The following is a 47,382-nucleotide window of genomic DNA, read 5'->3' as shown; positions in this document are numbered from 1 at the left end:
GAATGGAATTTACAACAAATTAAATCCGATCATCCAGATTTAGGATTAGATGCGATCGCCCCTGTTGGTGCAGGAATTCAACCTAATTAATCCTATGACAAAAATAATTAAAAGTGATCGTTATGACCATAGCCACTCAAAAATTAACCCTGGAAGAGTATCTTGTTTACGATAATGGTACAGATACTCAATATGAGCTAATCGATGGAGAATTAGTAGCAATGCCGCCAGAAAGTGATAGAAATAACCTGATCGCCCTATATTTACTCACAGAATTCCTTAAATTTGTTTCCATACGACTCATTCGTCATAAAGATACAGAAATTGTCGTCACAGGTAATCGAACAAGAGTTCGACTTCCAGATTTAATGATACTTACCGAAGAATTGCTGACTGCCTTGGGTGGTAAACGCGCTACTATTACACAGGATATGCCATCCCCTGCCTTAGTGGTTGAAGTTGTCTCCCCAGGTAAGATAAATGAAGATCGAGACTATCGCTATAAAAGGTCTGAGTATGCTGCTAGAGGTATTTTAGAATATTGGATTATTGATCCACAAAAAGAACAAGTTACGGTATTAACTCTTGTGGATGGATTTTATGAAGAAGCCTTATTTCAAGAAGATGAAATTATTATATCAATTACTTTTGCGTTAATCAAACTCACTGCTAAACAGATTTTAACAGCAGGGGACAATAACCCTTCATGAACTATTAGAAAATTCTGAGAGTACTTTTGCTATCTATGCAGAACATTTACAAGAACATAGGATAATACTTACCCTTTTAGCAACCTCATGGGCATTATTTTGAGGCGTTACAATGATACCTGAATGCTTTTGCTCTGCTTGTAAATAGCTCAAATGTAGCCTTTCATAATCAACTCGATTGTGGGTTAATATACAGCGATTTTCTGAGACAGCATAAGCAAGCTGTTCATCATCTGAATAACCCGACATCCCAGCTTCAATTGTTGTTAAGATATTCCAACCTCGGCTTCTTAGAAGAATAGCCACTAAGTTAGCAACATCTTCATCGGTGTAGAGTGGCGCAAAAACTTTCATTCCATTTCCAACACTTTGCGGACTGCAGGATGAATAAGATTATCAGGAATTCGGTTTCGCTCAATATATTCGTTGATTTCAGACTGGTTGTCTAAGTAAAAACTCAGAGCATCAAATACTTGAGCCAACGTTAGTTGAAGAAACTGAGTTGGAATTTCTTCGGGAGAAGTACCCAATCTCCATAAACCAACAATGGTACGTATTGATATTCTTGTACCAGCAATAATGGGTTCACCGCCTAAAATCCCTGGATCACGAGTGACGTACCTTGAAATTGCTGCAGTTGTCATCAATCAGTCCCTATCGAGGAATAGCTACTTATCATTTTAGCTTACTGTATTTACACAAACACAATAACTGGGCCCTATTTTAATTTGTGTAACTGACTACAGCACAAAAGACACTTAGCCTTTATAATATCTTTAGATTCTTAATTCGGTGTGAGGTTCCAATGCTCATCAACCCAACCACCTTGCGGCAACTATGGTCTACCATTGAACAAACTCAAGCTCATTTGTTACTGAGTCTTGATCAGTCTGAGTTGATCGATGACTTGCTCTGTAGACTCCAACGCTACAAACCTCTTAGTCCAGAGGAGTGTCAAGGTTTAGCCATCTATATTGAACAACGCACAACCCTAATTCGAGAATTGGCGGAATCTCGACTAGAGGGTAAGTTTGCTTAAAATAATTTGTAATTACTAGATAATTGATTCTATAATTGTCGATAAACGGAACATTTTGACTTAACTACGGGAATTGTGTGTAATTTTTCCGGTATAGTTAAGTAAGGGTTTTTATTTGTTATCCTACAAATGGTTATTGACCAATTTTTAATAGGTCTATCCTTAGAAATCCTTAACCATGTTGCGTTTATTATGGCATCCCCTCATCATTTTTTCTACTGTTTTGACATTGATAATCTATCCCCTTAAGGGATACGCCAATCATGATGAATTTATTCTAACTCAAACTTCTGCTTCGATTCAATCAGGAACAAACTCCGGTTTAGAAACCTGTCCCTTTTCTTTTAAAACTCATACTTTTTCTTCTCTTGATATTTTTTTATTTAACTTAAAAGTCGCGGATCAAACCGTTAATTTAATTATAACAGGAAATACGGTTTTTCCACCAGCTATTTTTACTAACAATGAGAAAATCAAAGCCATTGAGCAACAAACAATTGGCAAAAATTTAACAATAGAAAATTTACAAGAAATTTATACTAATATTGTTGATATTATCAGTCAAATTTATCTTGATAGTGGTTATATTACTTCCCAAGCGATCAATAAAAATATTTCGTTAACGGCTAATAATGAAATAGTTGCTATCAATATTATAGAAGGAAATTTAGAAAAAATAGAATTAGTCGGTCGCGGAAGATTAACCTTAAATTATTTATGTGATCGCGTTGCCTTAGGAATAAGTACACCTCTGAATATTACGGAAGTAGAAAAACATTTAAGGTTATTAAGTATTAATCCTCTATTAGAAAGCATTACGGCGAATTTAAAAGCATCAGGAAAACCAGGATTAAGTATTTTAGTTGTTACGGTTAAAGAAGCTGATACCTTACAATTTAGAATTGGAGTTGATAACCTTTCTCCTCCTAGTATTGGTTCAGATCGTAGCAGTGTATTTTTAAGTTATGGTAATGTGACAGGATGGGGTGATGAACTTTCTACTGCTTATTATCGTTCAACAACTGACGGAGGCAATACAGTTGACACTACTTACCGTCTACCTTTAAACCCCCAAGAAGGAACCCTACAACTAAGATTTATTCCTACTTGGACAAAAGTCACTCAACCTGAATTAGAAGCTTTTGATATTACGGGAAATAAAGAAGTATATGACATTAGTTTTCGTCAACCTTTATGGCGTAATTTATCAGAAGAATTTGCCGTATCTTTGGGGTTACGTCATCAAAATGGACAAACTTTTATTAACGGACAATTAGCTCCTATAGAAAATGCTAGTAGTCGTTCTAGTATAATTCAATTTGGACAAGATTATTTAATTAGAGATGAAAGTGGATTTTGGTCTTTTCGATCACAATTTAATTTTGGTATTGATATTTTAGACGCGACTATTCAATCTAATCCCATTCCCGATGGACGTTTTTTTATGTGGTTATTTCAGGGTCAAAGAGTGCAACGGTGGGACGATAATCACTTAATGATTGTACAAGGAGAATTACAGTTAACACCTGATCCTTTATTACCTGATCAATGGTTTATTATAGGAGGAGGACAGTCAGTGCGAGGGTATCGACAAAATATTAGATTTGGGGATAATGGCTTTAGATTATCCATAGAAGATCGAATTACATTAATAAGAAATGAAACAGATAAACCTATCTTACAAATTGCTCCATTTATGGATATGGGGGCTATTTGGTTTGCTTTGGGAGAACGAAATTTACCACCCTTTAAAAAGTTTATTTTAGGTACAGGATTAGGAATTATTTGGAATAATGTGGCGGACATTGAGGGTTTAAGTGTAAGATTAGATTATGGGATTCCAGTTATTCCTTTACCTAATTTAGGTGATAATATCCAAGAACAAGGGTTTTATTTTCAAGTCAATTATGAATTATGAATTATGAATTATGAATTATGAATTATGAATTATGAATTATGAATTATGAATTATGAATTATGAATTATAAATTATGAATTATGAATTATGAATTATGAATTATGAATTATGAATTATGAATTATGAATTATGAATTATGAATTATGAATTATGAATTATGAATTATGAATTATGAATTATAATGAAATAGTTTACCTCACTAATTTTTGTAACAATGTATCTTAAAAAAACTCTAATTTTAACATTAATTTCTCTGCCATTATTAAGTATAATTACCGTTAATAAAGTGTGGGGACAATCAATTACACCTGCTAATGATGGCACAGGAACAATTGTTAATCAACAAGGAAATCAATTTAATATTGAAGGGGGAACTCTATCAGGAGATGGAGCCAATTTATTCCATAGTTTACAAAAATTTGGACTCAATGCGGAGCAAATTGCTAACTTTTTAGCCAACCCTAGCATTCGTAATATTTTAACGCGAGTTGTGGGAGGTGATCCCTCAGTTATTAATGGGTTAATACAAATTACAGGAGGTAATCCTAATCTCTTTATTATGAATCCTGCGGGCATTATTTTTGGCCCCAATGCTCAATTAAATATTCCAGCAGATTTTACTGCGACAACCGCTACAGGAATCGGATTTGCTAACAATAATTGGTTTAATGCGTTAGGAGAAAATAACTATAGCCAATTAATAGGAAATCCCTCTCAATTTGCTTTTGATTTATCTCAACCTGGTTCAATTATTAATAGAGGTAATTTAACCCTTGCATCCGGTCATAATTTGACCTTATTAGCAGGCAATGTAATTAATACTGGAACCCTCAATGCACCAGGTGGTAATATTACCATTGCTGCTATTCCTGGAACGAATAGGATTAGAATTTCTCAACCTGGAAATTTAGTCAGTTTAGAAATTATTGACCCTAGACCAACTAATAATAATACCTCTAATATTTCTACTATTAAACCCCCTAATTTAGCAACCCTTCTCACCCAAGGAGCAAACGGATTAGAATTAGGAGTAACTGTTAATGCTGATGGAACAATTCAATTAACCCAGTCTCAAACCTCTCTACCTATTACAACAGGAACCCTCATTACAACAGGAACAATAAATACAGCTTCTACAACTCAAATAGGAGGTAATATTACCTTAATTGGTGAACGTATTGGGGTAATAGATAGTCAAATTAATGCTTCTGGTAATCAAGGTGGAGGCAATATTAGAATTGGGGGAGATTATCGAGGTCAAGGAACAATTCCTAATGCAGAACGTACTTTAATTACTGATGGTTCAACACTTAATAGTAATGGTTTAGAGACAGGAAATGGTGGTCAAATTATTGTTTGGGCTAATGATCTTACCGGATTTTATGGCAATATTAATAGTCGAGGAGGACGGTTATCTGGGAATGGAGGGTTAGTAGAAGTGTCAGGAAAAAATCAATTAATTTTTGCAGGAAATGTTGATACTAGCGCACCTGTAGGTAAATTTGGAACGTTATTTCTTGATCCTTTAGATATTACGATAAAAAATGGGAGAGGGGATGGAACAACGGACGGAACTAATACTTTTAAAGGGAATAATACTGGTCAAGTTGGTCAAGTTTTAAGTAATAATAATTCCACTGATACTGCCCCTAGTATTATTTTTGAATCTGAATTAGAAGGGTTATCAGGTAATACCAATATTGTGTTAGAAGCTTTAAGAAATATTACTATTGAAAATTTAGCTGATAATGCTTTAACTTTTCAACGAGGAACAGGTAGTATTGTCTTTAGAACTAATACAATTCAGACTCGTACGGGAACTTTTCAGATGAGTCCTGATGATACTATTATTGCTCCTGGCCGAAATTTAAGCATAGAACGTTTAGGAAATTTACTCACATCTGGTTGTGCATTAACTAACAGTTGTCGAGTCATTGTAGGTAATATTGATACTTCATCCCCGACGGTCGGAGGTTCAGTTAATATTACAGCGCGGGGAAGTACGGGAAATAACGTTCCGAGTATTCAGGTAGGAAAAATAAACGCTTCATCTACTTTAGGTTCAGGGGGAAATATTAATTTACAAACTCGCTCTACTAATGGCTCTATTGTGGGTACAGTGAAGGTAGACGGGGTTAATTTTGATCCTAATGATACCAGTAACATTACTCGTGATCAAATTAATACGAGAGAAGGGGCTACGATTAATAATGTTGAAATAAATTTTGGCAATAATACCGCAGGCAATGGTAATAATAACGCAGGCAATGGTAATAATAACGCAGGCAATGGTAATAATAACGCAGGCAATGGTAATAATAGCGCAGGCAATGGTAATAATAACGCAGGAAATGGCAATAATACCGCAGGCAATGGTAATAATAACGCAGGCAATGGTAATAATAATCCACCACCACTTACTGTATTGCCACCAGTGGGTAACAATAATCCTCCTCCTACTATTAATACAGGTAATAATAACCCTCCTCCTACTATTAATATAGATAATAATAGCCCTCCTCCTACTATTAATACAGGTAATAATAATAATGTGACTCAGTTGTTAGAGTCCGAAAGAGGTGGGCCAGTTATAAACTTAAATAATGCTTATACTTCTTCTAATCAAGCTAATAATATTGGAGCAAATTCAGGTAATATTGGGGGGGCAAATTCTACAGTAGGAACTAATAATAAAGCAACGGCAGAAAGTGTTGAAAAAGACTTTGGTACAGACTTTGCTAATCATTTAGGAATTGAACCGGTAGCACCTCTTACCCTAGAACAAACTCAAACCCGTCTCCAACAAGCAGAATTAGCAACGAAGCTTAAACCGGCCTTAGTTTATATTGTATTTAAACCCCAATCTAATATTGTTCAAAGTCCTCAAAATACGGACTTATGGACATTTAATTCTGGTAAACCAGCCAAACAAATACCTCTTAACCGGAGTGAAAAAAATACTGATCAATTAGAGTTAATCTTAATTAGTTCATCAGGTGAAGTGTTACGTATTCCCATCACAGATGTAACCCGTAAACAAGTAATTTCAGTGGCAGAACAATTTCAACAAACTGTCACGAACCCTCGTCGTCCTACTGCTCATCGTGGGCCAGGTAAACAATTATATCAATGGTTTATTGAGCCTTTAGAGAGTGAATTACAAGCGCGAAAAATAGATACTTTAGTCTTTATTGTAGATGAAGGATTACGGTCTGTACCGATGGCTGCTCTTTATGATGGGTCTAAATTTCTCATTGAACACTATAGCATGGGTCTAATGCCCAGTTTAGCACTAACTGATACTCGTTATAAAGATATGACCAAGGACAGAGTATTAGCTATGGGTGCATCTCAATTTAACCAACAAAATCCTTTACCGGGGGTTCCTTTAGAATTATCCGTTATTGCTGATCGCATTTGGAAAGGACAATCTTATCTCAATAATAATTTTACCTTGAGTAATCTGCAAAAAGCACACGCTTCTGGAGAATTTGGTATTATTCATTTAGCAACTCATGCCAATTTTGAGACAGGAAAACTCAATAATTCTTATATTCAATTGTGGAATAGTCAGTTAACTTTAGATCAACTTAAAGACCTAAATTTAGGTAATCCACCTGTTGAATTATTAGTTTTAAGTGCTTGTCGCACAGCATTAGGTAATCGAGAATCAGAATTAGGGTTTGCAGGTGCGGCAGTTTTAGCGAGAGTTAAAACTGTATTAGGCAGTTTGTGGGAAGTGAGTGACGATGGAACTTTAGGGTTAATGACTCGTTTTTATGAACAATTACGAGATGTTCCCCTCAAGGTAACAGCGATACGACAGGCCCAGTTAAGTTTATTAAGGGGGGAAGTTTATTTAAAGGATGGTTATTTAATTACTCCTAAAAATCGCTTACCTTTACCTCCTCAATTAGCAGAATTAACAGCCGCACAAAGTATATCTCCTCACGCTGGTTTACTGACTCATCCTTATTATTGGAGTGGGTTTACTCTTATTGGAAGTCCCTGGTAATTCAACAATGGATAATGGTTCTACCGGACAAGTTATGCTAAATTATTACCAATAAGGGACTTTAACTCGTTCATAGTTAAGCTATACAAACAAAGGTTGCCTACGCAACCTACAATTTAGGGTTCTACCGGACAAGTTATGCTAAATTATTACAAATGATAGACCTTAACTCGTTCATAGTAGGGGTCAACGGCCGTTGACCCCTAAAAAACAGGCAAGATGCGGCGTGCCATACCTAGAATTTAGTCCGCGCAGGCGGACTTCGTTTTTATAGGATAAGGCTTTAGCCTTTTATTAATTATTAGTTTAGCATAGTTTGTCCGATAGAACCGTAAAATAAACCCGCCCCTATTTTATGAGATTAAAAACCAACTTCATTGGCAAAATTAGCCCCAACGGACAAAATGAAATGGCCCAGCAATTGAACCCCAAACTAATTCATCAGTTTCACGATCAAGTCCTCGATCAAAACTAATTAATTGATGTTCGTCTATTTCAAAACTATTATCTAAATAAGTTTCTTTACCATTACGAACCACAATACAATTTTTTCCCGGTTTAACAATACCTTTAAAACTCTTACCCGTCCAACTAACAATCATGTCACAGCCTGGCATTTTTTCTAAATGATCAGGAGTTAATTGTTTTAATCTTTCTATGTCACGGGAAGCACCAAAAAAAGCTTCTTGTTCTTCTTTAAGTTTATAATTTTCTAATTCAATTTGTTCATCTACTATCTTAAATTTAAGCACTCGTAAACGATAGGGACGGTTTAACATATAATCATAAGCTTGTTCTAAAAATAAACTGAATTCAGGGAAAATTGATATGGGTAAGGGACGCATACAAACCCGAATATGGGCATAAAAAGGAGGATTGGCAAACGCTTGTTCTTGATTACTAAAATCAGCAGACATCCAACGGACTAAAGTTGTCAAATCAGTAGCATGAGTCATAGTTAAGTATTTATTTACATAGATTAGGCCTTCCCTATTGTAACCTAAGCAGATAATCAATAAAACGGGCAAATATTTATATTAATAACCTTGTAGGGGCAGGTTTTTATCATAACCTATGGTGAAAATCTAGCATTTTAATTAACCTGCCCCCACACCACTATTATTATCAAATGGGCGCGTTTTGTAAATCATTCCTGGTGATTACCGCCAAATAAAGGGCGGGTTTTGTATATAATTCCTAGACTACGGCTAATATTCTGGCTAAACCCGCCCCTACCAAACTGATTTTTATTAACAATTATCCAATAATTATAATCAAAAAAATCCTATGAAATATGACCCAGATATTCACCATCGTCGTTCCATTCGTTTAAAAAATTATGATTATTCTCAACCTGGTGCATATTTTATAACGATTTGTATTTATCAAAAACAATGTTTATTGGGGGAGATTGTCGATGATACAATTAACCTAAATTTATTGGGAAATACAGTTAAATTTTATTGGGAAAACCTCATTAACTATTATGCTTATTTACAATTAGATGAATTTGTGATTATGCCTAATCATTTACACGGAATTCTAATACTAAATGATAGGAAACAGAAAATTCACCGGAAAGGAATCCCTGAAATTATTCGCGGATTTAAGACTTTTTCTGCTAAACATATTAATTTGATACGTCGATGTCCTAATGTTCCTGTATGGCAACGAAATTACTATGAACACATTATTCGCAATGAATCTGATTTAAACCGCATTAGAGAATATATTTTAAATAATCCTAAAAATTGGTTAAAAGATCCAGATAATTAATAAAACGAGTAAATGTTAATATTAACAACTTCGTAGGGACAGGTTTTCACCATAGGTTATGGTGAAAATCTAGAATTTTAATTAACCCGCCCCCACACCACTATTATTATCAAATGGGCGCGTTTTGTAAATCATTCCTGGTGATTACCGCCAAATAAAGGGCGGGTTTTGTATATAATTCCTAGACTACGGCTAATATTCTGGCTAAACCCACCCCTACAAAATACGATATATCAAACCAAAATTGGATTAATGCGAGTAATTTTAAACTGTCATTTTGCTTAACATTATTATGAGATTGATATTTTTTGACGACTAAAATAGATCATTAATAGGCTAAATATAATCATGCCTATTAGATATTTTAACACAGAAGGAATTAAAGGACTAGGGGATAAAAATCCTTCAATAATTCCCGCTAAAATTAACATGGGAATAATGCCAAAAACTAACTGCGCTGCCTGAAATCCATAAAATTTTAACGCATCAATTCTACGATATTGTCCAGGAAAAAGTAAAGATCTCGCAATAAGTAAACCTGCTGCACCGGCTAAAAAAATAGCGGGTAATTCTAAAGAACCATGAGGAAAAACAAAGGCCCAAAAAGGGTAAGCTAAATTATTTTGTCCTACTAAAGCACCAATTGCTCCTATTAATAATCCATTAAATAATAAAATATAAATGGTAACAATTCCGACGGTAATTCCTCCTCCAATTGCCGTAAAAGCTACACTAATATTATTAATCATAATATTACTAGAAGCTAAAGGTTCAACCCCCAAAATAGACCCCATCCACAATTTATGCTCATCCCTTACTTTGACAATTAAGTATTCTGGTACAATTAAAGACATAAAAGTAGGATCTTGCCAAGCATACCACCAAGCGACCAAAGCCCCTAACAAAAATAAGGCAGTTGCGACAATAATATAACCCCATGTTTCCTGTATTATTGTAGGGAACCGCCAACTATAAAATTCCCAGATTCCTTGCCATTCTTGACGACGAGAACCTTGATAAATTTGGCTATAACTACGAGATGTTAATTGTTGTAAGTCTCTGATAAGAGTCGTTCCGAGTTGATGAGTTTTAGCACGGGACAAATCGGCGGAGACAGAACGATATAAGCTGGCTAATTCGTGAATTTCTGAGCTTTGGAGGGACTTTAAGCCTTTTTTTTGTGTTTTTTGTAAAATAGCATCCAATTGCTTCCAGTTGGGTTCTCGTCTAGCTATCCATCTTTGAATATTCATAAAATTTTCTAGATATTATCCTAAATTTAGCTTAAGATAGCAGTAAATCTTTGAATTTAACGAAATTGTTTTGAGGTAGCGATGTCTAAAAGTTCAAACACCACTCAATCTTTAGGTACTCTTAGTATAGGTAATGTGGTTAGTGCTGGTCTGCGGATTTATCGAGATCATTTTAAATTGTATTATACTCAAGCATTGATTAGTTATTTTTGGTTATTTGTACCTGTTTATGGATGGGCAAAATTTTCAGCTATTCAGGGTTTAATTGCTCGTCTTGCTTTTCATGAAGTTATTGAACGTCCTGAAACAATTCATGAAGCAAGGCAACAGGTTCAACCTCGGATGTGGAACTTTTTAGTAGCAGGTTTTTTAGTCTTTTTAATTGTATTTGCTTCAGTGATTATCGGGGCTATTATTTTCGGATTATTTGCTTTGATTCTTGGCTTGATTTTTGCCTCTGCATTTCAGGATAATCAAATTATATTAGGTATCGTTGGCTTTATATTTGGGATAATTGCTTTTTTCATCTTTATGTTTGGTTACATCTGGATTTTTTCTCGACTTTCTATTGTTGAACTGCCCATTGCAATTGAATCTCAATCTGATGCTTCTTTTGCTATTAATCGAAGTTGGAAGTTAACTAAAGGTTCTGTTCTTCGCCTTCAATTAATCTTCTTTGTTGCTTTTTTAGTAACTCTTCCCTTATCTTTAATAATCAATTTTGCTAGTTTATTAATTCCTTCAGATTCTCCAATTTATCTTATATTTAATTTAGTTATATCTATCTTAGTTGGGGCTTTAGTTATTCCTTTTTGGCAAACCATTAAGGCAGTTGTTTACTATGACTTGCGTAGTCGTAAGGAAGGATTAGGATTAGAGATTAAAGACTCATTAAGTGATGATTAATTAATTTGAAATTGTTTGATAAATATTATGGATTTTTTTAATAAATTTACCTTAGAAACTCCTGAAAGTGTTGAACTAGATTTTACTTTAGCAGGAATTGGCAACCGAGCTTTTGCTTTAGTGATTGACTATTTTTGTTTTTGGTTAATTCTGATTATTTATTTATTAAGCACTTTTGTTTTTTCGGAAGTAATTAGCACCGTACTAAACTCATTTTTACCTAATTTAGAAAATGTAGAAATGTGGCTAACTGCTATTTTCTTTGTCATTTTTTTCTTTATTTATGTGGGTTATTTCGTATTCTTTGAAACTTTATGGCAAGGTCAAACCCCTGGAAAAAGACGGGTTAAAATTCGAGTAATTAGAGATGATGGTAGACCCGTTGGACTACAACAAGCAACCTTAAGGGCTTTACTACGTCCTGTTGATGATATCTTATTTCTTGGTGTATTATTAATTGTCTTTAGCAAACAAGAAAAACGTTTAGGAGATTTAGTAGCAGGAACTTTAGTTATTCAAGAAGAAAAAGCCAATAATTTAGCAACTTTTCTGATTTCAAAAGAAGCAAAAGGATTAGTTAATTATCTGATAGATAAATCTAATTTGTCTCGTTTATCTACTGAACATTTTGCTGTTATTCGAGAATATTTACAGCGACGGGAAGGAATGTTAAAGCAAGCAAGACATGAATTAAGCCGTAAATTAGCTTATCAAGTTAAAGATATTATTGAATTACAAGAAATTCCCGAAAATACCACCGCTAATCATTTCTTAGAAGCTGTTTATTTGGCTTATCAACAAGGAATAGAAAATAAGGAATAATTCCCACATTCCGCACTTTAAAATGTAACATTTAATGTTACTTGCGAGACTAAATTAATTACACAAAATTTGTAGGGGCGGGTTTTTGTAGTAGGGGCGGGTTTTTTGCATAAATCAATACTCAATAGGTGCAAGCTTTCCCACCATCCCACCCACACCCTGCCAAGGGTGGGGTTAACTGTACAAAGCCAGCATCGGCTGGCTAATTTTCTGGCGTGGGGACATGAAACCCTGAAAGCCTTACCAGATGACGAAAAGAGCAAAACATGGTAAAAAGAAAATGTTCTTTTTTTAGCGATCGCCGTCTAAACCCAAAATGTTACCAGAAATTTATAACAACCATTTAACAAAGTATCTGAAAAAATCGGAATATTTAATACTGTTAATCATGATAGAATTAGTGCAAGTATATAGGAAAATTAGGTTTTATGAGTTAGCTAGTTATTTTCCCAGTCCCATTTTATTTGAAAGTAAGAGAAAAAAGTTAAAACGGTTTTTCGAGATTCCTTGTTTGACAATTGAAGGAGTATGGATACCTATCATAAAACAGTGGTTAAAGCAATCATTTAGTACAGGAGATGTCTTACATATTGCCATAGATAGAACCCAATGGGGGTTGATTAATATTTTGATGGTAAGTCTGGTAATTGATAATAGAGGAATTCCCTTATATTTTGAGTTGCTAGATCACATCGGTAATAGTAACTTTGACACACAGAAAAGTATATTAGCCCGAATATTACTCTTTCTAAAAGAATATAAAATAGTTGTCTTAGGGGATAGAGAATTCTGCTCAGTTGAACTAGCAAAATGGTTACATGGACAAAAAAGAGTTTATTATGCACTCAGATTGAAGAAAAGCAACTATATTGAAGTAGAAAAGGAAATGTGGACGCGACTAAAAGATTTAGGATTATCTTCAGGAATGTCTTTATTTTATCAAGGAGTTAAAGTTACGAAAACAAAAGGATTTATAGGCAGTAATATAGTGGCGAAATGGAAAAAGAAGTATAGAGGAATAGAGACAAAAGAAGCTTGGTTTATTATCACAAATTTAACCAGTATTGATGAGACGATTGACGCTTATAAAAAGAGATTTTGTATTGAGGAAATGTTTCGGGATTTTAAGAAAGGTGGTTATGATTTAGAAAGAACGAAATTAACAGGACATCGCCTTACTTCCTTAATTATATTGATTACTCTAGCTTATTCAATGGCAACATTTTCTGGAAAAATTATTAAAGAGAAAGGATTGGCAAAATATGTGGGGAGAGTCAGAAAAAACAAGAAAATGCGACGGAGACACAGTAACTTTTATATCGGTCTTCATGGAAAAGATTGGGTTGACTCTTGTGATTTATTTACCGTTGAAGCCCAGGCATTAATGCAATTAAGCCCCGAAAAACGCGCCTATTATCGACGAGGACGACGGGCTATATCCCTGATTAAGTCTAGCTTATAGATTTTTATGTCCCCACGCCAGGCTAATTTTACACAAAGTCCGCGCTCGTCGGACTTCGTTGGTATAGCCACAGGCTTTAGCCTGTCGGCGTTTGGGACTAAGTTGACACTAATGACGGCCGTTGACCCCTACAAGGTTTGAGAACGCACTTGTTCTGTATAATCTTTTGGTCGCATTTTACGGAAACTTTGGAACATTATCTCACGAAGATTTTGGGGTAAATAAGAGATAATTATGCCTAGATTCCCTCGTTTAGAACTGCCTAATATTTGATTAGATTGTTGTAATAATGTTCGTCCTTCTTTTGTGTTTCCTTGTTCAATTAATCTTAGTCCTAAATCTTGTTGAGCTTGGGCTAATTTAATAATACGTTTGGCTTCTAATTGGGAATCTTTAAATTGATAACTGTTGATACAAAATACTTTAGCTTTGAGAAAGTGTAAGTTTTGTTTTAAGCTAGTTTGTCCCCCATGAAAACGATATTCCATTAAAAATTCTGGTAAAAAATAGCCTTGTTTTCCTGCTAATGCTAACCGAACTAATAGATCAAAATCTTCACATCCATCTGCTTCGGGACGCATATAATCTACTTCTGCTAAACAGGAACGACGAAATAAAGTTGACCCTACTTGTAAACTTTGATGATAAAATGTTTGCCATTCAAGATCATTAATAATACCTATTCCTATTTTATCTTTACCCCATTTTGTAGTATTTTCTTGAGTTGCTGACTCTATTTTATCATGATTTTGATTAATAATCCAATGATTTGTACAAACAAAATCTACTGTTTTATTATTATCTAAAATCGATACTGTTTTGGCTAAAAATTCAGGGGTTAAAGCGTCATCATCATCAAATTTAATAAAATAATTGCCTTCAGATGCGTCAAATCCTGAACGCATATTGCGACTACGACCTAGATTTTGATGGTGTTTAATATAGCGAATTCTTGAGTCTTGAAATTTGGCAATAATTTCAGAAGTGTTGTCAGAAGACCCATCATCACAAATAATCAATTCAAAATCTTGATATGTTTGATTAAGAACACTTTGAACTGAATAAATGAGAAAATTTGCTCGGTTGTAAGTGGGAATACAAACACTAACTTTAGTCATAGAATTAATAATCTAAGATAATGTACGTTTAATTTTACTAACAAATCCTTCTAATTTTCGGGTTGCTTTAGTTAAAGAACTTGCCGGATTTAATTGTTTAGGTTTTTGTTCTGGATTTTTCAAAAAACGATAGTGTAAAAAGATGTCTTGATATCTAATATTAACATCTTCTCCTTGACATAAACGAGCAAAATTTTTAGATGAATAGTTCATATAATGAATACGATGAATGGGTTTTAATCCTTGTTCATTGTACAAAACATTATCAATATTGACAAAAGGATCAGAATCTGCACAGTTTCCCGTTCTATCTTTTCCATCAGGACTTTGGGTAAAATTATAAATAGAGTAATCAGAACGTAAGGTCATATAATTGAATAAAAAGGCATCATCCCACCAGCGAGAAACCCAATTAATCTCTTGATCTTCGATTAGCTTTGTTTGTAATATCATTAATTCTTCGTCATTAAAAATACCTTGACCAGAGGCAAAAAAACTAGAACAATGTAATTTTTGTCTAATTTCTTTTTCTTGATAAATACCTGTTTGCATAATTAAATTAATATCGAGGGCCGCTTTTATATCGGGTTTACGATGTTCCCAATCATCGAATACAAAATCATAGGTTTCTAATTTTTCAAATAGGTTTGTTAATGGCTTCATTCCTAAACTATCTGCATCATAATAAACAAACTTATCTAAAGGGCCATCAAAAGCCATAAATTTACGATGATGACCTTTTCCCCAAGCAGGAAGACTGAATTTTTCTTTCTTCTCTTCAGGAAATGTTTCCCAAACATTTTGAGCAAAATTTTCCCATTTTTCTATCGAAGATTGACTATCAAATAATTTAACATTGGATCGGGTATAAATTTCTGCTTTTATTCGACTAATTCGCTCGTCAAAGGGAATGACATAGATCGGAATATTAGCACTAACATTGACTTCAATACTATTAAGAAGGGCAATGAGTTGATCATAAACAACATCATTTGCTAAAGTATAAATCCCTCGTAAGACCATCCTAATTATCTCCTAATTTACAAATATTCTGAGTTGATTTAACTAAGTAAGGAGTCAAACTCAACTTAATTATATCCGAGTTTGAACCCTAAATTATTAGACAAGAACTGAAGTTATTAACCAGTTATAATTTTGTCAGGAAAACTTGACTGAGTTGAAATAACTCAAAGGTAATAAAAATGCCTAAAATTGCTGTCACCAGTTTATTTAACCAAGGTAAATTTCCTTGACCAAATAAAGAAGCAATAAACTTAAAGATCACGATGGCTAAAGCGGTGAGAATAAAAATTTTGGAAATTGTCATAGTTTAAGAGGTTAATTAGATATTGAGTGTTTTGTTAGGATCAATTGATTAATTGACCCTAAAGATACTGCTAGTGAGTATTTCCTAGACTTATTTAGCAAAGTAAGCTTCTAAAGCTTCTTTGACAATTTGATTCATGGCCCTTGCTTCTTTTTCAGATACTTCTTTTAGCTGAACAAACATCTCATCAGGAACACTAACCCGATGCTGATGTTTACGAATACGTCGAGGTTTAATAAGTTTTACTCGTTCTATGGGTTGATACGTCTCACTAAACCCCCGTAACGCCTCCAATCCTACTCGACTGCAAAATTCACCAAAACTTTCCCCCGCTACCCTATCTTGCTTAAAATAGGCGAATAGAGGCTCTAAAAATCTTTCGATCTCCTTATGGGGTAACTTTTCAATGTAAGCTTGGGCTAATTGAGTTTGATTTGGAGTTCCTCCTAACCAAATTTGGTAAGCTTCGGGGCCACTGCCCACAAAGCCTAATTCTGCCATATAAGGCCGGGCGCAACCATTAGGACAACCTGTCATGCGAATGACGATTTCTTCTGATCCTAAGTCTAATTCGTTGAGAAGGGTACGAATTCCCTCAATAATCCCCGGTAAAGCCCGTTCTGATTCGGTAATGGCTAGACCACAAGTCGGTAAAGCTGGACAGGCCATGGAATAGCGGGTCAGAGGATCGATTTTTTCAGCTACCGTAACGACCCCACAATTGTTAAAAATTGTTTCGATCGCATTTTTGTGATCCGGGTCAATGTCATAAAAAATTAGGTTATGATTGGCCGTCAGACGCATCGGTAATTGAAATTGCGTCACAATCTGTTTAAGGGCGGTTTTCAGTTGAAAAGTTCCCTCATCTTTGACCCGGCCATTTTCAATGGATAGACCAAAAAAGAGTTTACCATCTCCTTGTTCGTTCCAACCCAGATAATCCTCATATTTCCAGTCAGGGAGGGGTTTAAAGGGTTCAATAGGTTGACCGAAATATTGTTCAACTTGGGTGCGGAATTTTTCGACTCCCCAATCTTCGATGAGATATTTCATGCGGGCATGACGACGGTTGAAGCGATCGCCGTAGTCCCGTTGAGTGGCGACAATGGCCTTCATCAAGGCATAAATATCTTTTTTAGCCACATATCCGATGGGATCAGCCAAACGGGGGAAGCTTTCTTCTTTATTATGGGTACGTCCCATGCCTCCCCCGGCCAAGACGTTAAACCCTTGTAGTTCTCCCTCATTGTTGGTGATCACCACTAAACTGACATCATGGGTATAGACATCAATGGAGTTGTCTCCAGGGACAGTAACAGAACATTTGAATTTACGGGGCATATAATGTTCCCCGTAGATAGGTTCTTCTTTGTCCACAAAGGTAGTTCCATGCCCATTTTGTTGTCTAGCGGCTTTGACTTCTGGGGCTTCTTCCCCACTGAGGAATTTTTCCCCATCGAGCCAAATTTCGTAGTAAGCTCCTGTTTGGGGTCGTAATAAATCAGCAATTTTATCAGCGTATTCCCAGGCGTATTGATATTCTCTACGATTTTTGTAAGGGGCAGGTGGGGCCATGACATTGCGATTAAGATCGCCACAAGCCCCTAAAGTTGATCCCATACTTTTGACAATGGCCGCGATCGCTGCTTTCAGATTTTTTTTCAAAATTCCGTGTAATTGAAATCCCTGACGAGTTGTCACCCTTAAGGTATGATTTCCATACTCATCACTGAGACGATCTAAAGTTAAATAGAGTTGCGCGGGAATAAATCCCCCAGGGTTCCTGGTTCGCAACATCATTTGATAATCTTTTTCTTGTCCTTTAACTCGATTATCTCGGTTATCTTGTTGATAAGAGCCATGAAACTTTAGTATTTGAGTGGCATCTTCTGTAAAATGGGTAGTATCTTCTAAAAGCTCAGTTGCTAGTGGCTCTCTTAAAAAGTTACTTTTCTCTTTAAGGCCTTCTACTTTAGACACTTTGTGGGTTGGTGAAATGGGAGTTTTAACCATTGCGATAAAATTAATTAAACACGGGACAAATTAGATCTGCTGGCGAATTACTCAGGCCTATTTTGAGCTATACTCTCTATTTTAGCCTTTTTAATCCTTTTTGATTCTTTAAAAAATGTGACATTCTTGAGATAAATGATTGACTTTATTCTCTGAATATGAATCAGATTTAACTAACTCTTTCAAGTAAGAAAAATAAATCCTTCGTTTCTCAAAAATCAAGTAAAATTATGCTATGAAGAATCAATAAAATTGAGAGAATGAGTCATGAAACACTATGGTAAAATAAAGGACAATTAATATCGATACAGATTTATGGGTAATACCTTCGGGCAGTTATTTCGCATTACCACTTTTGGAGAATCTCACGGCGGTGGAGTCGGAGTGATCATTGATGGATGTCCCCCACGCTTAGAGATCACAGAGACTGAGATACAATTTGACTTAGATCGTCGTCGTCCTGGACAAAGCAAAATTACCACCCCCCGTCGAGAAGCCGATATTTGTGAGATTCTATCAGGTGTCTTTGAAGGAAAAACCCTAGGGACTCCCATTGCTATTTTAGTCCGTAATCAAGACGCGCGATCGCAAGATTATGATGAAATGTCTCTCAAGTTTCGTCCGTCTCATGCGGATGCTACTTATGAGGCGAAATATGGTATCCGTAACTGGCAAGGAGGGGGCAGATCTTCAGCTAGGGAAACTATCGGACGAGTGGCGGCCGGGGCGATCGCGAAAAAAATACTAAAACAAGTTGCTAATGTTGAAATTGTAGGTTATGTCAAACGCATTAAAAATTTAGAAGGGGTGATCGATCCTAATACTGTTACCCTCGAACAAGTTGAAAGTAATATTGTTCGTTGTCCCGATACAGAAATGGCTGAAAAAATGATTGATCTCATTGATCAAACTCGACGAGATCAAGACTCTATTGGAGGAGTAGTAGAATGTGTGGCCCGTTATGTTCCTAAAGGGTTAGGAGAACCTGTTTTTGATAAATTAGAGGCCGATTTAGCTAAAGCTGTCATGTCTCTTCCGGCGAGTAAAGGCTTTGAAATTGGATCAGGATTTGACGGAACTTTATTGACAGGAAGTGAACATAATGACGAATTTTATCTTGATGATAATGGAGAAATTCGCACAGTTACGAATCGTTCTGGAGGCATTCAAGGAGGTATTAGTAACGGCGAAAATATTATTATTAGAGTTGCATTTAAACCCACTGCTACTATTGGCAAAGAACAAAAAACTGTCACTTTAAATAAAGAAGAAACTACCTTAGCAGCTAAAGGAAGACATGATCCTTGTGTATTGCCTCGCGCTGTACCGATGGTAGAAGCAATGGTGGCTTTAGTTTTATGCGATCATTTATTACGTTTCCGGGGACAATGTGGGGTTTTAGAATAGAAATAAAATTAGAATATGGACAATCAAAAAGTTGGTAGTAATGAGTCTATAAAGTTTTATCACATTAACAAACCTTATGGTTTTTTCTCCAACTTTGCACCCTATGAGATTTCTTTAAAAGGTAAAATTTGGCCGACGACAGAACATTATTTTCAAGCTCAAAAGTTTGTTAATACTCCCCATGAAGAAGAAGTGCGACAAGCACTAACAGCATCAGAAGCGGCTGAGATTGGACGTGATAGGGGCCGTCCCCTCCGTCGAGACTGGGAAGTGGTAAAAGATGATGTGATGGGAGAGGCACTATACGCCAAATTTACTCAACATCCTGACTTAAAAGAGAAATTATTAGCAACAGGCGATGTTAAGCTCATTGAACATACAAAAAATGACAGATATTGGGGAGATGGTGGAGATGGAAAAGGAATGAATAGATTGGGTGAGTTATTGATGGAAATTCGTGAACAAATACGTGATCAAACTTAAATTAAGCTTTTTCTGAGGCTAATTTATCCGCTAAACGAGTTGTTTCTGGTAAACGATATTTTGTCAAACAACCCATAACATAATTAAGGGCAGTAGGTAAACTAATTTTATGACCAATAGATACATAAATCGGTTTAACATTCGTGCGAGATCGCAAGACTGCCCCAATAACTTCACCTTGATCAATTAAGGGTTTCCAACTGCCTTTTTCTAGGGGAATTTCTTCATGTTTACCAATGAATAAAGATTTAGCTACCCCAATAGTAGGAACATCAATTAATACCCCTAAATGAGAGGCAATTCCTAAGCGACGGGGATGGGCAATTCCTTGTCCATCACATAAAATAATATTAGGTATAGTTTTGAGTTTTTCTAGTGCTTTTAACAGGGCAGGAATTTCTCGAAAAGAGAGAAAACCTGGAACATAAGGAAAAGTAGTAGAAATAACTGCTGTTTGACTTTCTACTAATTTTAATTCAGGGAAACTTAAGACAATAACAGCCGCTTTTGTCAGTTGATAATTATCCTCAAATCCGACATCAACACCCGCCACATAATCAACCTTTTCAAGTTGATCTTCTGTGATAACTTTTTTTCTAAGTTCATCTTGAATTATTTTAGCATCTTCAAGAGATTGAGGTAATAAAAAATTAGCGTTAATTTTCATTGACTAATTCCGAAAAATAGACTTTAACTCGTTCATAGTTAAACTATAAAAACTAAGGTTGCCTACGCAACCTAGAAGTTAGTCCGCGCTCGTCGGACTTTGTTTCTATAGTATAAGGCTTTAGCCTTTTATTAATTATTAGTTTAGCATAGTAAGTCCAGTAGAACCCTCCTTATTTGGTAAGTCTTGAAATGAATAAGTATTGATTTGATTCATTGATTATTTGCCTTATTTAATGTTTCAATATTCCAATCAGCCCACAATTGTATACGCGCTCCACAATAAAATTTACCTACAACTCTAAAGGGTTTTATATTGCTGTATAAACATAATTCTTCTGCATTATTTTCTTCAGCAATAATAAGTGTTAATTTATAACAACCAGGAGTTAAATTGACTGTGCCTATATTCAAAGAAACTTGCATTTTTTCTCCAGTATTAGTAAAATTAATACCATTAAAGAAAGAATTACAGTAAGCAATATCATCTAACTCTTGACTAATGATTTTAACAACAACACAAAATTTGGATATATTCGCATTGACTGTACAACTAATATTAATCGTTAATTCATCTAAATAGTTGATACTTTCAATATTTTTTTCAGATTTAGTAGCAAGTTCAACTTCATGAATGACAGCTTTACCACTACCCGCAACCATTGCTTCTTCGCCAGAAAAATAACTATAAAATTGATCAATTCCCTTAGCTACATCATTACCCTGAAACTCACATACCCCATGATTCATAACGATAATATCAGAAGATACACGACTAATTTGCGGCATACTATGAGACACTAAAACCACCGCCGCATTCTGAATCATTTTTTGAATTGAATTAAAACATTTAGCACGAAACCCTACATCTCCAACCGCTAAGACTTCATCTAATAGTAAAACATCTGGTTCCATCTGAGACGCAACCGCAAAACCTAATCTAACTTGCATCCCCGAACTATAATTAACCACTGGAGAATCAATAAACTCTTCTAATTCAGAAAAATCAATAATAGCATCAAGTTTTTTATCAATTTCTTTTGTTGAAAATCCTAAAATTGCTCCTCGACTATAGATATTTTCTCGTCCCGTTAAAATGGGGTTAAATCCAGCACTAAGTTCAATTAAAGAGCCAATTCTTCCTCGAATTTCAATTCTGCCTTTGTCGGGTTTAATTAAGCCATTAAGTATTTTTAATAAGGTACTTTTACCTGCACCATTTGGGCCAATTAATCCTAAACATTCTCCTCGACGCAACTCAAAAGAAATATTATTAACTGACCAAAATTCATCTTTTCGTAATTCACGTTCGTATTTACTTCCTGTCACTTCAGAAGTAATATCTTGAACGCCGTACCACAGAGATCTTTTGAGATCACGACAAAACTTTTTCGAGACATTTTCAACTTTGATTAAAACTTCATCGCTCATATTTTTATAATTTCCTAGTCAATGATATTAGAGTTACCAAGAAACCAAAACTAACCGTATAATCTTTTTAGTATCTTCTTATAAATTGATTAATTGTGCATTCCTTAATAAAATATCATAAACTAAGCAACATAGGTAATAAAATTTGGGTCATATATCTCAAATACAAAGAAATGTGTCTATCCTTATGATAACAATCGCTATTATTCCTGCCCGTGGGGGATCTAAGGGAGTTCCTGGCAAAAATATTCGTCCCTTAGCGGGTAAACCCTTAATTGCTCATTCTATCTTAGATGCTCAAGAAGCGCAATTGGTAGATCAAGTGTATGTTTCCACTGATGATCCTGAAATTGCGGAGGTTTCTCAACACTATCAAGCACAAATAATTGATCGGCCTGCCGAACTTGCCAATGATACAGCATCATCCGAGTCTGCTTTAATTCATGCTATAACAGAACTAAAAAAAAGGGAAATCAACCCTGATTTAATTGTTTTTCTGCAATGTACCTCTCCTATTAGAACCGGACAACAAATTGATCAAGCTATCCAAAAATTAGAAACTGAAAAAGCAGATTCTCTGGTTTCTGTCTCTCCTTCCCATCGGTTTCTCTGGGAAGAAGTCAATGGAGTACCCCGTTCTATTAACTATGATTACCGTCATCGTCTCCGTCGTCAAGATATGAACCCTCAATATGTAGAAAATGGCTCAATTTATGTGTTTAAACCTTGGGTACTGCAACAACTAGGAAACCGACTAGGAGGCAAAATTTCTCTATTTGCGATGGAAGAAGCGGCCGCGATGGAAATTGATTCTTTGACAGATTTCGCTATGGTAGACTATTTTCTAAGTCATGAAAATTCTGATCTTAAGTAATGGTCACGGGGAAGATCAAATTGCCGTTCGTATTATCGAGCAATTATACACCTTTTCTAACCCTCCCGAAATTGTCGCTTTGCCTTTAGTGGGGCAAGGATACGCCTATAAAAAGCTAAATGTTCCCCTCCTTGGTTCTGTGCAAACTATGCCTTCTGGTGGCTTTATTTATCAAGATAGTCAACAATTATGGCGAGATGTTCAAGGAGGTTTAATTCCTTTAACCTATGAACAATATAAAGTGATTCGTCAATGGGGAAAAACTGGTCACAAAATTTTAGCGGTGGGGGATATAGTTCCTTTGCTATTCGCTTGGTTAAGTGGGACAGAATATGGGTTTGTTGGGACTGCTAAATCAGATTATTATTTACGGGATGAAACGGGTTGGTTATCTCATACTTCTGGATTAACTCGTTGGTTAGGGTCAAGATATTTTCCCCATGAACGATGGTTAATGAGTCATCCTCGATGTCGTGGAGTCTTTCCTAGAGATAGTCTGACGGCCCAAGGTTTAAAACGTTGGTCTATTCCTATCTTTGATTTAGGAAACCCAATGATGGATGGTCTAGAACCTTCTCAAACCGAAAATTTGACCATTCCACCAGGTACATTAACTATTCTATTATTACCTGGTTCAAGACCCCCTGAAGCTTATAATAATTGGCAATTGATCTTAGAATCACTTGCCGGGGTCATGGGGCGATTTTCTGACCGTTCTGTGGTGTTTTTAGGGGCGATTTCTCCTGGTTTAAGTTTAGATTCTTTACAATTTTTTGTGATGTCTCATGGTTGGATATATGAACCTCTTAATTCTGGCCAAATTAGGGTTAATGATGATCAGGTTTTGGGGTTTACTAAAGATAACGGAACTTTAATTTTAAGCCAAAATATTTATAGAGACTGTTTACAGAAAGCTGATTTAGCGATCGCTATGGCCGGAACAGCAACGGAACAATTTGTCGGGTTAGGAAAACCTGTGATTACTATTCCTGGAAAGGGGCCTCAATTTACCCCAGAATTTGCGATCGCTCAAACTCATCTTTTAGGAAATTCTGTCATTTTAGTAGAAAATACTTTAGAAGTTGGCCCAATAATTGATTCTATAATTAATGATCCCCAAAGATTAGAAGAAATTGCCGAAAATGGAAAACGACGTTTAGGAAATAGTGGGGCTGCCCAAAGAATTGCTCAGTGTTTGATGGGTCAATTCTGGAATTTGTGAACTCAGAGAAAAACGACGTATTGCTTTAATTTTAATCTAATGCAGAAAACTTGACCTCCAAAGGTTTCCTTGTGGCAGAATTAGTAGGTATTAATTTTTAGCTTTTATTCAGAGGAATTCTACAGGTGATGACACCCTACTTCAAAAAATTTGTATTATGATAGCGGCAAGTATTGTTTTAGTCAGCTTGTTCATGAAGGGGAACGGTCTTATTGGGGAGAAACTGCCATCCCCAAAGATTATGTGCTGAATTACTTGACAGAGTCTCTTATTTTTTATTTAACTAACCATTATGCACCAAATTAGAAGAGCAATAATAGCTGATGCACATCTCATTGCACCTTTATGGCGTTCTTTTTTAGAAGCGCGATCGCAAGCTGATCCCTCAATGCAGCTTAAACCTAATTTTGACTTAGAAAAGTATGTGGAAAAACAGTTAAAAACTCCTAATTCTTATTCTTTTGTGGCAGAACATCAAAAAACAATTATTGGGTTTCTTTTTACCTATGTCTACGATGAATCACTTCCCCCAGAATTATCTGCTACTACGGAAATGTGGGATACTCCATTAAAACCGCGTCGGGTGGGTTCAGTATTAGGGTTATATGTGTTAGAAGAACATCGTAACCCCAAACTTATTAAAGAGTTAATTGAGGCTGCTATTGCTCAAGCTGAGGCTTTAAAAGTGAGTGATATTGACGTTTTAATTAGCAGGGAACAAACGGGAATTCATAGTTTATTAGAAAAGGCGGGATTTACTAAGTCTGCCATTCAATACACGAGGCATTATAACATAAATAATGATAATTTACCACCGTTAAATTCAGCAACTTCTGAAAGTATAAAAGTTCAGATGCCATCTCCAGGAATGATTCCTTTAAGAGATCCCAAAACTCAACAAAATGTCCTTAACCTTCAAGGGGAACAAGTCTTTTTATTTCCCCTTAAAGATCATTTAGGAAACCTATTAAAGACTTCTAGTGGTTTGCCTGTTTATTCCACACCTTTAAGAGATCCAGAAACACAAGATTGGGTATTTGATCAAGATGGTAAATTGGTTGTTTGTCCTGTGTTATTTGATGAAGATGGAAACATCATTGAATATCAAGGAATTCCTCTATTTTGTCCACCTTTATATGAACGATCAGGAGATAAATTAATTTTGAAACAAGATGGTGAGGGTAATTATTTATTTGCAGAAGTTGAACATAATGAAGATGGAACTATTAAGCGATCGCCTGATGGTAAACCTATGTTTAAATATGATTGATTGAATCGTAGGGGCGGGTTTATTTAATTTACAAGCGAAGTCAATCATAATTATGATTAAAAACCCGCCTCTACAAATTTTGTGTAATTAATTTTGTCTACATACTTAATATTATGCCCGATTTTCAAAATAATTATAAGCCCATAATTATTTTTAATTGACGACACTTAAACGAGGCTTTTCATAGTGAAGACAGACTAATTGTTGAGCAACAAGAGTTACTAAAGCATAGCTTTGTCCATCCTCATCTGAAAATTCTACTTCATAGGTTTCTCCATTTTTATAGATTTCTACCACTGTTCCCACTTGTCCTTTAGGTAAAAGAAGATGCTTATCTGTCATAAATTGACAAGTTTCAAAGTCTTCTAAAAGGGCAACCATATCATGTATTTTAATTTCATTCATTTTAGTTTATCTCCTTATTTGATAGGATAAATAGATGTTAATCTAGGATAATTGTCTTCAAAGAAAATAATCCAAGCAGTCCTGATCTTTGATGTTCCTACTTCAGTCTCCATTATAAAATCAATGACATATTTTTCGCCATATTGACTGGTCGTAGTGTAAGTAACTGATTGAGTGTTGACTGCTTCAAAAATAGCTGTTATCAGCTTTTCTTGATTATTAAGAGTAATCCCTAATTTAACATTAAAAAGACGTGCTTTATGTTTGCCATCCCTATGCTCAAAATTGAGGGCATAGGTAGTTAATTTCTCGATGATTTGCTCTCGTTGAATCCTATCTCGATAAGGTAATTTCATTATTGTTTACCTGTACTGGAAGTGATAACCTAAAATACATTTTCTCAAATTGTGTTATATTGAGAATATAAGCTCAAAGTAAACATAATAGTTGGAAGGTGATTAAGGATGAAAAATCAACCAATGACTAATAATGAAGAATATCCCGCACCAAATGGTGAATTACCCCCTGAGATGAAACATTATGGACGAACAAGGGAAGAACAGATTAAAATTAATCAAAAAGGTCTAGAAATTATGCGTCAATGGCGAGAGGAGGCAGAAAAGCGGGCTAAAACTTTAACTCCTGAAGAAATACAACAAGAGTTAGACGCATGGAAAATGGTAGAAGAAACTATTGATAAATATAGAGAACGGAAGTTGTTTACTAAAGAATGATTATTTTTCTAGATACAAGTATTTTGGGTAAACTCTCTAATCCTAACCCTAATCCAGATGCCATTCAATGTCAAATTTGGTTTGAACGTTTATTAGCAAGAGGGGTTTATTTTGCTTCGTCGGAACTTTGTTTTTATGAACTAAAACGAAGTTTAATCTTATCCGTCAAACGGGGAAATAGTTCTGAAGGATTAAAAAAAGCAAATAACTTGAGACAATTTATTAATGTCTTACAAATAGATGAAGATGTAGCAGATTTAGCTGCGGAAATTTGGTCAATATCTCGTTTACAAGGAACACCAACAGCAGATGAAAAATTGTTAGATATTGATATTATTATTGCTGCTCATTGGCAATTATTAACGGAAAAATTTCCAGGAAGATATGTTGTTGTTAGTACAACAAATGTTAAACATCTTAGGTTATTTACAGAAGCAGAAGAATGGCAAAATATTTATTAAACTATAAATCTTCGTAGGGGTCAACGGCCGTCATTTGTGTCAACTTAGTTCCAAATGCCAACAGGCTAAAGCCTGTGGCTATATAAACAAAGTCCGACGAGCGCGGACTTTTATTAACATTAGCCTGCTATGTTACGGCTTTGTACACTTAACCCCACCCTTGGCAGGGTGTGGGTGGGATGGTGGGAAAGCTTGTGTGTCTTGGGATTTCATTTTAAGTTGACACCAATGACAGCCGTTGACCTCTACACCATCTGCATTTATACTCAAATATTTTAAATTCTCATTTTTCTTTACACAATCTTTACATAGAATTCCGTGATTTTACAAAGTTGACATTTACTAATAAATGTGATATCTTCCCCATAAATTTACTTACTTTTGAGAACTCACATAAAAAATTAAGATAGGCTTAATAGTATTAAGCCCCTACAAATTCTCTGATATTATCCATGTATCGTGGGTTTAAGTCGGACATAAATAAACTTAAACATCGCAAGATTGCTTCGGGGGGTGTTAAACCAGTGAGCAGTAAACAGTTATCAAAACTTTTAACTGATAACTGATAACTAAATAACCCCCCTCGCAATGACATCATTTATTTAACTCTATTCATCCCTTAATTATCTACTACATTTAAGAAAATGTCTACTAAATTAGCAATTGAACTACTCACCCAATCTCATAATAATTTAACTTCGTTTTTATCGGGGTTAGGTTTATTAGAAAATCAAACCGCTATTACTCAATTAAAAACTAAGTTTGACGCTGCTTTTAAGACTTTTCTTGATGATTATGATGGTTTAAAGCATAAGGTTGCGGTGACATCTTCTCAAGTAGAAACTGTTGGGGATAAGTTGGCTTTCGCTAAGGAATATCATAAGGTTGAGGAGGAAAGATTACAAGAGTTATTATTACAAAAAACAGCTTTAGTTAAGGAGATTGATAAATTAAAGGAACAAAAAGCATCTCTTGAGAAGTTTTCTGATTCAGAAGAAAATGTTATTACTGATAAAATTGAAGCTATTAAAAAAGATATTATTAAAACAGAAAATGATTTGGCAAATCGTCGTCAGGAGATTAGTAATAAAGAGGTTTTAATTAGCACTTATGAAACACAAATTAATGATTTTAGAGCGCAAGAAACCTATCATAATGGTTTAGCGGCACAATATGATCAAGAAAGTCTTTATTGGGGGGTAGTTAGTAAAGGAAAATCTGGTAAAAAAAATTATGGTTGGCTGACGGATTATAATAAGGTAGCTTTAAGAGATCAAGAATATGCTAAAGCTGCTTCGGCCGATGAAAAGGCTGATGATTTGGCGGTAAAAATTAATACTTTACAAACCCAAATTAATGAGGCTAAACCCAATATTCCTATTGTTGAAAAAGAGTTAATTGCTCATGTTTTACGATTAGAAGTACAAAAAGATATTTTATCTCTAAATGGTTTAGATTTAACGCAAAAGTTAGCAACCATTGACTTACAAATTAAGCAACAGTCGGATGATTTAGGGCTTTTAAATACTACTACTATTACTCAGCAGCAAACTATTGTTAATACAGCTAATACTAAGTTATTGGCGGTGCAAACTGAGTTAAATAAGTTACAAATAGATAAAACTACAGCCGAGAAGTTATTAACAGATTTTGAGACAAAGAATAATTATTTATTGACGGATGATGTTACAGGATTTTTAGATTGGAACGTAACGGAAAATACACCCGAAACAGTGAAGTTACGCCAGCAAATTTTAGGAGTAGAAAGGTTACAAGTTGTTAAAGATAGATTGACTTCTTTGCAGTCTCAAGCATTATCTGAGGAAGCGGTAAAGGTTGCTTTAACAGAGAATAATATTGAGGGTTATGTCAAGTTAGGGGGAACATTAGCGACAGAAATTAAGGGTTTATCTGATATTTGGTTAGAGAATTTACAAGAGTCTCATAATTTGACGGTTAAAGTCTATGATTTGTCTCAAAAACGGACAACAGATATTAATGATTTAGTGACTTATGTTGAAGCAAATTTTTCTGATCCTCAAGGAAATTATGTATTAGATAAAATACAGTTAGAAGAAGCGATCGCACTTCAAGAAGCGCAGGTTAAATATAAGGATGCTTTAAGCAATAGTGTGGATAGTTTGGAAGAAGCGATCGCGGTTTTACAAACACAAGTAGAGCAATATAAAATAGTATCAGTAAAGTTGGATCATATTTCGCAGTTGACGAGTTTAGAAAAGCAGTATGTGGTTTTACAAAATGATTACAGAATATTCGATCAGAAATACCAGAATTTACAGAATGATTATAATTCTAAAATCAGTATTCGGCAACAGAAAGAGCAGCAATTAGCGCAAGCACAGCAAGCTTATAATAATCGGATAAAGTTAGCAACATCTCGTGAGGCTATTGTAAATCCAACAACAGGAAATTACTATTTTTTAACCAATTATATGACTTGGACTGAGGCACAAAATTTTGCTCAGTCTCTAGGGGCTAATTTAGTTACTATCAATGATTCACAGGAAGACGCATGGATTAAGCAAACATTTTCTAGTAATTTACAATATTATTACGTTGGCGGAGATAGTGGAGGATATACTGTATCTCCTTCTTTATGGATTGGATTAACGAGATGGAACTGGGCAAGTGGTGAAACAGTTTCTTATAGTAATTTACAGAACGACTACTATGATCCAGAAAATGATCCTTATTATTTTCCTTGGTTTTATAGAAATTATGGAAGTATTAATAGTTATTCTTGGAAGTTGCAAACAGAAGCTTACTACTATGATGATACGATTTATTCTTTAGGACAGCAAGGAATTGTAGAAATTGATTTTAAAGGAGTTAACCAGCAACTTTCCTCTGCTCAAAAAGAATTACAAATAGCCCAGACTAATGAAAACACTGCTGGACAAATTTTACAAAACTTACAGCCTGAGCGAGCAACGTTAATTGATCATTTTAATCAGATAAGTCCGTTCTTAGTAAATGAATTAGCTAAAGAAATAACCAATAAAACTCAAGATTTAATAGTTCAAATTGATTTAACTAACGATCAACAAGAACAATGGATAGAAACGAATTTACAGAAGTACATTCAACAAAAACAGAGTAATATTTTAGGAAGCAGTCCCAACCAAGATCAATCAATCTCTAACCTCCAAAACCTTCGAGTAGAAACTGCATACTTAACCCTACAAGCTGAACAAGACCCCAATAAATTACAACAATATTTACAAGCTTATCAAGCTAGTGATAAAACAGAAGCCACCCTTAATAATCTCCGTAATCAATATTACCCCGCCCTAAATGATGCAACCACCCTGGCCAACCTCAAACAACAAATTACAACCGAACTCACCAACTCCCAAACCCAACTAGAAACCCTTAAAGGTCAAATCAGCCAAAAACAAGCCGCATCCGTCGCCAGTCTCAGTCAAGCTAAATGGTACGAAGAACAGGCACAAATTAACTGGGAATTAAGCCGTAAACAAGGCCCCACCTGGAACGAATACCGTACATCTAAAGGAAAATCTGGCAAAAGTAAGACCATCACCATCACCCATGTCGATCATAACTGGATTATTTGGGATGCTTACACCAAACAAGCAACCAGCCTCAGACAATATGCCGCCAACCTAGACAAAGAAATCAGCAGCGATAGCTACCAAAAAGACCTAACCGCCTCAATTATCAGCCAATGGCAACAAGCAAACGCCACCGCCGATGATGCCTCCCTAACCCTCGACCAGTTTATCGCCCAACTTGAACAACTAGAAGCACAAAGTAAACTCCTCCCCGAACAACAGGCACAACTGGCCACCTTTCAAACCCTTCTGCCTGTCCTCAAACAACAGCTAGAAACCGCCCAAAAAGCCGCAGAACAAGCCAAAACCAACACCATTAAAGAACAAACTGAATATGACACCAGCAGTCAAGCTTATCAAACTGCCCTCAACGACATCCTAGCCAAGAAAACCGCCCTTGATACCAATACCCAAAACCTCCTGCAACAAATCGCTAATACTCGCGCTTGGATTGAACAGCAAACCCTCTCCCTCGATACCGAAATAACCGAAACTATTGCGCTACAGAACGAATTAAAAACTCAACTAGATGGGATAAAAGCCGACATTCTGAAGAATGCGGCTACACAAACAAAGGCTACCGACGTAGCCTCCATAGCCCACGAAGGTGGGCTTAGTTCCGATAGTCCCAGTCTTCAGACTGCAGAATTATTAACTACACAAACAAAGGCTACCGACGTAGCCTCCATAGCCCACGAAGGTGGGCTTAGTTCCGATAGTCCCAGTCTTCAGACTGCGGAATTATTAAGTACACAAACAAAGGCTACCGACGTAGCCTCAATAGCCCACGAAAGTGGGCTTAGTTCCGATAGTCCCAGTCTTCAGACTGCGGAATTATTAACCAAAATCGCCCAAATTGAACAATCCCTCAACTTATTAACCCATAAAGAAATTATTCTCACTGCCCAAAAAGCAGCCCTCACCCAAAAACTCACCCTCTTAGAAGCCCAAAAAACCGTCATTGAGACAGAACATAAACTCATCCTCGCTACTATTGCCAGTCCCGATAACGACTATAGCAACCTGGAAAATCAACTCTTAGACGCACAAAAAACCCTCGCTGAAGTCCAAAAACTGGCAGAACAGGCTGAAGCTACCAGCATCGCTTTAACAACTTCTATGGAAGACCTGCAAGCCTTCCTAAAAGTCCAAAATGACCAATATTTAGGGGAAATTCAAAGTAAACAGAAAACCCTACAAAATCTGATTACTGCCACTCAACTCAAAGAAAACTATACCCTCAAAGCCACAGAAAAACAGTTAGAACTAAATACCCTCGAAACTCAACTGATCACCCGTCTCGAAGAAGCCAAAAATGCCGGAAGTCAAGAAGCAGCAAAACTCCTAGAAGTTGCTGCCTATAACAACTTTGCCACCGCAGCCGAAATTTACTATAAAGACTATCGGGACTTAATGACCGATAAAGGGGGTGGTTGCGCGGGAGGCATCGCTAAACCTGATGATGCCATCAAAGCTGACTATTATTACACCGAAATGGTCAAATATAAGGCATTGCAAGATCAGGCACAACAACAGGTTAACCAGTTTGCCCTAGTTAAAGATGCTGCCGAAGATCAAATTGATCTGATTAAACAACAACAGGCGATCGCACAAACAGAATTTAACCAAATTCAAAGCAGTTTAAACAATACCCAAGGAAATATTGATGATTTACAGCAAAAGTTAAATATTGCAGAAATTCGCATAGATGCGCTGCAATACCTGAGAAACTGGACAGAACAAACCCTCGTTCAACTGCTGCAAGTTGAACAACTGAACCTGGGACAAGCGCAACTAGAACAACAATTTGCGAAACAGCGTCAATTAGGCATAGATGAGAGTATTACCGCTAAATTTGAGAAACAACGGGCAGATATTAACCGCGATCGCGCCATTGCTACCGCTAAACTTGAACAACTCAACCAATTACAAGCCGAAGATGCCTTACAACAAGCATTAAATGACCTGAGAAAAGACTTAGGATTACAACCCATTGAAGATATTATTAATAAAGCTGAATATCAAGGACAATTAGCGGGTATTCTCAGCGATTTAAACAGCTTACAAGCTAAACCAAACTTACCCGATAATATTAAAACAATTCTGGCTCAAACATCGGCGGATATTTACGACGCATTACAAGGAAAAGAAGCCGCCACCATTCAAGATAACTTGTTAAATAGTGCTAATTCACTAATAGCAGAAGCCAATAAATTACAGGCAGAACTGACCAAATTAGACGCAGAAGAAAGCAAGTTAATAGGGATATTAAACCAGTCTCAAACCGACCTTCAAGGAGCAGCTAAAGCCCTCTATGATGGCATTCAAAAAGGGGAGGTATTAGGGGAGACCAAAGAGCAAGTTAACCAGCAATATTTAGAAGTTTTATATAAGATTGGATATGCTCAGGGTGCAGTTGATTTATCTAGTGAATTAGCCAAACAATCTAAAGATATTCTAACTCAAATTATTGAAGGGAGAATTAAAGAGAGAGAGGCAAGAAAGAAAGCCGCTTTTAACGAAATTTTTGGCACTATTATCACTGTTTTAGCAGTAGCAGGGGCATTATTTACAGGTGGTGCAACGTTAGGACTTTATTCAGCAACATCAACCCTCGCTACTTTAGGAACAAATTTAACCTTAGCGAGTGGTGCTTTAAGTGCGGTTCAATCTGCTTATAATGGAGATTGGGCAGGGGCTATTTTTAGTTTAGCCATGACTGCGGTTAGCTATCAAATTAGCAACATTAATAGTGAAATTGCCCAAGCAAATAAAGCCGTAGAAGTTGCCAAAAATACCAAAGATATTAGTGACATTGTTAAAACAGCACAAATTGCTGAAGCCACTCAAAAATTAGATCTACTTCGTCAAACATTAGAACCTACTCTTAAATCTCTACAAACCTTTCAAGCAGCCGCTCAAGGTGCTTATAATACCTATAAAGCTATTGACTCAGGAAATGGAACATTAGCCTTTTTATCAGCTATTCAAGGGGTTGCGAATGTTGTTGCTATTGACGGGGTAAACATAGGCGAAACCTTAGATAAATCAGTTAATTTTTCTAACTTTGAAAAAGCCTTAATTACAGCCGGACAGGTTTCAGTTGCAACTTATCAAGCAATAGAAGGAATAAAAACAGGCAATTTATTATCTAGTTTTGAATCCATTACTCAAGTTGCTGGAACAATTGGAACTAACTTTGCTACTGAATTAACAGGTAATAAAATAAGTCATGATTGGTTGACGTTAAAAGTAATTGTTACAGCAGGAGAGATTTCAGTAGATGCCTATAAAACAGTTAAAGCAATTGAAGATGAAAAATGGATAGATGCCTTTAAATCTATTGGTAAAGTCGCCAAAGGGATTAAAGAAAACTTTAAAAAACAACCAGAAGAAAATTCTAACAATAATGACAATTCAGGTTCATCTAATCCTCCCACTGAAAATACTGATAATAAAGATACTGGTATTTTTACAACAATAGAAAATACTTTTGAAAAATTAGCTGATAAATTTGAAGAATATAAAAATCAATTAGAAACCTATATTAAAGGTAAACTGGGACTTAGTTTTGATGACTTAGAAAAGATTGGCAAAACGGTCGAAATAGGAAAAGATATTTATGAAGATCCCAGTGTAAAAGGATGGTTAAAAGGTATTCAAGAAACCTTGACTCTTTGGGATAAAGAACTTAACAAAGTTATTGGCGAGGATGCCACTTTAAATGTCAACACACTCAAAAATATTAATAGTACTGTTGGCGTTTTATATGGTGCAAATCAACAAGGTGGTTTAAATGCTTGGTTATCTAGTGTTAAAGATGTTTTTGGAATTTGGCAAGATGATTTAAAAAATTGGGTATATAAGAATTTTTATGATCCCAAAATAGCTGAATTAGCAAAAAACTTGAATATTAATCCTGCGGATATTCAAGTTAATAAAAATGGCGGTATTTACTATATTAGCAATAGTGGATCAAAGATTTTAATTGATGTTAACGAAGGGCAACAAATTAATAATAACCTTGACAATAAATCTTTATTGACAACAATTTATCAGGATCTAGATAAATTTTCTACAAAAGAGCAACAAGATATTATCAAATATCTACAAGCAAAATATCCTTCTGAAAAGGATTGGTTAAAAGACCAATTTAACCTCAATGATTATGAAAAAGTAGCAGGAACTCAAGGGCAAGGTTATCGCTTGACTTCCAACGGTTTAGAACTTTTAAATACGAGTGATTATTATGCAACAGCAGGACAGAATAAATACTATGATAATTCTAATGGGGGAGGGATTAATCATTCAGATGCAATAGCAATGTATCTCGATTATGTCAAAAATGGCTCTGGAACTTTCCAACAATTCTATGAACGCCAATATCTTCAAATTGATCCACTTACAGGAATAACTCAAACAAATCCCCTTTCTTTAGGAAATGGAAGAATTGATACCTTAATCGGAAGTACAGGATCAAATACTTTTAAATTAGGAGATCAACAGAGTATTTTTTACAAAAACAATGATCCAATTAAAGGAATAAATGACTATGCACAGATTAAAAACTTTGATGTCAAAGAAGATAAATTACAACTTTATGGAAAAGCCAGTGATTATGTTTTAGATTCAACCCAAAAAGGATTAGGAATTTATGTTAAAACTTCTGGAGAAAATGAATTAATTGGTATTCTCGAAGGTATTAATAACAATAATTTTGACTTGAATACTAATGCAATTTATGTCGAACCATAACAATAATTTGGGTAGGGGCGCAAGGTTTGCACCCTCAATATTTCTCAAATAAGATAGTATATTAGACTAAAAATTGAGATTAACTTAACCCTGAGAAGTTAACCAAAGGTTCAAATCAGCCTTAGTATTAAAATCTAACAAAGCTTCTCCTAGATTTTCCAATTCTTCAACGGATAATTCCCTGATTTTTTCCCGAAAATTATCAGGTATTTCTTCAATTCTTCGATGAAGTTGTCGAAGAACTAAGTTAGCTTCTCCCTGTTTAATACCCTTTTCAATGCCCTTTTCGAGTCCCTTAGCTTCACTAATGGCCTGAATCTCTTGATAAATAACAGATTCTTTCATGATGTCTTCCCTCAATAATTGTCTAATAATCATTTTATCCAAAACTAAGCCCGCAAGAATCGCCGTAGTAGCAGACACATTACTTTGTTCATTTTGATCACTAATTTCCTCAATTTTCTTTACTACTTATTTTAGTACAGCTTAATTATTTTATGCTAAAAATTGAGAATTAATCCTGAGAAGTTAACCAAAGGTTCAAATCAGACTCAGTATTAAAATCTAACAAAGCTTCTCCCAGATTTTCCAATTGTTCAACGGATAATTCCCTGATTTTTTCCCGAAAATTATCAGGTATTTCTCCAATTCGTCGATGAAGTAGCCGAAGAACTAAGTTAGCTTCTCCCTGTTTAATTCCCTGTTTGATGCCCTTTTCAATACCCTTTTCAATGCCCTTTTCCAGTCCTTTAGCTTCACTAATGGCCTGAATCTCTTGATAAATAACAGATTCTTTCATGATATCTTCCCTCAATAACTGTCTAATAATCATTTTATCCAAAACTAAGCCCGCAAGAATGGCCGTAGTAGCAGACACATTACTTTGTTCATTTTGATCACTAATTACCTCAATCCTTTTTGCTACTTGTTCTAGTACCTTCACCGGGTTATCTGTTTGACTTAAAACAGCAAATGGTAGCAACCCGGATGATGTTAACAACTGTTCTGTAGGAATTTCCCAAAGTCGCATGATATTATATTCATGACGCAATTGGGGCAGATTAAAGCTACTGACCAAAGCCAATTCAGAATCACTTCTTCTCAAATAAATCACCACCTGATATACTTGTTTATTAGGAAAACGACGATGCATTCTCAGACGATAATCAGTCATTCTAAAGGGAATATCGTCTTTAGGGTCCGTCTGAAACTCAATATGTAGTATTAAGTCTTCTGACTGAAGAAAGATTAAGCTATCGGCCCTGATTGGTGCAACTTGTAATTCCGTAGGTTCTAGGACAGTTAATTCTATAGGTTGTCCTAATAACCATTGTGCCAAGTCTCTAGAAAAAGTTTCAGCGATAAATTTACAAATGTTGTCATACATTCTGACTATTTTATCCTAAAAATTGATAATTAATCCTGAGAAGTTAACCAAAGGTTCAAGTCAGACTCAGTATTAAAATCTAACAAAGCTTCTCCCAGATTTTCCAATTGTTCAACGGATAATTCCCTGATTTTTTCCCGAAAATTATCAGGTATTTCTCCAATTCGTCGATGAAGTAGCCGAAGAACTAAGTTAGCTTCTCCCTGTTTAATTCCCTGTTTGATGCCCTTTTCAATACCCTTTTCAATGCCCTTTTCCAGTCCTTTAGCTTCACTAATGGCCTGAATCTCTTGATAAATAACAGATTCTTTCATGATATCTTCCCTCAATAACTGTCTAATAATCATTTTATCCAAAACTAAGCCCGCAAGAATGGCCGTAGTAGCAGACACATTACTTTGTTCATTTTGATCACTAATTACCTCAATCCTTTTTGCTACTTGTTCTAGTACCTTCACCGGGTTATCTGTTTGACTTAAAACAGCAAATGGTAGCAACCCGGATGATGTTAACAACTGTTCTGTAGGAATTTCCCAAAGTCGCATGATATTATATTCATGACGCAATTGGGGCAGATTAAAGCTACTGACCAAAGCCAATTCAGAATCACTTCTTCTCAAATAAATCACCACCTGATATACTTGTTTATTAGGAAAACGACGATGCATTCTCAGACGATAATCAGTCATTCTAAAGGGAATATCGTCTTTAGGGTCCGTCTGAAACTCAATATGTAGTATTAAGTCTTCTGACTGAAGAAAGATTAAGCTATCGGCCCTGATTGGTGCAACTTGTAATTCCGTAGGTTCTAGGACAGTTAATTCTATAGGTTGTCCTAATAACCATTGTGCCAAGTCTCTAGAAAAAGTTTCAGCGATAAATTTACAAATGTTGTCATACATTCTGACTATTTTATCCTAAAAATTGATAATTAATCCTGAGAAGTTAACCAAAGGTTCAAGTCAGACTCAGTATTAAAATCTAACAAAGCTTCTCCCAGATTTTCCAATTGTTCAACGGATAATTCCCTGATTTTTTCCCGAAAATTATCAGGTATTTCTCCAATTCGTCGATGAAGTAGCCGAAGAACTAAGTTAGCTTCTCCCTGTTTAATTCCCTGTTTGATGCCCTTTTCAATACCCTTTTCAATGCCCTTTTCCAGTCCTTTAGCTTCACTAATGGCCTGAATCTCTTGATAAATAACAGATTCTTTCATGATATCTTCCCTCAATAACTGTCTAATAATCATTTTATCCAAAACTAAGCCCGCAAGAATGGCCGTAGTAGCAGACACATTACTTTGTTCATTTTGATCACTAATTACCTCAATCCTTTTTGCTACTTGTTCTAGTACCTTCACCGGGTTATCTGTTTGACTTAAAACAGCAAATGGTAGCAACCCGGATGATGTTAACAACTGTTCTGTAGGAATTTCCCAAAGTCGCATGATATTATATTCATGACGCAATTGGGGCAGATTAAAGCTACTGACCAAAGCCAATTCAGAATCACTTCTTCTCAAATAAATCACCACCTGATATACTTGTTTATTAGGAAAACGACGATGCATTCTCAGACGATAATCAGTCATTCTAAAGGGAATATCATCTTTAGGGTCCGTCTGAAACTCAATATGTAGTATTAAGTCTTCTGACTGAAGAAAGATTAAGCTATCGGCCCTGATTGGTGCAACCTGTAATTCCGTAGGTTCTAGGACAGTTAATTCTATAGGTTGTCCTAATAACCATTGTGCCAAGTCTCTAGAAAAAGTTTCAGCGATAAATTTACAAATGTTGTCATACATTCTGACTATTTTATCCTAAAAATTGATAATTAATCCTGAGAAGTTAACCAAAGGTTCAAGTCAGACTCAGTATTAAAATCTAACAAAGCTTCTCCCAGATTTTCTAATTGTTCAACGGATAATTCCCTGATTTTTTCCTTAAAATTATCAGGTATTTCTCCAATTCGTCGATGAAGTAGCCGAAGAACTAAGTTAGCTTCTCCCTGTTTAATTCCCTGTTTGATGCCCTTTTCAATACCCTTTTCGAGTCCTTTAGCTTCACTAATGGCCTGAATCTCTTGATAAATAACAGATTCTTTCATGATATCTTCCCTCAATAATTGTCTAATAATCATTTTATCCAAAACTAAGCCCGCAAGAATCGCCGTAGTAGCAGACACATTACTTTGTTCATTTTGATCACTAATTACCTCAATTTTCTTTGCTACTTGTTCTAGTACCTTCACCGGGTTATCTGTTTGACTTAAAACAGCAAATGGTAGTAACCCTGATGATGTTAACAACTGTTCTGTGGGAATTTCCCAAAGTCGCATGATATTATATTCATGACGCAATTGGGGCAGATTAAAGCTACTGACCAAAGCCAATTCAGAATCACTTCTTCTCAAATAAATCACCACCTGATATACTTGTTTATTAGGAAAACGACGATGCATTCTCAGACGATAATCAGTCATTCTAAAGGGAATATCATCTTTAGGGTCCGTCTGAAACTCAATATGTAGTATTAAGTCTTCTGACTGAAGAAAGATTAAGCTATCGGCCCTGATTGGTGCAACCTGTAATTCCGTAGGTTCTAGGACAGTTAATTCTATAGGTTGTCCTAATAACCATTGTGCCAAGTCTCTAGAAAAAGTTTCAGCGATAAATTTACAAATGTTGTCATACATTCTGGCTATTTTATGCTAAAAATTGAGAATTAATCTTGAGAAGTTAACCAAAGGTTTAAATCAGACTCAGTAAGTAGGAGTAAGGTGGGCATTGCCCACCCTACAATATTTATAACGAAGCTTATTGATTGAGTAAATCAGCTATTACCTGTTGTTGGTTATTATGTTCGTGAGGGGGACTTTGACGAGAATCAGTAATTAACCAATCAAGGGCGGCCGCTTGTACGTCAATGGTAGCACCCGTTTTATCTACACAGTAGCGTCCAAAGACTAATTTATCCACTAGACGCACTCCAGGTCCCAAACGAGAATATTCAAAAATAACACTGTTCTCCACAGTAGCACCCTTACAAATCCAACAATTAGGGCCAATCATACTTGGGCCAATTATAGTGGCTCCGTCTTCAATATGAGTCATGCCACCAATATAAACTGGTCCAGTGATATTTACTTTATCCCAATTAACCGACACATTTAACCCTGTGTAAATGCCTGGTTTGACTTCAATACCGGGAATTTCAACATTTTTAATCTCTCGTTGTAATACCCCTCGAATAGCGTGCCAATAATCTGGGACTTTTCCAATATCTACCCATTCAAAGTCCATATTAACCGCATAAAAGGGGGCCCCTTTTTCGACTAATTGGGGGAATAACTCTCCTCCAATATCATATTGTTGATTCGGTGGAATATAATCAATAATTTCGGGTTCAAAGATATAAATTCCAGTATTAATATTGGTACTTAAGGCTTCTTCAATGGAAGGTTTTTCCTGAAATATTTTGATCCTTCCCTCATCATCTGTGACCACCACCCCATAACTAGACACTACGTCTTTAGGTACTGATTTAGTAATGATAGTAGCGATCGCGCCTTTTTCTTTGTGCCATTTAACCGCCTTAGTTAAATCTAAATCAATTAAAGCATCCCCGCACAACACAACAAAGGTATCATCAAAAAAGGGATTAAAATCTTGAATTCGTCGCAGTCCTCCTGCTGACCCCAAAGCTTCCCCGACTAAGTCTCCATCGACAATACGCCCTTCAAAAGAATAGGCAATTTGCACACCAAACCGTTGTCCATCACGGAAATAACTTTCAATTTCTTCAGCTAAGTGACTGACATTTACCATGATCTGATCAAAACCATGTTGTCGCAAGAGTTCTAAGAGAAACTCCATCACAGGTTTTTGGAGAATGGGGATCAGGGGTTTAGGAATTGTATGGGTAATAGGACGCACACGAGTTCCCTTCCCAGCGGCCAGAATCATGGCTTTCATGAATATTCTTTCCTCTATTTCTGCCACAAGTGTTTATGTTGACAATGGCTAGTTTAGCATCTAGACTAGCTTAATCTTGACGGTAATCTCATTAAGGAGACTCCAGGAATTGAATTGTAAGGTCTTGATAAAATTCTTCTTGAGATAATTCTACCTTTGATTGAGATGATAAAAGTAATAAGGCCCAGAAGACTCCGACGCGATCATGCTTAACTTGTGAGGGTTCGGGAGATTTAGCTTGATGCCACTGAATTAGTAATTCTTCTAATTCTAGTTGCTTTTGACTTTGGGGATATTGTGATAAATATTTCTCAAAAAATCTTTCTAATTGTTCGGCCATTTCTGTTAAATTTTCTTGATGGGCTAGTTGGGTAACGATTTCAATAGCTTCTCGATGAGATTGAGGGCGTGAGGATGAGCTTCGGCGACGAGAAGGGGTAACTTTCTCTAATTCTTCGGCAATTTCTTCAATATGGGCAATCAGTTCTTGTAAGGTAACTCGCCGTTGACGGGGGGGAGAAGCTGCACTACGACGACGTAGACGTTCTTCTAATTTTAAGCGACCTGAACCTATACCAAGTTCCTCTGTGATATCTTCTGGGTCTAATATTTCCAGGGTTTCGTCAGAGGTTTGGGTTTCTTCTAGGGTGTCAGCTTTGAAACGGACTAACATGGAGGCCCATAAAAAAGCTTGTCCTGATTTGGGTAAGTTTGTTTGTTGATAGGCCAAATCTCTATCTTGTTTTACCCCTAATTCATCTAAAAAACGGTCAATTACGTCGATAACTTGCACATCCCAAGGATCAATTTCTCCTTGTTGGGCTAATTCGATTAAGATGGCGATCGCGTCACTGGCTGAGACGGTGTTTGTCTGAGTCATAGCTCTATTTTAATACATTCTATTGCGAAACAGATCGTAGAGTGGGTTAGATGCGGCAATTATTTTGATGAAAAACTAATGAATTTTAAGGCGCGTCGTAACCCACAATTTTAAATATTTTAGCTTAATTTTATCTAATATTTATAACTGATAATCACTGTAAAAGTATCAACAATATGAAGGAATACAAAATCCGATACTATGCCCCCACTTCTTCAATTGAATATCCATTTGTCATACCTTAATCTTGCTAATTATATATTGTATAATATTTTTTTGTCTTTATAAGTGGTCGGACATAATTAAACGAATACAACATGTAGGCTGATGCACTCCCACAATAATTTCTACATCAGCGTTTTAGCCTTTTGATGGGCAGTGCATCAGCCTACACTTATTTATGTCCGACTACTTAGCTATATTTAAGTTTTTTTTACAACGTGGTTATTTTGCTAAAAATTTGGGCAATCTTATAAGTATAGACCTTTAGAGTATACAGTGATGCCCTCATCTATCAAGGAAGCTGAATTTATTGCTGATTTTGTCCATTTTGAGCAGCACGTGGCTAAGTTATTTACTCACAATAATTGGCAAGTAGAAACCGCTAAAACCAATCAGCCGGGATATGATTTAACGATCAAAAAAAATCAATCATTAGGAGTAGTTCAAGTTAAATGGCTTAAGAGTAATGTAACGGCTCCTCAACTCTTAAAGTTTGTAGATTTTTTGGCATCTCCAGAAGCTAAACCTTTCAATTGTGCTTATTTTATTACTACTAAAGGGTTTAGTGGGCCTGCTTGTGCTGTTATTAGATCCTGGGGAGAAAATGTTAGGATTTATTGTGGAGTGGCACAAGAGAATGGTATTGAATGGATACCTTCCGGGGTGGGTGGGGGTGGTGGTGGTAGTAGCGTAACGCCTCCAACCGATAAAATTTATTTTGGTGTTTTTACCTGTAAAGGAGGAGTAGGAAAAACAACCGTCGCGGCTCATTTAGCAGGAGCTTTAGCCCTTCAAGGATTTGATATTGCTTTATTAGATTTAGATCCTGAGCAAAATTTACATAAGTTACTATGGGATGGGGTTTATGTTCCTAATCCTGGAGGAGTTGGTAACACAATTGAGGTGTTTAATAAAGATACTTGGGATGAAAATTCAGTCCAAAATTGTCAAATTGTTATCTGTGATTGTTCCCCTGCTTTAGAAAGAAATGATCGAGAATTAATTAAAAGATTAAACTATTGTATTATTCCCACCACTTTAAATCCTTTGGGAATGAATAAACATGGAAAAGTTATTCAAAGTACCGTCCAAGAAATTCGGAGTATTAATCAAACAGCTAATTTATTTATTTTAGTCAATAACTTTAGAGATCCTGGAGTTAAACGATTTAAAATACTCAAACAAAACTTTTTAGATGTTTATCAAGATATTAGTCAAACTGATAAAAAATTTGACTGTATTGATCCTGAAGAAGTTTGTATTCGCTTTAGTGATCTTCTCTATTATTGGGGAATACACTTGTTAGAAGATCCTCAAAACCCCCGTAGTGAATTAGCGTTTAAATTAGTAGGAGGAATCCCCAGATGGAATTTAGGGAACAATTAATAGGCGATCGCACAGTTAGAGGCTTGAAAGTTAGGGAACAGTTAAGGGGCGATCGCCCTTTTAGGGAACACCTCAGAAATAAGCAACAATTAAAGGAATTGTCCTTAATCCGGCCCGTTGATAGGTAGTCATTAACCGTTGAAATTGCTGCCAATTGGCACTATCTACAATTCCCAAACAGCCAGCCGTACCTGGAACATTAGCATCAAAATGAATACCAAAGTCACCTCTAGTATTGCCATCAACTTTAACCAAGTGTGGGTTAATTTTGTAGAAGTTCCCCTCAATCCCTTTGATGCTTAGATAAAGCGGTTTAGTGTTGACGCTATAATGTTTTAAGTCAACCCTAACTACCGAGGGAATGGGGCCAGCAGAAGATTGACCCTCATTCCCCCCAACACCGCTAACAGCTTTAAACTCAGCGTCAATTAACCCGTTTTTGGTATCAAGACTTATCAATTTTCCCTTACCTTTATTGTTTTTGTCAGCAATAAAAACCAAGATTTTAGGATATTTAGAATAAGGCTTATATATTGCATGATCTTTAATTAAATACCTGATAGATGGTTGGGTTTTGCTTTGAGGTAAAGGAATAAGGAAAAATAGAACAGTTAAAGCCAAAAAACTAAGGTGCAATCGGTAAGGAATCAAGGGATGGGGAAATAGGGTTCGATGTTTTTTGTTCATGATTAGAAAGGACAGTAAAGCCTATAAATCCAAAGAGAAGGAAACAAAACATAGACCCTAACAATAAACCTAGATTGCCATTAGACTGATTAGATTGAGGTTTTAGAGATAAGTTAAAATCAGCAATATGACTTTCTGCTTTTAACTTTCTCCCATAGTGTTCTACATCATCAATAATACGCTCTGCTTTCCATTTTTTTTGAGGTTCCATCATAATAATCTCCGAATTAATAGGTCTAATTTCTCATCTTGTGAACTGGAGACAGGGCCCGTATATTCGTAAACTTCAATTAAGAAGTTATCGTACCAAAATGGAACTTCGATCCCTATCTTGTAATTAGTAGCCATTTGGGGAAAAGTCATAATAGTTGTCTCTCCTATCCAGGACTTTTTACCTTCAACTCTGTTATATTCTCCTTGACCATCGAGAGTGATTAAATCTTCAATCAGATAATAAGTCATGGCCCAATATCTGTAAAAGGAGTAAACAGGATAACCAGAACAACGAACCGCTATATTATGGTTTTGTAAAGTTAAAGGTAATGTCACAAACCCGATAGGATCTGTTTGACCTTCTTTTCCAGGAATGGGCCTTGAGGAGTAAGAAAAACTCCCCAAAGATTCCCAATTTTCTCCACTATCAAAACGAAAAGTTAACGTCATAATTACCTGATCGTTTTAATCACAAATGCCTAAGAATTGAAGATTTTGAGCCACATAATCGAGGTAAGCGTTAGGGTCTTGACCTTGATCATTGAGACAATCCAAAACGCAGTCAAACTCGTCTCCGGTATAAAGGGCATAATCTAATAACTCAGTCGCTTGATGCAAATTTTCTAGTTCTTGATCTAGATTGCAATCTTCATCAATCGGAGGTGTCCATATTAAGAAAGGAGTCTCTCTGTTCATCGCTAGATTTTCTCCTTAATGCGACTTACACGGGTTCCGGCGGGGATTTTTCCTGCTGTTTTAAAGTTATTAACAATGGCGTTGTAGGCGGTCAGTTCTTCGTCTGTGCCATTTAATCGGCCAAAGGGAATACTACCTGAAGTACCGCCATAACTGAGGTAAGGTAATTTTGTGCGATCTGAAGTCTTTCTTACACCTTTAGAAGTTAAGCCAGTGGTGATTACGACCTTAGCAGGACGAGCGCGGCCACCTATTAAAATGATATCGTCGGCAGCAGGAAATGCACCTTCTCCTAACTTGGTACGTCCTGCAAGTTTTTCTTTATTCGTATTCCAGGTAGATTCTGTCCCTTTAACCTTGTGAAATACCTTTGCATTAAAATCTTGTCCAAACAAATGTACATATAATTCAACTTGAGGGGGTTTGGGAGTTCCAGAGCCCTACCTTGTCGGGGCGTTCATCATATTTGTCGTAGTAAGCGATCAAATTCTTGAAAGCGATCTGATTTTTGGCCCCCGCGTGCTAAATTTCGTAACGTACTCATAAAGTCCTCTGTGTGTGGTGTTTCACCCAGATTACAGCAAACTTTTAAGCAAATTTTCCCCTGGAAACCCTAGGATTTCTCCCTGCTTTGAAATTTATTCGCAACCTCAAGCGGTTTGATAAGCGTCGGGAAATTGATAGGTTTAAATCCACTAAAGGTATGGGACGTTTAAGCCCATGTATAGTACAAATAGCTCCAGTAAAATAAACATCAGTAATGGGGACGGCTTCGAGGTTTTTTCTTACTTTTGGCCTAAAATTATTTGAGTACCAGGAATAGTGGGAAAAGCGGCGGTTTCATTAGGAGCAACATTTTTTCTGAGTAAGTCCAATCGGGTTTATGATTTTGAATATCTAAAACTTGCTCTATTAAGTTTTTCGCATCAAGTTCAGCTCTGGCATACACTTTCAATTCATAGCCTTTTTCCTTATCTCTGTAAGAATAAATCTCCTTACCTTTACGCCATTTATAACGCGGTTTAGCAAAAAAGACTTTTGATTTTAGTGGCCATTAATTTTAACTCTAATTCTGTAATTGTTTGAGAAGTTTCTTGAATTAATCTAAAACTAATTTGTCCTGTACAAGGGTTCATATTCAGGCTCAACGTCATGAGCATTCTCAACAAATAATAAGGTAATTTGTGGCTTGTATTTAAAAGATTGATTGTAGTCTTCAATGGGAATGCCATAAATAGGAGTTGTAAAAGCTTGACCTCGACGAATATCATAATTAAAGAAAATCCACTTACAAATGCATTGTAAAGCCGAATCTTTATCATCAATTAATGAAGCTAAATATAAACTTTGTCGAGGTATTTTTTAGGTCAAGATCTAAAGTATCAGGGTCAAGGTCACGAAACCATTGACGAACTTCTTTATTGTGGGTTTTCTTCCAAATATCTTGAAAGTGTTCCCAGGAATTAAAATCAGTTGGTAGTGACATCTTTTTCAGGTGCTTCTAATAAGTTTTCTCTAGCAATATTGGGGCCTAAACTATCAGTCCTAGCTTTATTTTCTTTCTCTAATTTTGTTTTCTCCTTATCTTTTAAATTATCTTGAATTGTTTTAAACTCAGTCTGGATTTGTTTAATATTGTCCTTAGTTTCGATTATTTCCTCGGTCACGCTTGTGAGGTCATTAACAATACTATCAGCTTGAGAAATACCATCAGTAATTTTTTGAATGGCTGCAAATTTACCTGATTTAATAGATAAGGTTTCATCCATCCATTGATAGGCATTTTCTATAATTACTCCACCACGTTTAAGCGCATTTCCTATTTTTCCCGTGTAGTTACCAACCGTTTCTAACCCTTCAGCTATACCAGCCATAGAGTTCGTAGTTAACTGATAAACATTAACGGCAGATGTATAAATAGCTGATAGTTTCTTCCAGTTATAAGAAAGTCCAGAATATAATTCAGTACCTAAAATTCCTTCAAGAAAACTAACAGAACTCCCAATAGTTGCCGTTAAATTAATAGGGTTATCATCTTCGTCTTTCAATCCGAAAGCTTGACCGGCTGAATCAATCAAATAACTAATGGAATCAAGTAATGAACGACTTAACATTCCTGCGTTGTGAAGAACTAGCATAAATTGAAGTACGCTAAGAACTCGATCTAATCTAATCGAACGACTAAACCGACCTAACCAACCGGATAAGCCACCTTGTACTTGAGGGCCTAATCTGTTAAGAACTTCCAACAATAAAGCATCTTGAGCCGCATTATTTA

The 47,382-nt window shown here is 35.9% G+C and carries 42 protein-coding genes and 2 pseudogenes; 17 read left to right on the top strand and 27 right to left on the bottom strand.

Annotated features, from left to right (window positions below; translation table 11 throughout):
• Window positions 1-122 precede the first annotated feature (122 nt).
• Window positions 123-710, top strand: coding sequence for a Uma2 family endonuclease (locus AsFPU1_RS05875; protein WP_124978255.1), 588 nt, complete (start codon window positions 123-125; stop codon window positions 708-710).
• Between the two features lie 33 nt (window positions 711-743).
• Here the strand turns inward: AsFPU1_RS05875 and AsFPU1_RS05870 are convergent, their stop codons facing one another.
• Both AsFPU1_RS05870 and AsFPU1_RS05865 read right to left on the bottom strand, forming a co-directional pair.
• Entirely contained in the window at window positions 744-1,064 is a 321-nt protein-coding gene (locus tag AsFPU1_RS05870) for a DUF5615 family PIN-like protein (protein WP_124978253.1), read from the bottom strand.
• Window positions 1,061-1,354 carry a DUF433 domain-containing protein gene (locus AsFPU1_RS05865; RefSeq protein ID WP_124978251.1) on the bottom strand — a complete coding sequence of 98 codons (294 nt, stop codon included), beginning with the start codon at window positions 1,352-1,354 and terminating at the stop codon, window positions 1,061-1,063. The genes AsFPU1_RS05870 and AsFPU1_RS05865 overlap by 4 nt, the downstream gene beginning before the upstream one ends.
• 161 nt (window positions 1,355-1,515) lie before the next feature.
• Here AsFPU1_RS05865 and AsFPU1_RS05860 point away from each other — a divergent pair, with 161 nt between their 5' ends.
• The 3 genes from AsFPU1_RS05860 (at window position 1,516) to AsFPU1_RS05850 (ending at window position 7,682) form a co-directional block, all read left to right on the top strand.
• Window positions 1,516-1,749, top strand: a complete 234-nt coding sequence (locus AsFPU1_RS05860; RefSeq protein WP_227873665.1) for a hypothetical protein — start codon at window positions 1,516-1,518, stop codon at window positions 1,747-1,749.
• A 178-nt stretch (window positions 1,750-1,927) separates the two neighbouring features.
• The gene (locus tag AsFPU1_RS05855) at window positions 1,928-3,667 is read left to right on the top strand and encodes a ShlB/FhaC/HecB family hemolysin secretion/activation protein (RefSeq protein WP_124978249.1); all 1,740 of its coding nucleotides are present in this window, start codon (window positions 1,928-1,930) and stop codon (window positions 3,665-3,667) included.
• A gap of 214 nt (window positions 3,668-3,881) precedes the next feature.
• Window positions 3,882-7,682 carry a CHAT domain-containing protein gene (locus AsFPU1_RS05850; protein WP_124978247.1) on the top strand — a complete coding sequence of 1,267 codons (3,801 nt, stop codon included), beginning with the start codon at window positions 3,882-3,884 and terminating at the stop codon, window positions 7,680-7,682.
• A 361-nt stretch (window positions 7,683-8,043) separates the two neighbouring features.
• Here AsFPU1_RS05850 and AsFPU1_RS05845 read toward each other — a convergent pair.
• Window positions 8,044-8,638, bottom strand: a pseudogene (locus tag AsFPU1_RS05845) (chromophore lyase CpcT/CpeT).
• A gap of 331 nt (window positions 8,639-8,969) precedes the next feature.
• Between AsFPU1_RS05845 and AsFPU1_RS05840 the strand changes: the two are divergent.
• Complete coding sequence (locus AsFPU1_RS05840) at window positions 8,970-9,458, top strand: transposase (RefSeq protein ID WP_124975759.1); 489 nt, start codon at window positions 8,970-8,972, stop codon at window positions 9,456-9,458.
• A 290-nt stretch (window positions 9,459-9,748) separates the two neighbouring features.
• Here the strand turns inward: AsFPU1_RS05840 and AsFPU1_RS05835 are convergent, their stop codons facing one another.
• Complete coding sequence (locus AsFPU1_RS05835) at window positions 9,749-10,711, bottom strand: stage II sporulation protein M (RefSeq protein ID WP_124975761.1); 963 nt, start codon at window positions 10,709-10,711, stop codon at window positions 9,749-9,751.
• Between the two features lie 81 nt (window positions 10,712-10,792).
• Here AsFPU1_RS05835 and AsFPU1_RS05830 point away from each other — a divergent pair, with 81 nt between their 5' ends.
• The 3 genes from AsFPU1_RS05830 to AsFPU1_RS05820 all read left to right on the top strand — a co-directional run bounded on the left by AsFPU1_RS05830 (window position 10,793) and on the right by AsFPU1_RS05820 (window position 13,901).
• Complete coding sequence (locus AsFPU1_RS05830; RefSeq protein ID WP_124975763.1) at window positions 10,793-11,617, top strand: DUF975 domain-containing protein; 825 nt, start codon at window positions 10,793-10,795, stop codon at window positions 11,615-11,617.
• A gap of 27 nt (window positions 11,618-11,644) precedes the next feature.
• Window positions 11,645-12,439, top strand: coding sequence for an RDD family protein (locus AsFPU1_RS05825; RefSeq protein ID WP_124975765.1), 795 nt, complete (start codon window positions 11,645-11,647; stop codon window positions 12,437-12,439).
• 316 nt (window positions 12,440-12,755) lie between these two features.
• Complete coding sequence (locus AsFPU1_RS05820; protein ID WP_124969650.1) at window positions 12,756-13,901, top strand: IS4 family transposase; 1,146 nt, start codon at window positions 12,756-12,758, stop codon at window positions 13,899-13,901.
• A 128-nt stretch (window positions 13,902-14,029) separates the two neighbouring features.
• Here the strand turns inward: AsFPU1_RS05820 and AsFPU1_RS05815 are convergent, their stop codons facing one another.
• The 4 genes from AsFPU1_RS05815 to sir all read right to left on the bottom strand — a co-directional run bounded on the left by AsFPU1_RS05815 (window position 14,030) and on the right by sir (window position 18,359).
• On the bottom strand, window positions 14,030-15,019 hold the full coding sequence (locus AsFPU1_RS05815) for a glycosyltransferase family 2 protein (protein ID WP_124975768.1): 990 nt from the start codon (window positions 15,017-15,019) through the stop codon (window positions 14,030-14,032).
• Window positions 15,020-15,031: 12 nt separating this feature from the next.
• On the bottom strand, window positions 15,032-16,042 hold the full coding sequence (locus AsFPU1_RS05810) for an Npun_R2821/Npun_R2822 family protein (RefSeq protein WP_124975770.1): 1,011 nt from the start codon (window positions 16,040-16,042) through the stop codon (window positions 15,032-15,034).
• A 124-nt stretch (window positions 16,043-16,166) separates the two neighbouring features.
• Window positions 16,167-16,346: a hypothetical protein gene (locus tag AsFPU1_RS05805; protein WP_124975772.1), complete on the bottom strand. Its 180-nt coding sequence runs from the start codon at window positions 16,344-16,346 to the stop codon at window positions 16,167-16,169.
• A gap of 90 nt (window positions 16,347-16,436) precedes the next feature.
• Window positions 16,437-18,359: a sulfite reductase, ferredoxin dependent gene (sir, locus tag AsFPU1_RS05800; protein ID WP_124975774.1), complete on the bottom strand. Its 1,923-nt coding sequence runs from the start codon at window positions 18,357-18,359 to the stop codon at window positions 16,437-16,439.
• 315 nt (window positions 18,360-18,674) lie between these two features.
• Here sir and aroC point away from each other — a divergent pair, with 315 nt between their 5' ends.
• Both aroC and ybiA read left to right on the top strand, forming a co-directional pair.
• Complete coding sequence (aroC, locus tag AsFPU1_RS05795) at window positions 18,675-19,766, top strand: chorismate synthase (protein WP_124975776.1); 1,092 nt, start codon at window positions 18,675-18,677, stop codon at window positions 19,764-19,766.
• Between the two features lie 15 nt (window positions 19,767-19,781).
• Complete coding sequence (ybiA, locus tag AsFPU1_RS05790; RefSeq protein ID WP_124975778.1) at window positions 19,782-20,249, top strand: riboflavin biosynthesis intermediates N-glycosidase; 468 nt, start codon at window positions 19,782-19,784, stop codon at window positions 20,247-20,249.
• Window position 20,250: 1 nt separating this feature from the next.
• On the opposite strand, the gene nfi is transcribed toward ybiA, so the two are convergent.
• Both nfi and AsFPU1_RS05780 read right to left on the bottom strand, forming a co-directional pair.
• On the bottom strand, window positions 20,251-20,916 hold the full coding sequence (gene nfi, locus AsFPU1_RS05785) for a deoxyribonuclease V (protein ID WP_124975780.1): 666 nt from the start codon (window positions 20,914-20,916) through the stop codon (window positions 20,251-20,253).
• A 212-nt stretch (window positions 20,917-21,128) separates the two neighbouring features.
• Window positions 21,129-22,346 carry an ABC transporter ATP-binding protein gene (locus tag AsFPU1_RS05780; protein WP_124975782.1) on the bottom strand — a complete coding sequence of 406 codons (1,218 nt, stop codon included), beginning with the start codon at window positions 22,344-22,346 and terminating at the stop codon, window positions 21,129-21,131.
• Window positions 22,347-22,533: 187 nt separating this feature from the next.
• Here AsFPU1_RS05780 and AsFPU1_RS05775 point away from each other — a divergent pair, with 187 nt between their 5' ends.
• The 3 genes from AsFPU1_RS05775 (at window position 22,534) to AsFPU1_RS05765 (ending at window position 25,712) form a co-directional block, all read left to right on the top strand.
• A complete protein-coding gene (locus AsFPU1_RS05775) occupies window positions 22,534-23,220 on the top strand; it encodes an acylneuraminate cytidylyltransferase family protein (RefSeq protein WP_124975784.1) in 687 nt (228 codons plus the stop codon).
• The gene (locus AsFPU1_RS05770; RefSeq protein WP_124975786.1) at window positions 23,198-24,442 is read left to right on the top strand and encodes a lipid-A-disaccharide synthase-related protein; all 1,245 of its coding nucleotides are present in this window, start codon (window positions 23,198-23,200) and stop codon (window positions 24,440-24,442) included. The genes AsFPU1_RS05775 and AsFPU1_RS05770 overlap by 23 nt, the downstream gene beginning before the upstream one ends.
• Window positions 24,443-24,734: 292 nt before the next feature.
• Window positions 24,735-25,712 carry a GNAT family N-acetyltransferase gene (locus AsFPU1_RS05765; protein ID WP_124975788.1) on the top strand — a complete coding sequence of 326 codons (978 nt, stop codon included), beginning with the start codon at window positions 24,735-24,737 and terminating at the stop codon, window positions 25,710-25,712.
• Between the two features lie 153 nt (window positions 25,713-25,865).
• Here the strand turns inward: AsFPU1_RS05765 and AsFPU1_RS05760 are convergent, their stop codons facing one another.
• Both AsFPU1_RS05760 and AsFPU1_RS05755 read right to left on the bottom strand, forming a co-directional pair.
• Complete coding sequence (locus AsFPU1_RS05760; protein WP_124975790.1) at window positions 25,866-26,117, bottom strand: DUF4926 domain-containing protein; 252 nt, start codon at window positions 26,115-26,117, stop codon at window positions 25,866-25,868.
• A 14-nt stretch (window positions 26,118-26,131) separates the two neighbouring features.
• Entirely contained in the window at window positions 26,132-26,473 is a 342-nt protein-coding gene (locus tag AsFPU1_RS05755; protein ID WP_124975792.1) for a DUF6883 domain-containing protein, read from the bottom strand.
• Window positions 26,474-26,581: 108 nt separating this feature from the next.
• On the opposite strand from AsFPU1_RS05755, the gene AsFPU1_RS05750 reads away from it, so the two are divergent.
• The 3 genes from AsFPU1_RS05750 to AsFPU1_RS05740 all read left to right on the top strand — a co-directional run bounded on the left by AsFPU1_RS05750 (window position 26,582) and on the right by AsFPU1_RS05740 (window position 35,660).
• Entirely contained in the window at window positions 26,582-26,851 is a 270-nt protein-coding gene (locus AsFPU1_RS05750; protein WP_124975794.1) for a hypothetical protein, read from the top strand.
• A complete protein-coding gene (locus AsFPU1_RS05745; protein ID WP_124975796.1) occupies window positions 26,848-27,312 on the top strand; it encodes a PIN domain-containing protein in 465 nt (154 codons plus the stop codon). Before AsFPU1_RS05750 ends, AsFPU1_RS05745 begins: the two co-directional genes overlap by 4 nt.
• A 644-nt stretch (window positions 27,313-27,956) precedes the next feature.
• Entirely contained in the window at window positions 27,957-35,660 is a 7,704-nt protein-coding gene (locus AsFPU1_RS05740) for a hypothetical protein (protein WP_125061063.1), read from the top strand.
• A gap of 84 nt (window positions 35,661-35,744) precedes the next feature.
• Here the strand turns inward: AsFPU1_RS05740 and AsFPU1_RS05735 are convergent, their stop codons facing one another.
• The 7 genes from AsFPU1_RS05735 to AsFPU1_RS05705 all read right to left on the bottom strand — a co-directional run bounded on the left by AsFPU1_RS05735 (window position 35,745) and on the right by AsFPU1_RS05705 (window position 41,900).
• Complete coding sequence (locus AsFPU1_RS05735) at window positions 35,745-36,005, bottom strand: DUF4351 domain-containing protein (protein ID WP_227875710.1); 261 nt, start codon at window positions 36,003-36,005, stop codon at window positions 35,745-35,747.
• A gap of 169 nt (window positions 36,006-36,174) precedes the next feature.
• Window positions 36,175-37,047: an Rpn family recombination-promoting nuclease/putative transposase gene (locus AsFPU1_RS05730; RefSeq protein ID WP_124976890.1), complete on the bottom strand. Its 873-nt coding sequence runs from the start codon at window positions 37,045-37,047 to the stop codon at window positions 36,175-36,177.
• Between the two features lie 29 nt (window positions 37,048-37,076).
• Window positions 37,077-37,949, bottom strand: a complete 873-nt coding sequence (locus AsFPU1_RS05725) for an Rpn family recombination-promoting nuclease/putative transposase (protein WP_124976890.1) — start codon at window positions 37,947-37,949, stop codon at window positions 37,077-37,079.
• Between the two features lie 29 nt (window positions 37,950-37,978).
• The gene (locus AsFPU1_RS05720) at window positions 37,979-38,851 is read right to left on the bottom strand and encodes an Rpn family recombination-promoting nuclease/putative transposase (RefSeq protein ID WP_124976890.1); all 873 of its coding nucleotides are present in this window, start codon (window positions 38,849-38,851) and stop codon (window positions 37,979-37,981) included.
• Window positions 38,852-38,880: 29 nt separating this feature from the next.
• Window positions 38,881-39,741, bottom strand: a complete 861-nt coding sequence (locus tag AsFPU1_RS05715; RefSeq protein ID WP_124976892.1) for an Rpn family recombination-promoting nuclease/putative transposase — start codon at window positions 39,739-39,741, stop codon at window positions 38,881-38,883.
• 121 nt (window positions 39,742-39,862) lie between these two features.
• A complete protein-coding gene (locus AsFPU1_RS05710) occupies window positions 39,863-41,020 on the bottom strand; it encodes a nucleotidyltransferase family protein (RefSeq protein WP_124976894.1) in 1,158 nt (385 codons plus the stop codon).
• Window positions 41,021-41,111: 91 nt separating this feature from the next.
• On the bottom strand, window positions 41,112-41,900 hold the full coding sequence (locus tag AsFPU1_RS05705) for a segregation/condensation protein A (RefSeq protein WP_125061061.1): 789 nt from the start codon (window positions 41,898-41,900) through the stop codon (window positions 41,112-41,114).
• A gap of 501 nt (window positions 41,901-42,401) precedes the next feature.
• On the opposite strand from AsFPU1_RS05705, the gene AsFPU1_RS05700 reads away from it, so the two are divergent.
• Window positions 42,402-43,508, top strand: a complete 1,107-nt coding sequence (locus AsFPU1_RS05700; RefSeq protein ID WP_124976896.1) for a nucleotide-binding protein — start codon at window positions 42,402-42,404, stop codon at window positions 43,506-43,508.
• Window positions 43,509-43,580: 72 nt separating this feature from the next.
• On the opposite strand, the gene AsFPU1_RS22975 is transcribed toward AsFPU1_RS05700, so the two are convergent.
• The 8 genes and pseudogenes from AsFPU1_RS22975 to AsFPU1_RS22500 form a co-directional block, all read right to left on the bottom strand.
• On the bottom strand, window positions 43,581-43,967 hold the full coding sequence (locus AsFPU1_RS22975; protein ID WP_227875708.1) for a hypothetical protein: 387 nt from the start codon (window positions 43,965-43,967) through the stop codon (window positions 43,581-43,583).
• Window positions 43,968-44,133: 166 nt separating this feature from the next.
• Complete coding sequence (locus AsFPU1_RS05690) at window positions 44,134-44,409, bottom strand: hypothetical protein (protein WP_124976898.1); 276 nt, start codon at window positions 44,407-44,409, stop codon at window positions 44,134-44,136.
• The gene (locus AsFPU1_RS05685; protein WP_124976900.1) at window positions 44,406-44,858 is read right to left on the bottom strand and encodes a hypothetical protein; all 453 of its coding nucleotides are present in this window, start codon (window positions 44,856-44,858) and stop codon (window positions 44,406-44,408) included. The genes AsFPU1_RS05690 and AsFPU1_RS05685 overlap by 4 nt, the downstream gene beginning before the upstream one ends.
• 15 nt (window positions 44,859-44,873) lie before the next feature.
• Window positions 44,874-45,104 carry a hypothetical protein gene (locus tag AsFPU1_RS05680; RefSeq protein WP_124976902.1) on the bottom strand — a complete coding sequence of 77 codons (231 nt, stop codon included), beginning with the start codon at window positions 45,102-45,104 and terminating at the stop codon, window positions 44,874-44,876.
• A gap of 2 nt (window positions 45,105-45,106) precedes the next feature.
• Window positions 45,107-45,499, bottom strand: coding sequence for a hypothetical protein (locus AsFPU1_RS05675; protein ID WP_125061060.1), 393 nt, complete (start codon window positions 45,497-45,499; stop codon window positions 45,107-45,109).
• Between the two features lie 627 nt (window positions 45,500-46,126).
• Window positions 46,127-46,258: a hypothetical protein gene (locus AsFPU1_RS23295; RefSeq protein ID WP_265415797.1), complete on the bottom strand. Its 132-nt coding sequence runs from the start codon at window positions 46,256-46,258 to the stop codon at window positions 46,127-46,129.
• 167 nt (window positions 46,259-46,425) lie between these two features.
• A complete protein-coding gene (locus AsFPU1_RS22505; RefSeq protein WP_174715375.1) occupies window positions 46,426-46,590 on the bottom strand; it encodes a hypothetical protein in 165 nt (54 codons plus the stop codon).
• A pseudogene (locus tag AsFPU1_RS22500) lies at window positions 46,574-47,382 on the bottom strand (hypothetical protein); the annotation flags it as partial. The gene AsFPU1_RS22505 and the pseudogene AsFPU1_RS22500, both read right to left, overlap by 17 nt.

Origin of the sequence: Aphanothece sacrum FPU1 (genome assembly GCF_003864295.1) — a bacterium.
GTDB lineage: Bacteria > Cyanobacteriota > Cyanobacteriia > Cyanobacteriales > Microcystaceae > Aphanothece_B > Aphanothece_B sacrum.
The sequence above is the reverse complement of the archived record's forward strand: the minus strand, read 5'-3'. Positions and strand labels throughout refer to the sequence as shown.

Coding starts and splice junctions, on each gene's coding strand:
- AsFPU1_RS05875 (WP_124978255.1), top strand. CDS start 123: ATGACCATAGCCACTCAAAAATTAACCCTGGAAGAGTATCTTGTTTAC.
- AsFPU1_RS05870 (WP_124978253.1), bottom strand. CDS start 1,064: ATGAAAGTTTTTGCGCCACTCTACACCGATGAAGATGTTGCTAACTTA.
- AsFPU1_RS05865 (WP_124978251.1), bottom strand. CDS start 1,354: ATGACAACTGCAGCAATTTCAAGGTACGTCACTCGTGATCCAGGGATT.
- AsFPU1_RS05860 (WP_227873665.1), top strand. CDS start 1,516: ATGCTCATCAACCCAACCACCTTGCGGCAACTATGGTCTACCATTGAA.
- AsFPU1_RS05855 (WP_124978249.1), top strand. CDS start 1,928: ATGTTGCGTTTATTATGGCATCCCCTCATCATTTTTTCTACTGTTTTG.
- AsFPU1_RS05850 (WP_124978247.1), top strand. CDS start 3,882: ATGTATCTTAAAAAAACTCTAATTTTAACATTAATTTCTCTGCCATTA.
- AsFPU1_RS05840 (WP_124975759.1), top strand. CDS start 8,970: ATGAAATATGACCCAGATATTCACCATCGTCGTTCCATTCGTTTAAAA.
- AsFPU1_RS05835 (WP_124975761.1), bottom strand. CDS start 10,711: ATGAATATTCAAAGATGGATAGCTAGACGAGAACCCAACTGGAAGCAA.
- AsFPU1_RS05830 (WP_124975763.1), top strand. CDS start 10,793: ATGTCTAAAAGTTCAAACACCACTCAATCTTTAGGTACTCTTAGTATA.
- AsFPU1_RS05825 (WP_124975765.1), top strand. CDS start 11,645: ATGGATTTTTTTAATAAATTTACCTTAGAAACTCCTGAAAGTGTTGAA.
- AsFPU1_RS05820 (WP_124969650.1), top strand. CDS start 12,756: ATGTTACCAGAAATTTATAACAACCATTTAACAAAGTATCTGAAAAAA.
- AsFPU1_RS05815 (WP_124975768.1), bottom strand. CDS start 15,019: ATGACTAAAGTTAGTGTTTGTATTCCCACTTACAACCGAGCAAATTTT.
- AsFPU1_RS05810 (WP_124975770.1), bottom strand. CDS start 16,042: ATGGTCTTACGAGGGATTTATACTTTAGCAAATGATGTTGTTTATGAT.
- AsFPU1_RS05805 (WP_124975772.1), bottom strand. CDS start 16,346: ATGACAATTTCCAAAATTTTTATTCTCACCGCTTTAGCCATCGTGATC.
- sir (WP_124975774.1), bottom strand. CDS start 18,359: ATGGTTAAAACTCCCATTTCACCAACCCACAAAGTGTCTAAAGTAGAA.
- aroC (WP_124975776.1), top strand. CDS start 18,675: ATGGGTAATACCTTCGGGCAGTTATTTCGCATTACCACTTTTGGAGAA.
- ybiA (WP_124975778.1), top strand. CDS start 19,782: ATGGACAATCAAAAAGTTGGTAGTAATGAGTCTATAAAGTTTTATCAC.
- nfi (WP_124975780.1), bottom strand. CDS start 20,916: ATGAAAATTAACGCTAATTTTTTATTACCTCAATCTCTTGAAGATGCT.
- AsFPU1_RS05780 (WP_124975782.1), bottom strand. CDS start 22,346: ATGAGCGATGAAGTTTTAATCAAAGTTGAAAATGTCTCGAAAAAGTTT.
- AsFPU1_RS05775 (WP_124975784.1), top strand. CDS start 22,534: ATGATAACAATCGCTATTATTCCTGCCCGTGGGGGATCTAAGGGAGTT.
- AsFPU1_RS05770 (WP_124975786.1), top strand. CDS start 23,198: ATGAAAATTCTGATCTTAAGTAATGGTCACGGGGAAGATCAAATTGCC.
- AsFPU1_RS05765 (WP_124975788.1), top strand. CDS start 24,735: ATGCACCAAATTAGAAGAGCAATAATAGCTGATGCACATCTCATTGCA.
- AsFPU1_RS05760 (WP_124975790.1), bottom strand. CDS start 26,117: ATGAATGAAATTAAAATACATGATATGGTTGCCCTTTTAGAAGACTTT.
- AsFPU1_RS05755 (WP_124975792.1), bottom strand. CDS start 26,473: ATGAAATTACCTTATCGAGATAGGATTCAACGAGAGCAAATCATCGAG.
- AsFPU1_RS05750 (WP_124975794.1), top strand. CDS start 26,582: ATGAAAAATCAACCAATGACTAATAATGAAGAATATCCCGCACCAAAT.
- AsFPU1_RS05745 (WP_124975796.1), top strand. CDS start 26,848: ATGATTATTTTTCTAGATACAAGTATTTTGGGTAAACTCTCTAATCCT.
- AsFPU1_RS05740 (WP_125061063.1), top strand. CDS start 27,957: ATGTCTACTAAATTAGCAATTGAACTACTCACCCAATCTCATAATAAT.
- AsFPU1_RS05735 (WP_227875710.1), bottom strand. CDS start 36,005: ATGAAAGAATCTGTTATTTATCAAGAGATTCAGGCCATTAGTGAAGCT.
- AsFPU1_RS05730 (WP_124976890.1), bottom strand. CDS start 37,047: ATGTATGACAACATTTGTAAATTTATCGCTGAAACTTTTTCTAGAGAC.
- AsFPU1_RS05725 (WP_124976890.1), bottom strand. CDS start 37,949: ATGTATGACAACATTTGTAAATTTATCGCTGAAACTTTTTCTAGAGAC.
- AsFPU1_RS05720 (WP_124976890.1), bottom strand. CDS start 38,851: ATGTATGACAACATTTGTAAATTTATCGCTGAAACTTTTTCTAGAGAC.
- AsFPU1_RS05715 (WP_124976892.1), bottom strand. CDS start 39,741: ATGTATGACAACATTTGTAAATTTATCGCTGAAACTTTTTCTAGAGAC.
- AsFPU1_RS05710 (WP_124976894.1), bottom strand. CDS start 41,020: ATGAAAGCCATGATTCTGGCCGCTGGGAAGGGAACTCGTGTGCGTCCT.
- AsFPU1_RS05705 (WP_125061061.1), bottom strand. CDS start 41,900: ATGACTCAGACAAACACCGTCTCAGCCAGTGACGCGATCGCCATCTTA.
- AsFPU1_RS05700 (WP_124976896.1), top strand. CDS start 42,402: ATGCCCTCATCTATCAAGGAAGCTGAATTTATTGCTGATTTTGTCCAT.
- AsFPU1_RS05690 (WP_124976898.1), bottom strand. CDS start 44,409: ATGATGGAACCTCAAAAAAAATGGAAAGCAGAGCGTATTATTGATGAT.
- AsFPU1_RS05685 (WP_124976900.1), bottom strand. CDS start 44,858: ATGACGTTAACTTTTCGTTTTGATAGTGGAGAAAATTGGGAATCTTTG.
- AsFPU1_RS05680 (WP_124976902.1), bottom strand. CDS start 45,104: ATGAACAGAGAGACTCCTTTCTTAATATGGACACCTCCGATTGATGAA.
- AsFPU1_RS23295 (WP_265415797.1), bottom strand. CDS start 46,258: ATGACGTTGAGCCTGAATATGAACCCTTGTACAGGACAAATTAGTTTT.
- AsFPU1_RS22505 (WP_174715375.1), bottom strand. CDS start 46,590: ATGTCACTACCAACTGATTTTAATTCCTGGGAACACTTTCAAGATATT.